We start from the raw sequence: 51,091 nt of genomic DNA on the forward strand, positions 1-51,091 counted from the left end.
CCGATGAAAATGGCTACGTGAACCTTAAAATAGGAAGAGCCAGTAAGAATAAAAAGAATATCACCACCTTCAGCAGCCTTAGATCTGCCAAAAACTCAGTTACCAGGTGGGTGGAAGAATACGAACTCTGTGAACGCCTTGCCGGACTTCATAATGGCAACGGAAATTGCTTTGGTTATACCATAAAGAGCTGTTTTGGAGCCTGTGTTGAAGAAGAAAGCCCTGAAGATTATAATGAAAGAGTGATGCAGCTTATTGATCAGCATTCTTATGAGAACCAGAACATGTTGTTAATAGGAAAAGGTCGTGAGGTTGACGAAAAGAGTGCTTTGCTTATTGAAGACGGAGAATTTAAGGGTGTTGGATATTTTAATTTAAATCACCAGATAAACAACCTGGATATCATAAGGTCCATTATTACTCCCATGAATAATAACCGGGACGCCAAACATATTATTCAAAGCTTTTTGCGCAAAAAGCATAATTTTAAGATCATCCAACTTTCAGTTCATGAATAAATTTTTCTTTTTTGTAGCATTCATTCTCGCTACAAACCTGATAGCCCAGGATCAGAAATTCAACACCCTAAATACCATTCCTTCAGAAACCGATCTAAAAGCTACTACATATCAAAGAGACACTACTGCGAATGCCTTTTATATTTTTGAGGAAGGTTTTAGCCAGATATCAGTAAAAAGGGATTACGATCTTTCAACAGAATACAAGGCCAAGATCAAAATACTGAACAAGGAGGGACTAAAGTACGCTAACATTGAGATACCCTTAGTTAAAACTGACCATTCCTCGGAAAAAATCTATGATCTCAAAGCATATACCTACACATGGGAAAATGGTAAAAAAGTTAAGCATACCTTGAACCAGGCTAATGTTTACAAAGAAGAATTCGAAACTCACGATCTTATTAAGTTTACATTTCCCGATGCCAAACCCGGAGCTGTACTTGTGTACTCCTATGAGCTTGTTTCCCCCTATCTTTTCGATTTTAACACATGGCGATTTCAGGAATATATCCCGAAAGAATTCTCAAGATTTACTGCTAAGATCCCTGCCAATTACGAATATTATGTTACTAAAAGAGGTGAACTTGAACTTAAAAAAGCCGATTCACGGGTAGCAAAACAATGTATCGATTTTGGCGGCAATTCAAGTATAGCAGATTGTATAGAGACCGTTTATGAAATGGAAAAGATTCCGGCATTTAAAGCTGAGGACTATCTCACGGCAGAACGGAATTTTATGAGCCGTATTGAATTTGAACTCATACAGATAACCCATCTTGATGGTTATGTAAAAAAGTTCACCAAGACCTGGGATGATGTGGACCACGAATTAAGAACGAGTAAAGGTATAGGTCGCCAGCTAAGAAGGGATGGACTGGTTGATGAACTTTTGCCAGAAGAAATAAGAGCACTTCCAAATAATCTAGATAAGGCTAAGGCAATATATTCTTATGTCCAGAAAAATTACACCTGGAATGGGGAATACAATATTCATAAGGACATGAACCTTAAGGAATTGATTAAAGATCATACAGGAAATGTTTTGGCTATCAATACTCTTCTGCACAACTTGTATGATGCTGAAGGTTTTAAGGTATTTCCGGTTATGGCATCTACAAGAAGAAGAGGTTTTCCGGCTAAAATACACCCCGTTCTGAGTGACTTTAACTATATCTTTATTCAGCTGGAACTGGAAAATGAAGAATATCTACTGGATGCTACAGAGAAAAACCTTGATTTTGGGAGGTTACCATTCAGAGCTCTTAATCAATATGCAAGAAAAATAGATTTTGAAAATGGAAGTTCCTGGATAGACATCATTCCTAAAGATTTTTCCCAAATAACATTCAGGGATTCTCTCAAGATAAGAAAGGATGGAACCTCTAATGGCTTTTCTGAGCAGATATTGACAGGTTACCATGCCCTGACATTAAGGAACAATATGGAAGAAACTTCAGAGGATGAAATCTTCAATAAGTTTTCTAAACCTAATGCTCATACAAGGGCAATTGAAACAGTTTTGAAAAACAGGGATAATCTGAACGAAAAATTATTGATTAGATACTCTCTAGAAAATAAGACTCAAAAAATAAACGATCGTATTTATTTCAATCCTTTTAACTTTCAGTTCTTTACAGAGAATCCTTTTAAACTCGAGGAAAGAAATTATCCAATAGATTTTGGATATAAAGATGCGTATTTATATTCAGCTATTGTTGAAATCCCCGAGAATTATGAGATAGAGGAGCTTCCTAAAGACAAGGCTTTAAGGATGTCTGACGGTCTGGGCTCACTTATTTTTGCTGCCAGAAAAATATCTGAGAGCACACTTAATATTCAGTGCCGGCTTAGTTTTGGGGAAGCGGTATATCCTTCAGCCTATTATGAAGGTTTAAAGAAGTTTTTTGATGAGATAATTCAAGTACAAACCCAGTCTTTGATAGTACTCAGAGAAAATAGTTAAATTTGGCTTAGCACAAATACAAAAATTTGAAAAAAGAAAAGAAACCCATCCCCCACTGGAAATTTAAACTTCATGAGGTAATCTATGAAGCAGATACTCCTGCGGGTAAGTTTTTTGATATCGCTATACTTATCGTCATTATTATTAGTGTTGCTCTTGTAATGATGGAAAGTGTAAGTTCTCTGCTATATGAGTATGCGTGGCAATTCTACATTGCCGAGTGGATTATCACCGCCATTTTTACCATCGAATATATTTTGAGGATAATCGCCATTAACAAACCTAAACGGTACATCTTTAGCTTTTACGGGATCGTAGATCTTCTATCTACACTCCCCAGCTATATAGGTTTTATATTTGGAGGAACCAACCTGCTTTTCGCAATAAGAGCCCTAAGACTTCTTAGAATATTCCGGGTTCTGAAGATCACCCGTTATATTGGGGAATCCCGCAGACTAATGCTGGCTCTGAGAAACAGTAAGGCAAAGATCCTAGTTTTTCTTTTTGCAGTTCTTATAATATGTATCATTGCCGGTACCCTTATGCATCTGGTTGAAGGAAGAGGCTCCGGCTTCGACAATATTCCACTGAGCATTTACTGGTGTATAGTGACTCTTACCACGGTAGGTTTTGGAGATATCGCACCGATAACTCCTTTAGGGCGACTTATTGCCTCTATTATAATGATCACCGGTTACGGGATCATTGCAGTACCCACCGGGATCGTAAGTGCAGAATTCAGTAAAGCCACCAAGCCAATCACTAATACACAGGTTTGCCCTAATTGCAACGAAGGAAGGCATTTAGACAATGCTGAATACTGCCATAACTGCGGATTCAAACTGAATGAATAATTTCCTTATCAACATAATTGGCCCTACCGCAATCGGGAAAACCTCTCTGGCAATTGCAGTGGCAAATCATTTTGATACCGAGATAATTTCAGCCGATTCCAGGCAGTTCTTTAAGGAGATGAAGATCGGTACCGCTGTGCCCGAGGCTGACGAACTGGAGGCTGCTCCCCATCATTTTATTCAGCATATTTCCATAGAAGATAAATATTCGGTGGGCGATTTTGAAAGAGAGGCCATCGATAAGCTGAAAGAACTATTCACTAAGCACAAGGCTGCTGTGATGGTAGGCGGGAGCGGACTTTATATTAAAGCCGTCACCGAAGGTCTGGATGACTTTCCCGAAGTAGATCCCGAAATAAGAGAGAACCTCAACAAACATCTCGAGGAAGACGGGATAGACTGGTTGCAACAGAAACTTTTCATCCTGGATCCTGAACACTATAAGAATATTGATGTACAAAATCCTCACCGCCTGATAAGAGCACTGGAAATATGTATTGGGACCGGAAAAAACTATTCTTCATTTCTCCATAAGGAAAAGCCTGACCGCGATTTCAAAACGATAAGCATAGGCCTTACTACAGAGAGAGAGTTGATCTACGACAGGATCAATAAAAGGGTGGATATGATGATAGAGAACGGGCTCGTAGAAGAAGCTAAGAGACTTTATCCTAAAAGTGAGCTAAATGCTCTGAACACTGTAGGCTATAAAGAGCTTTTTCGATATTTTGAGGGAGAAATTGATCTGGAAACGGCTATCTCAGAAATTAAAAAGAATACACGGCGCTTTGCCAAAAGACAGCTTACCTGGTTTAGAAAGGATCCGGATATAAAATGGTTCGAGTATGATGAAGACCGGGAAAAGATCTTTACTTACCTGGAAAACGAGATGAGTTCCTAAGTAGGACTAATCCCTCTTAAAGATCATCCTCTTAACATAGACACCTTCATTGGTCTCCAGCTTTAAAACATATACTGCTTCCTGTAATGGTCCCAGATCCATTGCATATTCAGAATCGGTGCTCTCAAAATTCTTCGCCATTATAAACCTACCCCTTTTATCAAAAATCTCGACACGTTGTATGCTGACATCTCCCGGAGTTGCAATCTTAAAACTACCGGAATTTGGATTGGGATAGATGAATATGTATTCAGAACCCGGTAATGGATCGGAGCAGATCTCCTGTTCGGCGAAGACCCGTACTATAGTTGAAGCGGTTGCGGTATTTCCGCTTTCATCCTCGGCGGTTACCTGGATGATATTCTCTCCCAGATCCTTACAGCTAAAGATCATCTTGCTCAGTGTATAGATCACATCACCATCACATTCATCATAAGACCCATTATTGATATCCTCAAAACTGATTGTCGCAACCCCCTGCAGGTTAAGATCTATACTTATATCCCTGAGCTGCAGAACCGGCGGAGTATCGTCTACTACCATAACCGGGATCTCACAGCTTCCTTCCAACCTTCCGGTATAAGTAAGCGTCACTGTATTTTCGCCAATATCATTACAGTCAAATAAAAGCTGATCGGCACTTAATTCAATACCTTCCGCATTTCCATGATAAAGCAGCCCTATATCCAGACTAGCTTCTCCTTCTGGTCCAAGTCCCAGAACAACCTGAGAGGTACAGCCGAACTCCCCGCTGCTATCCACCACATTGATAGAAACAAAAATAGTATTCGAATCGTACTCACCGTCATTAGCCACATAAGTGAAGTAGTCCTGCCCAACAAAACCTGTATCTGGTGTATAAGTGAATGAACCATCAGCATTTAGCTGAAGCGTTCCATTTTCAACATCGGTATCCAGGATCGCGGTAAGCTCGTCATTTTCAGGATCGGTATCGTTTACCAGGACCCCATTGGAAGCCGAAACGCTAAGCATTGTATTCATCTCGGTGGTATATTCCTCATCATAGGCCACCGGTGGCTGGTTAACATCAATGTTAGAGACGGTCACCTGGACGGTGGTCTCACAGCTTGAAACATTTCCAGACAGATCGGTAACCGTAAGCATCACGGTATTGGCTCCTTCATCGGCTGAAGTAAATTCTGTTTTATCCAGACTCAGGCTTATATCCCCACAATTATCTGATGATCCGTTATCTATTCGTAAGGGATCAAGATTCACTGTATCTCCCTCATTCAGAATGATCTCATAATCACTTACGCATAATGCCTCTGGCGCGATCGTATCTTCCAGGGTCACAAGAAAACTGCATTCATCAGATTCGCCATTCTGTTCTACCCTCAGGAATACCTCAAATTCTGAACCCGTCACAACAGTACCCGGAGCAGGCTCCTGACTAACTTCTGCCCCGCCTCCATTTGTCACCTGGGCCTCCCCTGTATAATCCGGGACCTCAAAAGAACAGCCGTCGTCCAGAGATTCAGTCTTATCTGAAGGGCAGGCAATAGACAATGATCCCTCGGTTATCAGATTAAGCTGAAAACCACAAGTATTCATATTCCCCGCCTGATCTGTCACCGTAAATGATACCTCGGTATCTTCGGTGATTTCCGTCCGTGGCGCAGGATCCTGAACCACCTGATAATTCTCGCAATTATCACTTACCTGCAGCTGAGACCTGTAATCGGGTAAGGTATAGGTTTCACCTTCGTTAACCGTGACAGTCTGATCAGAAATACAAGTTATCGCAGGCTCAATTTCATCTTTTAAAAGCAGGTAGATATCGCAACTTTCGGTTTGGCCTTCATAGCTTGCCGTGATAGTGATAAAGGGATCGGCATTTGTGATGGTCGTACTGCCGGGTGGCATGGACTGCTCGATGGTTGCTCCTTCTGGTGAGACCTCAACGATCTCTGAAAAATCGGGAACAAAATACTGGCAATTCTCATCGGCAAATACTTCGTAGTCCCCGGGGCAATTAAGAGATAAGGTAGCACTTACATTAATTGTAACTGTTGCAACATTTGAACTTAATTCTCCATCGGTTGCCAGATAAGTAAAGGAATCTTCACCACTAAAACCGGTATCTGGAGTATACGTAAACGAGCCATCCCCATCTAAGTTTAGGCTACCGTTTGAGACATCGGTTTGTAACTGAGCGGTAAGAGCATCTCCGTCTGGATCAGTGTCATTTGATAACACCCCGTTAGCAGCACTGACCGTCAACGTGGTTTCAAAACCTGTTGCATAAGAATCTGCCACGGCGGTTGGAGCCTGGTTTGGTTCTGGGTTTACAGTAATGGTGACAGTTACTTCGTTGGAATTTAACTCTCCGTCATTCACTATATAAGTGAAAGCGTCATCACCACTAAAACCGGCATTAGGAGTATACGTAAATGAGCCATCCCCATCTAAGTTTAGGCTACCGTTTGAGACATCGGTTTGTAACTGGGCGGTAAGCGCATCTCCGTCTGGATCAGTGTCATTTGATAACACCCCGTTAGCAGCACTGACCGTCAGCGTGGTTTCAAAACCTGTTGCATAAGAATCTGCCACGGCGGTTGGAGCCTGGTTTGGTTCTGGGTTTACAGTAATGGTGACAGTTACTTCGTTGGAATCTAACTCTCCGTCATTCGCAATATAAGTGAAGGTGTCCTCACCGCTAAAACCTGTATCCGGTGTATACGTAAACGATCCATCCTCATTTAAATTTAGGGTTCCGTTGGAGACATCCGTTTGTAACTGGGCGATAAGAGCATCTCCGTCTGGATCAGTGTCATTTGATAACACCCCGTTTGCAGCACTGACCGTCAAGGTGGTCTCAAAATCTGTCGAATAGGAATCTGCTGTAGCGGTTGGAGCCTGGTTTGGTTCTGGGTTTACAGTAATGGTGACAGTGACTTCGTTGGAATCTAACTCTCCGTCATTCGCAATATAAATGAAGGTATCCTCCCCACTAAAACCGGTATTAGGAGTATACGTAAATGAGCCATCCCCATCTAAGTTTAGGCTACCGTTTGAGACATCAGTTTGTAACTGGGCAGTAAGCGCATCTCCGTCTGGATCAGTGTCATTTGATAACACCCCATTTGCAGCACTGACCGTCAAGGTGGTCTCAAAATCTGTCGAATAGGAATCTGCTGTAGCGATTGGAGCCTGATTCGAAACTTCTTCTCCCGTAACAGTTACCTGTACAGTACAGGTATCCTGATTTCCCGCATTATCTGTCACTGTCATAGTCACAGTATTTTCACCTACATCAGCATCTGTAAAACTGGATTGAGAAAGGGTGATATCTGCTATCCCACAGTTATCGGTCGAACCATTATTTATATCATCTACGCTGATTGATGCTGAACCATCCACTAATTGTAATTCAAAATCTCCAACACATTGGGCAATAGGAGATACAATGTCATTACTGGGAGACCTTTCATAAATCTCAAGGTTGAAATTAATCGCAAGACCATCTAATTCTCCATCATTCAGATACATTTTATCACAATCATCCAAAGCAATATCTACTGGAAACTGAATATCATCAGGCTTTGAATTAACCGGAGCATCATTAATAGTTTTAACCCAATTCAAACTTGAATTATAAACCTGTATTTTAAAATCCCCAGCCGCAATACCAGCACTAATTTCATTATACAATCCCAAAATTTCAAAAAAGCCTAGATTTCCATTTACCAACTCAAAAACCTGATTCAGCTCTATTCGATCAGCATAATCAACCACATAAACAAAATCGAAATTATCTATAAAAATACTTCCTGTAGAGCCTATGTTATCCAGCGTTTTGACATATTCCAATTGCTTATTAAAAACCAAGGTTTCACCATTATTTTCAGCATGGCCAATAAAAATATAATCATCGTTTGCCGCTACGCGATAAGGATTGTTTAAAGGATGACTACCTGTCCCCTGCCAACTTCTAAAATTACCATCGGCATAATATATTTTAAGGAAATATCTTTCAGTTACTGCAGCGTTATCTCCTCTATATGCATCTACAATGTATAGATTATCATTGCGATCAAATTCAAGTCCTGTAGGTTGCCAGAACTCATCTCTTCCATCTCCCCCAGTTCCTACTCCAATAGCTCCTAGAGAAGCTCCTGAAGTGTCAAATTTCTTTATTAGTTTGGAGCCACTGTCCGCTATATAAATGACATCATTACTGTCTAATGCAAGATCTAAAGGGGCATTCAACTGACCGGGATCACCTAATTGATCATTTATTATTTTTTCATAACTCCCAGTTTCATAATTGTATTTAAATACTCCTTTTCCAAATGTTAGAATATAGACATTGCCCTCCGAATCAGTATCCACTGCCAGCACCATTCCGGAAGTGTCATCAGCATCCGCTCCATCTATAAATCTAGAATCAAGATGAGTGAATGAAGGAATTTCAGTCGATGGATCCTGCCCAAAACCCTCTATAAAAAAAACAAAAAAAAGTAAAAAGAAAGTGCAAGCCTTCCCTAGCGGAAAGCCCTTAGAATAACATATATCGGCTGCACTTATCAAGTCTGGGCTTATTTGGTGAACGCCATAAAGATAAGTATTGTAGGAAAACCGTTCTTAAAATTATGCTAAGATTAGAATATTTGGTCTTTAACAGACCGGAAAGAAAAATTACCGGGATTTTCACCTGTTGAAAAACATATAGCGAAAGTCATACTGCATCATGTTCTGTCCCATGATGCAGTATTTCTCCCGGAAACTGAAAAAAACCTTAAGCTTCGGTCTCTTCCTTGTTCTTTACAACAAGTCTGAAACCTTCTCCGTGGATATTCAGTATCTCCACATTCTCATCTTTTTTCAGATATTTTCTAAGCTTGGCAATGTATACATCCATACTTCTGGAGGTGAAATAGTTATCATCTCTCCAGATCTTGGTAAGTGCAAGCTCCCTTGGCATAAGATCGTTCTCGTGCAATGCCAGTAATCTTAATAGTTCGTTCTCTTTTGGAGAAAGTTTTTGTGGTTCCTCATCCTTGAAGGTAAGGAATCTCAGTTTTGAGTTCAGGTGGAAATCACCAATCTCGAATTCAAATTGCTTGCTATCGGCAACACTATCGGTCGCTTTGCGCTGCATGATAGCCTTTATCTTCATAAGAAGCACCTCGCTGTCAAAAGGCTTGTTAAGGTAATCGTCTGCCCCAACCTTATAGCCTTTCAATACATCTTCTTTCATCGCCTTGGCGGTAAGGAAGATAATAGGTATTTCTTCATTCTTGTCTCTAATTTCCTTTGCAAGGGTAAAGCCGTCCTTGTACGGCATCATCACGTCCAGGATGCAAAGATCAAAATCGTCCTTTTTGAATTTTTCAAATCCTTCCATTCCATTTTTGGCGTGGGTAACCTCGTAATCGTTCATCGCGAGGTAATCTTTAAGAACCGTTCCGAAGTTTGGATCGTCCTCTACTAACAGAATTTTTTTGTTTTCAGTTTCCATGTATTTAAGATATTAGTGGTAGTTTAATAATAAAGGTACTTCCTTTTCCTTTCTCGCTGTTCACGGTGATGGTTCCATGATGATCTTCCACGATCTGCCTTGCATAGGCAAGACCAAGGCCGTGGCCTTTAACATTATGGATATCGCCAGTGTGTTCGCGATAGAATTTTTCAAATATTTTTTTCTGAACCAGTTTGGTCATTCCAACACCCTGGTCCCTGATCTCACAGTAAATATAATTCTTAACGTTCGCCGTATAAATATCTATCCTGGGAGCATCTTCAGAATATTTAATGGCATTATCAAGGATATTCACGATCACATTGGTGAAATGATCCTGATTAGCGAGGATCGAAGAGCGCAAAGCTCCAAAATGCGTCTGAATATATCCACCACGATCGTCAACTATAAGTTCAACATGATTTACAGCATCAAGAATTATATCGTGTAACTGGTATCTTTCCTTTTTAAGGTCAAGTTCGTTTTTTTCCAGTTTAGAGATACGCAGCACGTTCTCTACCTGTGCGTGCATTCTCCTGTTCTCATCCTTGATCATTTGCAAATACCTTGACACCTTAGACTGATCGTCCGCGATCTTCGGATTCTTGATCGCGTCTAAAGCAAGATTGATAGTTGCAATAGGAGTCTTGAACTCGTGGGTCATATTATTAATAAAGTCTGTCTTAATCTGTGATATCTGTCTTTGTTTGATCAATTGTGAAAGGGCACTTGAATACGCGATCACGATGATCAAAGTAAATATGATAGAGAGGCAGGCCATCAGGATCACTGAAGACAATACCGCTTCTTTCTTATTAGTAAAGTTAACCAATAATTGGTAACCACTGCTCCCTACACTATCCATAAATAAGGGTACGGCATAGGTTGCAGGGTGATTAAGGCTAAAATTATCTGAATGCAGATTGGTCGCTATGGAATTATTGTAAACCCCGTATTCGAAATCGGTCTTCAGATCTCTTTCTACCAGTTGCTCTTCCAGTAACTCTTCAATGGTCTCTTCAGATACACGCTTATGCACGGGTAATCTGTTCACAAGTTCAGAAATGGCAGAACGCAGAATATCCTTTTCCACCTCTTCCATCCTGGAAATACGTTCTATATGCTCAATTCGCTGCCTTGCACTTAAATTTTCCCCGTCCAGCTGATTATTGTTAACAATATCGGTCACCCTTTTATTTATCATTTTAGTGAACTGAATACTGTCCTGAGCAAATTGTAAAAACCCCGAGGTTACCTTATAATCTTCCTCGAGTATGGTCTCAGAATTAAAATAGGTCTCATTTCTATTCTCGTCCCGCCGGGAATAAAAATATTCGGTTAAGGTTCTGTCACTAAGTTTGCTGTTAGAACTGTCAGGATTCTTGAACTGAAAATAATATTTCTCAAACTCCCTGTTCTGGATCTCTTCCGACACATTTAATAAAACCTGTTTCGCATCATAAGAGAACTGCTGCTCCCGGTCATCTATAGTGCTTTTAATCCAATATCCCTGAACGAAAATAATACCGATTAGGGACAAACTCATCAGGGCAACGAGAAGGACAAAAAGCTTCTTATTCATGCGGTCAAAAGTAATATTTTAACATTTAGACATTAAAGTGTTTAACCAAATGTTAACAGAACTTCTAGCAATTTTTGCCTGCTTTTAAGATTTCTTCGTGAATATGTTCAACCTGAAGTCGGGTCTCCTTTAAATCCTCGTTTTTTATTGTGAAATCGGCGAGTTTAGTCTTTTTTTCATCGCTCCACTGATTGTTCATTCTTTGCTGAATTTCCTCTTTGGAGCTGTTATCCCTTTCCTGTAGTCGGGCAATTCTTAACTTTTGTGGAGCGGTAACAAGGATATTGAGATCGCATTTTTTAAAGCTTCCTGTTTCGAATAAAATAGCCGCCTCATAGATCACATAATCTGCCGATTGTTCCTGGAGCCAGTTCTTAAAATCCTGCTCTACCGCAGGATGTATGATCCTGTTGAGTTTTTCCAGAAGGTCCTTATTATTAAAAACCTTCGAAGCGATAAATTTACGGTTAGGGCTATTCCCTTCATATGCTTCAGGCCCAAATAAGGAAATAACATTTTCACGGATTTTAGAGGAAGTATTAAGCAATCTTTTTCCGGCATCATCGGCAATGTAAACCGGGATTTCAAGATCCCTGAAAAAACCGGCCACGGTAGTTTTTCCACTTCCTATTCCACCTGTAAGCCCAACTATTTTCATCTCTTGATTACGAATTGAATCCTCCGTTCATTCAGCCTTACATTATTAATAAAAGCGGGTTTTTCAGCGATCTGGGCTACCATATAATCATCACCCTGAGATATACTGTTATAATCACAAACCACCCTGAAATCTGATGCCCCTACCTTTTCAAACTCCTTAAGGTTCACCTGGTAGTAGACTATCACGGTTTTCGGGAAGTAAGCCAGGTTCAAGCCATCGGGGATATTAACCACATCCACCGGGATCTCGGCACTACCCTCGGTAAACTTGCTTACCTCCTGGAAATACTTCACACTGTTATCATAAAAGCTGAGCATCCCGAGATTTGAAGTGTCGATATCTACAGTACCTTCCAGGTCCTGATTTACCTTATTAAGCTTTATGGATTTTGTAGGAACTGTAATGATGCTATCTATGATCTTTTCTGGGCCGCTTACCTTTACCGAATCGGGCTTAAGTTTAATAGGATCATCTGCCGAATATCCAACGGCGTAGTTCACTTCTATATTCGGAAGCACCTTCACCATCTTCTCTTTTTTGAACTGAAAAGGGATCACGATCTCTTCCTGGATAATTCGAGATTTTTCAAAATCTATCTTTAATTGTTCCTCTATTTCGGTAAGATGATTCTCTAACCTGTAAACCAGCTCCTTTTCGGTTTGCCTGGCTTTGGAAAGGTCTACTGTGAGGCCGGGATTAAAGATCTTATAATAATAAATACTAAAACCGTTATCCTGTAATTGCAGGTCTACATGATCTGGTTTTTCATCTGAAATGCTTTTATCAAGCGGTGCATTTATATAATGAAGAGGCACTTCTATAAGCTGAGTGTAAGTCTTTGAGAACTGAACCAAAACCCAAACAACGGCAGCAAACCCCAGAAAGAAACTGAAGGTTTTTAAACTTGATCTTTTAAAGGTTCGTCTTTTAAGCACCAATATTCTTTTTAAAAAATAACTGAGGAAACTCTTTTTGAGGCTGTCTATTCATAATCTGCAGTTTTATTGTTGAGTTCAAAAAACCAAATCCATACCCAGAAAACTGAACGATCACAGCCCTTATTGCGAGTATTCCAATATAAATACTTTTATATTTTAACGCAGCATCTATGCCAATTATTAAAAAATAAATTAGATAAATTCCAATATAAAAAAGCTCTCCTGCCGCTGCCATAGCTACTGCAAAGAGCAAACCAAGGATGAATAAACTTGGGAACCAATAGGTGATCTTTGCCGATCCGGGATGCCATTTATTCAAAATTGGCCTTACCAGGCCGAATTTCTTCACCTGAACATAGAATTTATTCCAGTCTATCCTTCGTTTATGAAAAACTTTCGCATCGGGAATAAGACAAATCCTGAAACCATCCTTTTTAAGTCTTAAACTCAGGTCGGGATCTTCCCCCGGGTGTATTTGCCCGAAACCATCGCTGCTTTCAAAAGCTTTTCGACTTATCCCCATATTGAAACTTCGAGGTTGAAATTCATTCACCCCCTTTCTGCCTCCTCTTATTCCTCCTGTAGTAAAGAACGAGGTCATACTATAATCTATGGCTTTCTGCACATCACTAAAGGAAGAATGAGCCGCATCGGGACCTCCAAAACAGTCACAAGGATTACTGGATAAAAACTCATGGACCTGCTGAAGATAATCTTCAGGAAGTATCACATCAGAATCAAGGATAAGGAAATAATCCGCTTTTGCCTTTTTCATCCCATAGTTTCGGGAATCCCCGGGGCCTGAATTATGCTTATAATAATAGGCAATATCCAGTTTTCCGGAATATTGCTTCACCACCTCTTCTGAGCTAAGGTCTGATCCATCCTCTACGATCACCACCTCAAAAGGAACTGGAGAAATAAGTTTCTGCATGCTTTCCAGCAATTCCCTTATCTCTTCGGGACGATTATAGACCGGGACTATGAAAGAATACTCAGGCTGCATGCAAAGCGATTTAAGAAAAAACCAGCTGTAAATATAATCCTGTCCATACTTCTCGACTGCGCTCGAAGTGACAAAAATTACTCACAGCTGGTTTAAAAAGTTTATTCTTCGTCTTTAGTAAAAGCCTCCATCACTTCCTGGCTCACTCCTGTATTGGAGAAACCACCATCATGATAAAGATTTTGGAGGGTAACCTTTCTTGTAAGATCAGAGAAAAGGGTTAAGGTATATTCAGCACACTCTTCGGCAGTGGCATTTCCTAGCGGCGACATCTTTTCAGCAAAAGATATAAAACCGTCAAATCCTTTTACTCCCTGTCCGGCAGTGGTTGGAGTTGGTGACTGGGAAATGGTATTTACCCTCACCTTTTTATCCTTTCCGAAGAAATATCCGAAACTACGGGCAATGGATTCAAGATATGCCTTATTATCTGCCATATCATTATAATCAGGGAATACTCGCTGAGCAGCCATATAACTGAGGGCGACGATGCTACCCCATTCGTTCATGGCATCTTTCTTATAAAGTACCTGCATGGTCTTATGAAAAGAAACTGCAGAAACATCCCACCCCTTAGTAGTGAAATCATAGTTCATATTGGTATAATGATTCCCTTTTCTAACGTTTACAGACATTCCTATAGAGTGAAGAACAAAATCTATCTTCCCGCCAAGGATCTCCACGGCCTTATCTACAAGGTTCTCCAGATCTTCAACTTTAGTAGCATCTGCGGGAATAACTTCAGACCCGGTCTTTTCAGCAAGTTCGTTGATGCTTCCCATTCTCATGGCGATAGGTGCATTGGTAAGCACAAAGGTACCACCCTCTTCATGGACCTTCTCGGCTGTTTTCCAGGCAATGGAATTTTCATCCAGAGCACCAAAAATGATTCCTCGTTTACCTTTTAGCAGGTTATATGACATGTGATTTATATTTTATGGTTGTTCGCGTGTAAAGATAGCAAAGTTGTTTGAATTCGGTTATCAGTTTTCCACACTGATCTCCAACAGGTTTCAATTCAACAATGCCTTGGCATGAGCCATGGCAGAATCACTTTTGGTATTTCCGCCAAGCATGAGAGCAAGCTCTTCTACCCTGTCCTTCTCTTCAAGCCTTATGATCTTGGTTTGGGTAGCCTCTTCATTATCTTCCTTGAAGATCTTGAAATGAGTGGCTCCTTTTCCCGCTATCTGAGGTAAATGGGTAATGGCAATCACCTGCATATTATTGCCCATTCTTTGAAGAATCTCCCCCATCTTCTGGGCGATCTCACCTGACACTCCGGTGTCTATCTCATCAAAAATAATGGTCGGCAAGTTGCTCTGTGCGGCAAGAATACTTTTAACGGCAAGCATGATCCTTGAAAGCTCTCCTCCCGAAGCTGCTTTCTTCATCTCTTTAAAACCACCTCCCTTATTGGCAGCCAGGTACCACTCCAGCCTGTCTCTTCCATTTATGAGAAACTCCTCTCCCATTTCGAGCTCGATATTGAGCCTGGCATTTGGCATCCCCAGATCTTTTAATATTCTTTCGGTTTGCTCAATAAAAGCAGGAATCACCTTCTTTCTCTTATCGTGCAGTTCATTTGCCGTTCCGGAAAGCTTAACTTTTTGTTCTTTTATCGCAGCCTCAATCTCGTTAAGGGCTGTTTCGGCATTTTCGGTAACTGAAACTTTCTCCCTTAGTTCATTCATTATATTCAGCAGTTCCTCTACATCTTCCGCATTATGCTTTTTCTGAAGATTATAGATTAGCTGAAGCTTTTGATTTACAATCTCAAGTTCTTCGGGGTTGGCCTCTATCCTGTCCAGTGCACTGGTCATTTCGGCTTCAAGATCGTCCAGCTCTATGATCACACTCTGAATGCGCTCATAGAAGGATTCATAATTTGAAGAGAACTGAGCGATCTTTGAAAGATTTGCTCTTACTGCTTTCAGACTCTCCAAACTGCCGATCTCCTCCTGCTGTAAATAATTAATGGCAGAACTAAGATTCTCGGTAAGCTCTTCAACATTGTTAAGTTCTTCGTAGCGCTCCTCGAGCTCCTCCTGCATTCCCGATTTTAGATTTGCTTCTTCAATTTCATTAAGAAGAAACAAATTATAATCATATTCCTTTGCGGCCTGCGACTGTTCCTCTTTAAGTTCTTCAAATCGATTGAGCAGACCCTTATATTCCTTCAGCTCTTTTTTATACTGAATGATAAGTGATTCATTTTTAGCAATGGTATCTATTACCTCGAACTGGTAGTCAGAATTCCCCAGGCTCAGGGTTTCATGCTGACTGTGTATATCAATCAGATAATTGCCAAGCTTCTGAAGTGCCGTTATCTTAACCGGCGTATCATTAATGAATGCCCGGGACTTGCCAGAAGGTAAAATCTCCCTTCTTATTATACTGTTCGCCTCATAATCCAGGTCTTCTTTTTTGAAGAAATTCTCCAGCTTATAATTTGAGATACCAAAACTGCCTTCTATCACACATTTCTTCTCAGAATTCCTGATAGAACTAAAATCGGCCCTGTCTCCAAGCAAAAGACCCAGAGCCCCTAGCATGATGGATTTTCCCGCCCCGGTTTCCCCGGTAATAATGGTGAACCCCGGTTGAAGCTCGATATTGATATCTTCAATTAAGGCGTAGTTCTTTATAGAAAGGGATGTAAGCAAATCGGTTAAAATTTGTGCTAAATATACGTGAGAAAAAAATTGAAATCAACCAAAAAGGCTACTGAATATTCCTCCAGTTCTTGGAGTACCTTGGAGCAATATTGTTAAGAGTTTGAACAAGTTCATTACTGTTTATGGCAGGTCCGCCTGAATAAACCTGGGAAATCTCATCGGCCTTGGCATCGAAAAAGGTTCTGAGCAATAATGAATTATTCCTCCTGCGGTTCATCACCTCAAGCTTTTTCATGGCCCCGGCTATCGCCTGTTTTCCTGCCAACACATCTTCATGCATTACATCTAGCCCCAACCTGTGATATTCATAAAGGGCTTCCCGGTATTCGGCATAGGTATTTGCTAAAAGATCGGCGTTCAACCTGAACCTGGACCTTTGGCCATCTGCTCCACGCCAGCCTTGAGAATTACCCTGCTGTGCGGTTGTTACAATCCTGTTTGCTTCTTCAAAGTATGGGGTTCCTCCGTCAGGAGCAAAAGTATCGGCATCCAGCCCCAAAATGGTATATACGTAAAATGAAATTACAGAAACAAGGTTTGAAGTATAGGTGTTCTGACTGTAATTAAGTGGCTGATATTCCCGGTAATTAAAACTTAATTGCTCATCATTGAAGTTAAAAACCGGAGTGATCATCGATGTTCCGTAAACCGGCCTTGAAGATTGAACCTGAATGCTTCCGTTAAAACTCTCACCTTCAAAACTGGTGATCGTAATAAACATACTGCAATTGATACGCTCATGATTTTGAAAATCACGTTCTGTCCAGGTAGTTTGATTCACGAACTCGTTCAAAGCCCTCTCCAGGGTCTTGAATACCGAAAGATTTGTTTGCCCGGTCTGTTCGGCATTGATTATTACCTCACAATTGAGTTGCTGTGCAGTACAAATCTGCAATCCGATAAAAACAAGTATGAAACTAAATATCTTACGCATTCAGCAATTCTATGATCTCATTTAAAATATCTTGGGCGACCTCTTTCTTAGTTTTCAGTTCAAAATCCTTTTTAAGGTTAGGATAAATGATACTCACTTTATTTGTGTCTGTTTTAAAACCCGCACCCTTATCATTGAGTGAATTTAAAACAATAAAATCAAGATTCTTCTTTTTTAGCTTATTTCTTGCATTTTCAACCTCATTATTGGTCTCAAGCGCAAAACCTATAAGCTTTTGGTGCTCTTTCTTCTTGCCCATGCTGGCCAGAACATCCTCTGTCTTGGTAAGCTCCAGGCTCAGGGAATCATCCGCTTTTTTTATTTTTTCACTTGCCACAATTTTTGGCCTGTAATCGGCAACTGCAGCTGAAGCAATAAAGACATCGGTTTCCTTAAATTTTGAATCAACGGCTTCGTACATATCACGAGTACTGGTTACCCTTATCAGATCAATCTTTTTTTCATCGATGGATAAATGTGTAGGCCCAGAAACCAGTGTAACCTCGGCCCCAAGTTTCATGGCTGCCTCAGCGATCTCATACCCCATCTTACCGGTGGAATGATTTCCTATAAAACGTACGGGGTCTATGGCTTCGTATGTGGGACCGGCAGTGATAAGGAACTTTTTACCTTTTAAAGGCAGATTCTCAGAAAAATGATCTTCAAGGAATTTCAGGATATCTTCAGGTTCGGCCATTCTGCCTTCACCATGAAGACCACTGGCCAGTTCTCCCTCCCCTGCCGGGATCATAATATTGTCATAATCTTGCAGAGTCTTAAAGCTATTTTTAGTAGATGGATGTTTATACATATCCAGGTCCATCGCAGGAGCAAAGAAAACAGGACATTTTGCAGAAAGGTAAGTTGCCAGCAAAAAATTATCGCAATTACCCGTTGCCATTTTAGAAAGGGTATTGGCTGTAGCAGGGGCTATAAGCATGAAATCGGCCCAAAGGCCGAGTTCAACATGATTATTCCATTTCGCATTTTCGTCTTCTTCATCTGTAAATGAAGAGTACACCTCATTTTTAGAGAGTGTAGACAGGGTAAGCGGAGTGATAAATTCTTTAGCAGCCGGGGTCATAACCACTCTGACCTCAGCTCCAGATTTAATAAACAGACGTACTAAAGCGGCAGTCTTAAAAGCGGCAATACCTCCGGTAATGCCTAACAAAACTTTTTTGCCCTTAAGTACAGACATGTTCGAGTCCGATTCTATTCTTCGGTTTCTTTAGTATTACGCCAGTAGATCTTGTCTTCAAGCCATTCCTGGATCGCAAGAGCTTGCGGCTTTGGAAGTCTTTCGTAGAATTTAGAAACCTCAATCTGCTCCTTATTCTCAAAGATCTCGTCTAAAGAATCGTTATAGGTAGCAAATTCGTCAAGTTTCTCCAACAATTCCTTTTTGATCTCCCCATTGATCTGGGTAGCTCTTTTCGCAACTATCGAGATCGCTTCATAAATATTGCCGGTTGGCTCATCTACTTTATTCCTATTAATAGTAGTAGTGTTTACCGGTGCGTCAATTTTCTTAAAATCCATCATTCCTAAAATTAAAAATTCTGTAACCTTTTGTCAATTTCTGATAAGGATTGTTCCATTTGTGGAATATATTCCCCTTCAGGATAATATTTTTTATATGCGTTGCTAAATTCTTTTGCTTCTTTTAGTCTGTCTTCCATCAACACCTGAAAACTGTTGATCGCCAGTTTATACGCCGAATCAAAACGGTAATAATATGCAGCCTCTCTAAAAGGAGAACCCGGATAATCAGCAATAAAATTATTGAAAGAAGCGATTGCCGCCTTGTAATATTCGGTATGGTGATATTGCTTGGCGATCTCGTATGCCTTTTTCTCAAGCTTGATTCTTAGTTCTGTAGCCATCTCATTGGCAGGCTCAACAAACTGCCCTTCAGGATAGTTATTCAGGTACACCTGTAATTCTTCTATCGCTTTGTGGGTATCTGTCTGGTCAAGATTATATCTTGGGGAACGGTAGTAAAAACTTGCCGCTCTCTTATAAGTCGCTTCTTCAGCTTTTTCACTATCGGGATATAACTGAAGGAACCTTTCAAACTGAAAAGGAGAAAGATAATAATCCCCAAGAAGGTAATACGTATCTGCCAGCAGGAAAACAATTCGCTGGCCCTGAGGTTTCCCGCGAAATTGAGGCTCTATCTGCTCAAGCAATCTTAAAGACTTTCTTAGCTTCTTATTGCTGTCTTCTGCCTTGCCTTCGTTATATAATTCCTCTGCCGTGCTGTATTTCGCGGCGGTCTCATCACTCTTAAGTAACTTCTGATATTCACTGCAGGACAGTGTTAACATAAGCATACCTATAACGAGAATTCCTTTTTTCATGATACGTAAAAACATCTGGCAAAAATACATTTTTTGTTACTATAAAAAAAACTTTCCTAAACTAGCCAAATAACCCTGTTTTAAAGGGTTTATTGTAGTACAGGTAAGCTTTTCTGAAAAAATTCTAAAATCGGTTTGATCAGAATTTATCAACAAATGCATTTATACGGGATTGTAAAGTATCAGTAGCTTCTACCAGGGGAAGTCTCAAAACATTCTTTATCATTCCCTTTTTAGCAAGCAGGGCCTTGATCCCCGCAGGATTACCTTCGGCAAAAATAAGCTCTATGGAAGGTGCTATCCTGTAATGTAACTCATATGCTTCCCTGGCCTTCCCTTCAAGTCCCGCTCTCACCATATCTGAAAACTCCCTTGGAAGACCCTGACCTATTACCGATATCACGCCTTTTCCACCAGCAAGGGTCATAGGAAGGGTGATCATATCATCTCCAGAGATCACTTTAAAATCTTCAGGCACCAAACTAATGAGCTTCATTGCCTGAACTATGTCTCCTGCAGCTTCTTTTACACCAATCACATTATCAAGTTCCCTGGCGATACGGTTCACCGTTTCGGGTAAAACATTTGAAGAGGTTCTCCCCGGAACATTATAGAGTATGATCGGCAGAGGCGAAGCTTCCGAAACCGCTTTAAAATGACGAAAGATGCCTTCCTGTGTTGGTTTATTGTAATATGGAGAAACTGAAAGTATCGCATCAAAACCTTCAAGATCTGAAGATTTCAACTCATTAACTACGGCAGCCGTATTATTCCCTCCTATTCCAAGCACCAGGGGTAATTTACCCGCATTCGCCTTTTTTACTTCAGATTTTACCTGTTCCTTCTCTTCTGGCGTAAGGGTGGCACTTTCAGCAGTAGTCCCCAACACCACAAGATAATCTATACCATTCTCGATCTGATCTTTAACCAGACCGGACAAAGCTTCGGTATCTACACTTAAATCCTCTTTAAATGGAGTGATTAGAGCCACTCCAGTTCCAACAAAGGCTTCCATCAATTATTCTTTTTTAAGATTTTTAAATATTTCAATGCTTCCTGCTGAAAAACTTCAATATCTCCCGAATCAATTTCCACATCATATATGCCATACTCATCCGGTTTGTTTCCGATTTTAACGCCAGCCTTAGTTACAGCTGAAAGTAAAACCGAGGCGGTGGATTTATCTGATAAATGACAAATAAGAAAATCGAAACCTTCTTCAGCAAAACTTCTAATCGCTTCAGATTTAAACTCTCCCTTCACCGAGATCTCTTTTGGATCAAGAACTGGAACGTCCAGATCTTCGGGTAAACTTTCCCTTGAGCCACAAACAGCGATACTATAATCCTCTTTCTTTAACGGGACAAGCCTGTAAAAATCTGCCAGATTCCATTTCTCATCCAGGTTTTCAGCATCAATTATCAAACCGGCTTTTCCTGAAAAATCATTAAAGGGTCTACTTTTTTCACTTAAAGCATGCCGTATCTTTTTTGAAAAGAAATAACTTTTCAGTTTACCGGAGATCATCTATTAAATTTAGTGGCGCAAATGTAAATAATTTATGATAACAAGAAAGCAGATAACAGGCTGGGAACATAGGATACCATTGGAATTTAACAGCTTTGTTGTTTTTGTGAAATGAGTATATTACACAAGGTTGATCAGCCTGAGTTTCTTTTCCCTTGTCGCATAAAATTGAAATGCCAGGATTACCGCACTAAACCTCAGAATACATTCTATAAAAAGAACGCTTGTATCCCGAAGATAAAAAGCCGCCATATCCCTAAGAACATCCGAAACAACCAAAGCCATTACCAGACTTATAAAAAACACCGACTTCCTTGAATAAGAATTCAGGTAATAGATAAGCGCTACAACAGCAAGCACAAGAAGGTTTATGTAATAAGCTGAATAAAAGCCAAATTCCATAACCCCCGCTAAATGCATCTCCATTTGTTGCAAGTGCTGGAAAAGGAAATAGATATTTACAGCCACCAGAATGAAAAAGAAAAACAGCATGAACTTATTTGCCGCTTCCCTTTGGGTGTATTTCAGAGCTTCTCTTACAAGGAAAAAATAGGATGCCATGCTGAAGAACATCGCTATAAAATAGATTGACCTTTCCTCGCGGAAAAAACTGAAGATAGATGCAACAAGGCTTAGGCCCAGAAAAGCAAATATATTCAAATTGGAAAAATCCAGTCGTTTATAAAAACCAATAAATAATGGGATGTAAACCAGAAATTCTGTAGTGTTTATCAACCATCCAATCTCAAAGGCCACAGCATACAGATTCAGGATCAGAATCGGCAGGCAGACCAGTATAAAGATCCGGCTATATTTCATAGATGTTAAAGTAGGGTGTTTGGGGCACGCAAGATCATCAAATATTAGCAAAAAATCAAATAAATACCGATTTTTCACTAATAAAACCACCAAACAGTCCTAAATACTGAGGTTTCCTTAAAAAAGGAAGGCTTGTCACTTTAAAAATCACTCTACGGGAAAGTCAAAATAAGTATCAGGATAAGGCTCCATTCTATAAGTATAATGCCACCATTCCTCGGGATATGCCCTGAAGCCATATTTACTCATTATATTTTTCAGCAATTCCCGATTCCTTTTTTGCTCCTCTGTAATCTTAATTGAATTGTGATGAGAGATCTCTCCAAAGAAATCATAAGTACTACCCATATCCACTTCCTCACAAGTTTCAGCATGGATAATTGTGAGGTCTACGGTACTACCCCGGGAATGTCCAGACCTGGAAGCTATATAACCAAGTTCAAAAAGATTTTTTTTCGAAACATCGGGATAGAATTGTTGCTTGTTAAGGGTATCACCAGGTTCCCGGGCCCATTCAATAAAATGGTTTACAGCCGTCTGCGGTCTATACGCGTCAAAGATCTTGAGCATATAATCCTTACTAATCAATTCCTTCTGAACCTTAGCCAGTGCCTTTGCCGCAGGTTCGCTTAAAATAGCCTGTTCACGTTTATAGCCTTTTACTGGTTTTCCAATAAAATTATTAGAACCGGCATAACGGATCTCATATACCACTCCGGGAATTTCAGCATCTATATAAACAAAACCATCCGGAAGAGTATCAGTCTGTGATAGAAATGCATTAAAAGCTATAAGTGTAAAAAAAAGGAACAGTTTAAATTTCAAAGCAGGTATTTATTTTCAATTAAGCATTGCGAGAAAGTCATCCTCACTTATGATATTGGTCCCAAGCTTCTCTGCCTTGGCCAGCTTACTTGGCCCCATATTCTCGCCAGCTACCAGATAATTTGTCTTTGAAGAAATTGAACTGGACACCTTTCCTCCATTATCTTCAATAAGTTTTTTAAGCTCATTCCTAGATACCTTTTCAAATACCCCCGAAATCACAAAAGTATTTCCTTCGAGTATATCGGTCTGATTCGCGAGCTTCTCTGCCGAGATCTCAAGTTGAACACCATATTGCCTGAGCCTTTCAACATTTTCCCTGTTTTCTTCATTGCTGAAGAAATCGACCACACTCCAGGCGATACGCTCTCCAATTTCATCAAGATTAATAAGCTCTTCCTCTGAAGCCGCCATAAGGGCATCTATATTCTTGAAATGCTTTGCCAGTTTCTTTGCCACGGTTTCACCCACATATCTAATTCCAAGAGCAAACAAAACCCTTTCAAAAGGAACCTCTTTGGATTTTTCAATTCCATTGATAAGGTTCTCGGCCGATTTATCTGCCATCCTTTCCAGTGGCAATACATCTTCTTTTTTAAGAGTATAGAGATCGGCGTAATTACCGATAAGGTCAGCATTCACCAACAAGGCTACAGTTTCACCTCCAAGACCTTCAATATCCATTGCCTTTCTCGAAATATAATGCTGGATACGACCTGTTATCTGAGGTGGACATCCATTAGTATTGGGGCAGTAATGCTGAGCCTCCCCTTCGTTTCGTACCAGTTCGGTATCACATTCGGGACAGTGTGTCGCATATTTTGTAGGTTCAGATTCCGGATCACGTTTGGTAAAATCAACTCCCACGATCTTAGGAATGATCTCCCCGCCTTTTTCAACAAATACGGTATCTCCTTCCCTTACGTCCAGCTTTTCGATCTGATCGGCATTATGTAAAGAAGCTCTTTTTACCACCGTACCTGCCAGTTGCACAGGTTCCAGATTCGCCACGGGGGTGATAGCTCCCGTACGACCTACCTGATAGGTGATCTTTTTAAGCTTTGTACTCTCCTGCTCCGCCTTGAATTTATATGCCATTGCCCACCTTGGTGACTTGGCCGTATGCCCCAGCTCTTCCTGCTGATGGATGTCATTTACCTTGACCACCACCCCATCGGTCTCATATGGTAAATCATGGCGATGCTCATCCCAGTAATTGATATACTGAAGCACTTCTTCTATCGAATCCTTAAGTTCTGATTCTTCCGGAACCTTGAAACCCCACTCCCTGGCTTTTTTGAGACCTTCGAACTGAGTGGATATCCCGGTGTTATTCCCTACAATACTATAAAGCAGACAATCAAGCGGTCTTTTTGAAACTTCAGCACTGTCCTGGAGTTTTAAACTGCCAGATGCCGTATTCCGCGGATTTGCATATGGTTCCTCTCCTATATCCACGCGTTCAGCATTCATTTTGGCAAAACCTTCATATGGCAGGATGATCTCTCCCCTTATGTGGAATTTTTCAGGATAATCATCTTTCAATTTTAATGGCACAGAACGGATAGTCCTTACATTATTGGTCACATCATCACCCTGGAAACCATCCCCGCGGGTCACGGCCCTTTTCAGTCTTCCGTTCTCATATGTAAGACTGATGGAAGCTCCGTCATACTTCAGTTCGCATACATACTGCACTTTACCTTCAACGATCTTCCTGATCCTCTTCTCCCAGTCTTCAAGCTCTTCTTTTGAATAGGAATTTGAAAGCGAATACATCCTGTGTTCATGAACAATCGTCTCAAAGTTCTTCGTTATCGCACCGCCAACTCTCCGTGTGGGTGAATTTTCATCCTCAAATTCCGGATGTTTTTCTTCCAGTTCCTGAAGCTCCTTCAGCTTCATATCAAATTCATAATCGCTTATCTGAGGCTTATCCAGCACATAATAGTTGTAATTATGCTGCTGTAATTCTTCACGAAGACTCTGAATTTTCTTTTCGCTATCCATTTAAAAATCGGTTGGTATTAGTTTTTTGAAATTTCTAACTGGTTATTAGTAAAAGACAGATGAAAATTTTGCTCCTTATGTTCAAACTCCAGTTTAAAAGGAGACATATAAGCTTCATCATTGGTAGGAAACCAGTCCTTTAAATGATTATTAATTGTAATAATGAGGCCAGAAGGCTCCCCTATCGCGCAAAACCTTTCATAGTCCCCGTCAAACTTATGCAGGTCGCATTCAAGGTTAAGCTGTTCAAATTTCTCCTTCACATTATCTGTAACCAGGCCTATCTCGGCAATCCCAACAATATTGGAAGGATTGAAGATCGCCGATTCCGGTTTACTGAATTCACGGCGGGAAATAAACTCCATAATGTTCTTATCACAGTCATAGAAATAGACCGACATGGCCTGCCAGTTGCTGAAATCTATGATTTTCTCTCTATTAAATGGCAGAGCGGCCATTTTGCCCTCTACCCAGGCCAGGGCTTCTTTCTCCTGACAGTCGGGAATATGAAAAGCTATATGATAAGGAGTAGCGTTTTCTTTATATTCAAATCTTAGAATGGAATAACCCAACACCAGTTCAAAACTTTTCTCGGAGTAATTCCTAACCTCAAAATTCAGTTCATCCCGATAGAACTTAAGCTGCTCCTTTATATCATCACTGTAAATAGTAAGCTTCTTTATTTTCATGATCAGGTCTGGTTTTTATTCATCCATTTCGGAACCGGTTTTGGCTCAAATTTTCTCATCTTATCAAGCAGCTTTTCAAAATCGTCAGAAACCAGAAGAATATCCAGATTATCCTGCTTAAGCAGGCCTTTAGAGGTCATTTTCTGAAGCATATTGATAAGATCTTCATAAAAACCACCAATATTCAACAGGCCAATTGGTTTTCTATGCAATCCCAACTGGGCCCAGGTTACAATTTCAAAGAGTTCTTCAAAGGTTCCAAAGCCTCCGGGCAAAGCCACAAAGCCATCACTAAGTTCGTTCATGGCAAGTTTGCGTTCATGCATATCGTTAGTAGTAACCAGTTTATCCAGACCGGTATGAACCACTTCCTTTGTCTTTAAAAAATCGGGAATCACCCCGGTTACCTTACCTCCATGATCCATTACTCCTTTAGCCACCTGACCCATCAGACCAAGCTTACTTCCTCCGTAAACAAGCCTGATTTCATTTTGAGCAATTATCTTTCCTGCTTCATACGCGGTTTGATAAATCTCAGGATCATTACCATCACTACTGGCACAGAAAATGGCCAGGTTATGGATATTATTCAATCTACTACTCATATTAGCTATTTCTTAATCCCTTTCAGCATTCGGAAGTTCCCAAAAATATCCTTTTTCAACTCGGTTTCAAAACCAGAACTCTCAACCAGCGCTTTTGTCTCTTCAGCAAGATACTGGTTAATTTCAAAATATAGACACCCCCCGGGATTCAGAGCATGCTGTGCAAGACTGGTAATCTTGCTGTAAAATATCAAAGGATCAGTGTCTTTAACATACAAAGCAGTTTCGGGTTCGTGGTCCAGTACATTCCTTTGCATATCCTTTTTCTCAATTTCTCTCACATATGGAGGGTTCGAGACAATAATATCGAACTTCTGTTTCAGATCTTCCGTTTGCAGAATATCCTTTTTCTCAAAATTAGCCTTCACATGATTTTCCCTTGCATTCTCTTCTGCCAGTTTCAGGGCTTTTTCAGATATATCAAAGGCAACAACTTCAGCATTTCCAATAGCTTTCTTAAGACTAACCGCTATACATCCGCTACCTGTTCCGATATCCAGAATTCTAATTGGCTTACTAACATTCCTAAATTCCGACACTATCCACTCTACCAGTTCTTCTGTCTCAGGCCTCGGAATAAGGACATGCTCATTCACTTTGAATTTCATTCCAAAGAACTCCTCTTTCCCCGTAATATGCTGTATTGGCTCATGATCCTTTAATCGAAGTAGAGCGTGTTCAAACCATGCTTTCTGTTCTTCCGAAACCTCAAAATCTCTATTTAACGCGGTTTCCAATCTGGTCATTCCTAAATACTCTTCGGTAAGAATATGGAAGAATGATTCAATTTCAGTTGTAGGATAATCATCCTTTAACTGATCTATAAACTGTATTTTTAACTGGGAAAGAAGCATTTTAAAGCTGAAAGTTTAAAGTTTAAAGACTTGCCTAAAGCTGATTGCTGGAAGCTTATAGCTAACTTAAAGCTCACAACTCTTTAGTCATAAAGACAGTGCAATTATAGTGACCTGTATTCCCAAGAGGTTTTTCAATCACTTCAAATCCATTCTTATCATATAATTTACGGGCATTTTCCATATACGGCAGTGTTTCGATATAGCACTTTTTGAAGCCTTTATTTTTTCCAAATTCAAGACAGCGGGTGATCATCGCGGTTCCAATTCCTCTCCCTCTGGACTCGGGCAGAAAATACATCTTTTGGAGTTCGCATATCTCATCTTCCATTCCGGTTAAAGGTGCAATTCCTGCTCCACCTATTATTTTTGAACCTTCTTCCACTACAAAGTATACACTTTTGTCATTTTCATAGGTTCGGGTCATATCATCCAGTGCCTTATCTTCATATGCCGTCCCCACTTTAGGAACACCCATTTCAACAAGCACGCTCCTTATTAGCTCTTTAACCTGCTGATTGTCTTCGGGTTTTATCTCCCGAATTTTCCATGTATTCATTCTGCCTAATTAATTCTATTTTTGTGAGGTGAATATAAGCGAAAAATACATAAAACGCTGCATAGAACTCGCCCGAAACGGACTTGGAACTACCTACCCGAATCCTATGGTTGGAAGCGTGATCGTACATGATGGAAAGATCATAGGAGAAGGCTGGCACAGAAAGGCCGGAGAACCCCATGCCGAGGTGAATGCGATCAGCTCAGTGAAAGATGAAGGTCTTCTGAAAGATGCAACTATTTATGTAAGTCTTGAACCCTGCAGCCATTTTGGAAAAACACCCCCCTGCAGTGACCTTATTATAGACAAAGGAATTAAAAAAGTGGTCATCGGGACTATGGATCCTTTTGCTAAGGTTGCAGGTCGTGGAATCAAAAAACTGATGGATGCCGGTTGCAAAGTAAAAGTTGGAGTACTTGAAGAAGAATGCCTGGAACTAAACAAACGCTTCTTCACTTTTCATAATAAAAAGCGCCCTTATATAATCCTGAAATGGGCACAGACCCAGGATGGTTTTATCGCCCCTCAAACAAAAGCAGAAAAGAAACCGGTTTGGATCACCAATAAATATTCGGGGACCCTGGTTCATAAATGGCGAAGCGAAGAGGCAGCGATACTGGTAGGCACCAAGACGGTGCTGGAAGATAATCCAAATTTGAACGTAAGAAAATGGATAGGACAAGATCCAGTGCGGGTGATTATCGACAGGGAACTAAAGATCCCCCAGGACACTTCAGTATATAACCGAAACCAGAAAACGATCGTTATTTGCCACAAAAAATCTGAAGTCTTTGAGGATGAAAACCTCATTTTTGAGGAGATAAATTTTTCAGAGAATATTGCTAGGGATATCTGCGATATACTTTATAAACATGAGCTGCAATCACTTATTATTGAAGGAGGAACAAGAACCTTACAGCAATTCATTGACAGCGGTCTCTGGGATGAAGCCAGAATTTTTACAGGAAAGACACGTTTTACAGCAGGAACCAAGGCTCCTCTTTTGAATGGAAAACTGGAGGAAGAGGTGCTGATTGGAAGTGATAATTTAAAAATTTACAGAAATGATCAAAGCGATAATTTTTGATTTTGGGGATGTTTTTATCAGTTTAGATAAAGCAGCCACAACCAATAAACTCAAGGAGATTGATATAAATGAACTGCCGGAATCTCTTATGGCAAAAAACAGGGAATACGAACAGGGGTTTGTAACCTCCGATGAAATTTCAGACCATTATACAACTGAATTCCCCCAGCTAAATTCGGAGGACTTTTTGAATGCATGGAATTCCATTTTGCTGGAATTTCCTGAATATAAATTCAGATTTATCCAGAAACTCTCCCAGGAAAAGGATTATAAGCTCATTTTGCTCAGCAACACCAATGAAAATCATATTGAATACATAAAGAACAATGTCCCATTTTTTGAAGATTTCAGGGATTGTTTTGACGCCTTCTACCTTTCTCACGAGATAGGGCTGCGAAAACCAGATCCCGAAATATTTGAATTCGTACTGGAACAGCATGATCTTAAGCCTGAAAACTGCCTATTTATTGACGACACGCCAGAGCATATCGAATCGGCTGCCAGCCTAGGTTTTCATACCTGGAATCTTGAGCCCACCCGGGAAGACGTTATAGATCTTTTTACTACTAAAAGCGATTTATTTTGATCTACCTGCTTCTAAGTGTATTATCATCTACCATAATTTTTGTGGTATTCAGGCTCTATACCAGATTCAATGTTAATACGCTTCAGGCGATTATTGTTAATTATTTTATAGCCTGTATGGTTGGTTTCTTCGGCTATATTGAAGGTTCCGATTTCACCAATGTTCCATCTGAAAACTGGTTCCCCGGGGCCCTCATGCTAGGAGCTCTTTTTATAACCGTTTTCAATCTTGCAGCCATTACCACACAAAAAAGTGGACTTTCTGTAGTTGCCGTGGCCACAAAAATGTCGGTCGCAATTCCGGTACTATGTGGAATTTTCCTTTACAAGGAAAGTACAGGAGCCCTGAAGCTTACAGGAATTGTACTCGCCCTGGTAGCTGTTTACCTCACTTCAATTAAAACAAGAGAGGGACTTAATATAAAGAGCAAAAACCTGATTTTCCCACTGTTAGTCTTTCTTGGAAGCGGTATTATAGACACCAGCCTTAAATATCTTGAGACCAGTTATGTTGCCGAAGAAGACGTTGGACTCTTTTCTTCTACCATTTTTGCAACAGCGGGAACACTTGGGGTTTTAATTTTAACAGGCCAGGCGATTTTAGGGAAGCTTAAGATCACCTGGCGGAATATACTTGGTGGAATTGCACTTGGAATTCCCAATTATTATTCCATCTATTTCCTGGTTATGGCTCTGCGCAGTCACGGGTTTGAAAGCTCCACCATTTTTACCATAAATCACGTAGCTATTGTTACGCTTTCTACGATTACCGGAATCATTCTTTTCCGTGAAAGACTTTTAAGAAAAAACTGGATAGGGCTTGCAATTGCAGTTATTAGTATTATCCTGGTAGCAAACTCTGCGATATGAAAGATACATATCAAAGTATCACCAAAGCTTCGCCCGAAGTCCTTTTTAAGGACAGGAATTCAAAATTTTTTGGATATGCCTTCCCCATAAAAACGGAAGAAGAAGCGAACGAATATATTGAAGAATTAAAATCAAAACACCATAAGGCTCGGCACTGGTGCTATGCATGGCAACTGGGAAAGGAAGAAGAGAATTATCGCTACAGAGCAAATGATGACGGAGAACCTTCAAATTCGGCCGGAATGCCAATTTACGGACAGATACAATCTTTTGATGTTACCAATATACTCGTAGTTGTGGTGCGGTATTTTGGCGGTGTCAAACTTGGTGTCGGCGGACTTATAAATGCATATAAGACTGCAGCACAAATGGCACTGGAAGAATCAGACATTATTAAAAGGACTATCGATGAAGTTTTTGTGGTGAAATTTGACTATCCAGAAATGAACAAGGTGATGCAGGTGATCAAACAGAATAACCTGAATGTAATAGATCAAAAACTGGAAATTGACTGCAAAATCTATATCTCGGTGAGAAAAAATGATGCAGAACAGATCTATTCTAAATTTGACAATACCTATAAAGTAGAAATCACAAAACTGAAGGATTAATCCTGCAGCTTTTCCAAAATATATTTAGGACAACGAATAGGCTTCCTGGTTTTTGCATCCATAAAGACCAAAACCGAGGTCGCCGTAGTAACCAAATCACCATTTGAGTTAAACACCGAATAGTCGAAGGTAATTTTAACATTTGGCAACTCCTGCAAACGCGTTTCTACCTTAAGGTTCTCATGAAAAGTGACCGGTTTGTGATATTTCAATTTTAATTCGAATACCGGCAACATTACTCCCTCTTCTTCCATACTTTTGTACGAGATCCCGAGTGACTCTAACCAGTCAATACGGGCCATTTCAAGGTATTGAGGATAATTTCCATGATGCACCACACCCATTTGATCGGTTTCGGCATATCGGACTTTAACAAAAGTTTCGTGTGATTTCATGCAAAAAAAATAGCCTTTTTGAGAAAGGTTTTTTATCTTCAGGCTCGGAAGTAAGTATGCATAAAATTTTCTTAAAATTCAACCCCAAAATGGTTTTTTTTTTACATTTTTTGTTCACATATTTGTTCCGCTCGAGTTGGGAAAATCAATTGCCCGGCTTCCAATAGAACTTACTACTAACCTAAACTAAGTTTAACTAATAATGTCGAAAACTGCGCAATCGGTTTGGAATAACTGTCTGTCATTTATTCAGGATAACATTACCCCTCAAGCTTACAAAACATGGTTTGAACCTATCCAAGCAGTGAAACTAACAGATTGTGCCCTGAGCATCCAGGTACCGTCGAAATTTTTCTACGAATGGCTGGAGGAGCATTATGTCAAGCTGTTAAAAGTTTCTCTCACACGTGAACTTGGCGATAAAGCCAAACTGGTTTATGTGATCAAGATGGAGAACACATATGGTAACAAACTTCCGTTTACCGAAAAGATCCCAAGTACCCAAAGATCTCAAATGGCCTCTCAGGAAGTTGACGTACCTATTAAGAATAAAAGTCCCGAGCTGAAGAACCCTTTCATCATTCCCGGAATCAGGAATGTGAAGATAGAATCTCAGCTAAACCCCAACTATAATTTTGAAAATTTCCTTGAAGGTGAATCCAACAGGCTGGCCAGATCTGCAGGTTTAGCAGTAGCTAACAAGCCTGGAGGCACCTCTTTCAACCCACTTTTAATATTCGGAGGCGTTGGACTTGGAAAGACGCATCTCGCTCACGCTATTGGAGTTGAGATAAAAGACAAGTACCCAGAAAAAACAGTCCTTTACATCTCTGCTGAAAAATTCACTCAGCAGTATATTGAATCTGTAAAAAAGAATAACAGGAACGATTTTATCCATTTTTACCAGATCATAGATGTTCTGGTTGTGGATGATATACAGTTGCTTTCAGGCAAGGCAGGAACACAGGATGTATTTTTCCACATCTTTAACCACCTTCATCAGAATGGAAAGCAAGTTATCTTAACCAGTGACAAGGCTCCGGTGGACATGCAGGATATTGAACAGCGCTTACTATCCCGATTCAAATGGGGACTTTCAGCTGAACTTCAACATCCCGATTTTGAAACCCGTGTGTCTATCATAAAGAACAAACTTTATAGGGACGGTGTTGAAATGCCTGAAGATATAGTGGAATTCCTTGCCAATAATATCAAAACCAATATCAGGGAACTGGAAGGCGCTATCATTTCATTGATCGCCCACTCTTCTTTCAACAAGAAAGATATCACCCTGGAACTGGCTAAAAAGATCGTTGACAATTACGTTAAGAATACAAAACGTGAGGTTTCCATAGATTATATCCAGAAAGTTGTAAGCGATTACTTCCAGATGGATGTAGATACACTACAATCTAAAACAAGGAAAAGACATATAGTGCAGGCAAGGCAGCTGGCGATGTTCTTTGCGAAAAAATTTACGAAAGCATCACTGGCGAGTATCGGTTCACAGATTGGAAGCCGCGATCATGCCACTGTATTACATGCGTGTAAAACGGTAGACAACCTGGCCTCGACCGACAAACAATTCAAAAAATTTGTTGAAGACCTCAACAAGAAGCTCACATTATAAAATACATTTTATGAAAACCAGGGTATTGATGGTGTGCCTCGGCAATATTTGCAGATCACCCCTGGCCGAAGGTATTCTAAAATCTAAAGTTGACACAAATAAAGTATTTGTAGATTCGGCGGGTACCGGCAGCTGGCATATAGGTTCTCAACCCGATAAAAGGTCCATCGCTATAGCAAGAAAAAACGATCTTGACATAACCGATCAGCGAGGGAGACAATTTTCAGAAAAAGATTTTGATGATTTCGACCATATTTTCGTGATGGATAATTCCAATTTCAGGGATGTGATGTCTATGGCGAGAAATGATGAAGATCGCAAGAAAGTGCATCTGATCCTTGAAGAGATCTTCCCTTCAGAGAATGTTGATGTTCCCGATCCGTATCATGGCGGAGAACAGGGATTCGAAAATGTTTACATGATGCTGGACGAAGCCTGCGAACAGATCGCCGAACAACTGAACAATGGCACACTATGAGTGATGCCGAAAAAAAATACGGCAAACTTTATCTAATTCCGGTAGGTCTTGGTGATTCAGTTCCTGATAAAGTTTTTCCTCCCCTTAACAAGAACATCATTGAAAATATAGATGATTTTATTGTTGAAAATGAAAAATCAGCGCGCCGTTTTATTAAGCAAATACTTCCGGAAAAATCACAGCAAAGCCTTAGATTAAAAGGACTTAATAAATTTACCGATCCGGCTGAGATTCCTACATTTCTTGATGCTGCCAAAGAAGGAAAGAATATGGGGCTTCTTAGCGAGGCAGGCTGCCCGGGTGTAGCCGATCCCGGTGCAGAGATCGTGAAATTGGCACATCGCTATAATATCCAGGTAGTTCCGCTTATTGGCCCATCCTCTATTCTACTTGCCATGATGGCCAGTGGAATGAATGGACAGAGCTTTAGCTTTCACGGATATTTACCTATAGATAAAAAAGAAAGAAAACACGAGATAAAGCAACTTGAAAGAATTTCTGCTGAAAAGAATCAGGCGCAAATATTCATTGAGACTCCCTACCGAAACACAAAATTCCTGGAAGATCTTGTTCAGAACCTACACCCTACAACCAGAATCTGCGTTGCATGTGATCTGACTCTGGACTCAGAATTCATAAAGACAGCAACCGCTTCAGAATGGAAAGATATAAATACTGATCTTCATAAAAGACCGGCAATATTTATCATTCAGAAAGATATTTAAACGGAAAGCTTGTCGAAATCTACCCGGGCGTTCTTTTCAGTTCTCACAAAAGAAACGTCATATCCACCAAATCGCTTCATATAGGTTTTAATGGTAGTTCCAAATGCATCACTAAAAGCCTGAGCACCCCAGCTTCTAAGGTATTTCTTCACACTCCCTGGACCAGCAAGATGAGCGGCTGCCAGAATACCAGATTCAGTAATAAGAACACCGTTTATGGTTTTACCTACGAATCTTTTGATATCCCTTTGTAATATCCACTTATTCCTGGAAGCATTGGCATAAAATGCCGCTTCCTGTAAGGCAGGTGAATTCAGAAATTCAACAGTGTCGTAGATTCCCACCAGCTTTAATGTTCCTTTTCCAAACTGATATTTTCCAAGATATCCATATTCATTGATGGTCTTGTAGTCACCCCTAGACTCTTTAAAAGCCAGCGCTTCTTTAAAACCTACATAGGATTTCCCCAGAATGGGAGCAGTGTGGGAGATTTCAAAATCCGGTTCAATTTCCTCTTTGAGGTTTTCTACCGTATACTCGAGATCGAGATTGTAAGTAGAGTAATTTTCCAGATTTAGTTTAGCAGCATCTTTAGTTGAAAAACTAAAAAATATAGAGCCCGCTGCAAGAGGCAAGATTGAAAATTTTGCAATTTTCTTTCTCATTGCTTTTGTTTTTGAAAGGTTGCTGGCATGCCTATTAACATAGATCATACCCCTTTCATATTCGCCCGGCAAATGTATAACAAATTTTAATAATCTGAACTACAGCCTGTTAATCCTTTTTTAAAGTTATTGTGTTTTTAACTAAAGAATAACTTATTGAGGTTCAAAACCTTAAACAATCCTAAATAAAAATAGCTCTAACGATTTATGCCCTGGCGGTTGATCCAACGCACATATTCCTGCTTATTTCGGTTATGTTGAGCGAGAGTTTTGGCGAATTTATGGTAGCCGAAATTTTCCACATCTGCCACAAAATAGTAGAAATCATGATCTTCATAATTCAATACTGCATCTATGGAAGAAATATCGGGCATATGGATAGGCCCAGGAGGAAGTTGACGATATTTATAGGTATTATATGGTGAATCAAGTTCCAGATCTTTATAAAGCACTCTTTTGATAATAGTGTCAAAATTCCCCGTCTTTTCCTTAATGGCATAGATCACTGTTGGATCGGCGTCCAGCTTCCAGCCATTCTTATAACGGTTCATATAGACACCGGCTACCCTGGGTCTTTCTTCCACTTTTGCGGTTTCCTTCTGCACTATCGATGCCAGGGTGATCACTTCATATGGAGTTAAGCCTGTTTCTTCTGCTTTCTTAAGCCTGTTCTCGTTCCAGAAACGATCAAATTCCTTTTTCATTCGCTTTCGGAATTCTTCCGCAGAAGTATTCCAGTAAAATTCATACTGATTAGGAATATACATCCCTAATGCATTTTTTTCAGTGAAATCATTTTCATTCAAAAAGGTAGTATCCTTAAAGGAATTGAGCAATGCAGCACTATCTGCCTCTATCTGAACTGATATTCGTCCAGCCAGATCCTCAAGCCTTTCCTGGTTATTAAAGATGACCTTTACAGGCTTATTCCCGATTCGCAGCTCATTTACCAGGTCATTATTGTTCATTCCTTTTTCCAGAACATACCTTCCCGGTCTAACATTACCGGTATAACCTTTCTTCTGTGCTACCAGGCTGAAAGACTCGATATCCTTCAACAAAGGCTTTAGTGAATCCCTTACAGTTTGAAAAGTAGCCCCGGTTGGAATATAGACCGTTTCCTGCCTGGAGTCAAAAGCTGTATTTGAGGAAAATATACTGTTATAGACGTAATAACTGAATATTCCAAGAGCTATCACACCAAGAATGGCAATTGCGATAAGTATCTTTCTAATGTACATTATTCAATAATTGATAAAGCCATTCATCTTTGAATTCTCCATTGAAAAATGACCAGTCTTTTTTAAGACCTACTTTTCTAAATCCGTTACTTTCAAAAACCCGCATACTATCCCGGTTATTAGCCGTAACGTTTGCATATACCTGATGAAGGCCCAGATGTGTAAAACAGTAGTCGCAAAGCAGGGATAAACTTTCAGAACCAAAACCTTTTTTACGGTCCTTTCTATTAGCGATCAATATTCCTATAGCGGCACGCCGATCTTTCGGCTCCAGATCGTATACATCAATAAGACCTACCCGTCTGTTTCTTTTAGTACAGATAACCAGTCTTAACTGTTTAATATCATAGATATCCCTATGAGCATTTTCCAGGTACTGTCTTATAAGAAATTTTGAATAGGGTGCTTGAGTGGAACTTATCTCCCAGAAATCTTCGTCATTCTCGATCTTATGGACAAAATCCAGATCTTCGGGTTCCAGGGCTCTCAGGTATACTTTCTGGCCTTTTAATGTTAGCATATAATTTCGCCTTTAAAGACCTGTTCAGCAGGTCCCGACAACCAAATATCGGAAAAACCATTTTCAGTTTTTTTGAAGTCAACAAAAAGTTCACCTCCCTGGGTTACTAATTTCACCCTTTCCGCATTTGTCTTACCTGAAGAATAAGCCGCCAAGGCAACCGCAGTCACACCAGTACCACAGGAAAGGGTTTCATCTTCTACTCCCCTTTCATAGGTCCTTACCGAAAAAGCATTATCTGAAATCCCTTCAACAAAATTAACATTCGTGCCACCACTATTCTTGTATCTGTCAGAATACCTGATATCAGCTCCTTCCCGTTTAATGTCTTTTGTGGCAATATTCTCAGCAAAAATGACATGGTGAGGAGAGCCCGTATCCAGAAACAGGAAGTCTTCATTTTGAGAAATATCCTTTACATCCTGCATTTTCAGGCTTACTATCCCATCATTCAATGCAGCCTCATGAGGACCATCAATTGCAGTAAATCGTGCTTTATCCTTGATTATGCCTAAAAACCTGGCAAAAGCAACCAAACAGCGACCACCATTCCCACACATACTACTTTCATTTCCATCGGCATTGAAATAGACCATTTTAAAATCGTCTTCAGGATCCTCAGAATCCTCCAGAAGTATCAGCCCGTCAGCCCCTATGCCAAATTTGCGGTCACAAAGCCTTCCTACCAATTTGGTATTATTTTTGGATATTTTCTGATCCCGATTATCGATCATTACAAAGTCGTTGCCCGTACCCTGATATTTATAGAATGTCAGTTTCATAGATCTTTTTCAAAAGTGGCACAAATATACAATTTTGAAGAGGAAAATAGGGCTGTTAAATGGTCGTTAAATTATACGCTTTGTATAATAATATGTTAACTGAAATGGTTTATTAATTAAATAACATCCGAAAATGAAAAAAATAGCGAATCTACTATTTGTTTCCGTCCTTGGAGGTGTTCTTACCTTGGGAAGTTACAAACTATTTTTTGACGAAGAATCTCAGGAATTTCAGGCTAAGGATCAAACCACACAAAATTCTTTCTTACCCGTAACCAACACTAACCACGTTTATGGGACCAATGCCGATTTTACTGAAGCGGCTGAAAAGACGGTTCATGCCGTGGTTCACGTGAAAAACGTGGCAGTTTTTAAAGGACCGAGAAACATCTGGGAATACTATCAATATGGAAATAATGGTGGCCGTGCCTTACAGGGAGCCGGTTCTGGTGTGATCATTACTCCAGATGGTTATATAGTTACCAATAACCACGTTATAGAAGGCGCCAGTGAAATCGAGGTGACATTAAACAATAACCAGACCTACAAAGCCGAAGTGATCGGCAGCGATCCTATCTCTGATATCGCTCTTATAAAAGTAGATGCCGAAGACCTAGAATATATTCCCTTTGGAAACTCAGATAACGTAAAACTCGGAGAATGGGTACTCGCGGTAGGAAACCCTTTTAATTTGAAATCGACTGTCACTGCCGGAATAATAAGTGCAAAGGCAAGAGACCTTAATGCTAATGACAGCTCTCCACAGTCATTCATACAAACTGATGCTGCAATCAACCCTGGCAACAGTGGTGGCGCGCTGGTGAATATCAATGGTGAACTCATTGGGATCAATACCGCTATCACTTCTCCAAGTGGAAGTTATATTGGATATGCATTCGCGGTACCTTCTAATAATGCAAGAAAGATCGTTGAAGATATTATGGAGTTTGGCGATGTTCAGCAAGGAATTCTGGGCATAAGAGGAGGCAGCATTACTCCTGCGGCAATCCAGGAACTTGAACTTAGTGAATCTCAGGGAGTATATGTAAGTGATGTCACTCCTGGAAGTGGCGCAGCGAATGCAGGTATCAGGGAAAGAGATATTATCAAGAAGATAGACAACATCAATATCAATAAATTCTCTGACCTTACAGGCTATATCAATTCTAAAAGGCCTGGTGATGAAGTTAAGGTAAAGATAGTTCGCGATGGTGATGAAAAAGAACTAAATGTGAAGCTTACCAAGCTTGAAACATATAGTATTATACCTATAGGTCTGGAAGTTGCCAATGCAACCAAAGAAGAGTTGAAAGCTTTACAGGCCCCTAACGGAGTTAGGATCAATCGGACGCTGGCAGAAAACCTTCCTGCAGGAGAGCTTGTTGGAGGAATCATTTCTGAGATCAACAATCAAAAGGTAAATTCTATAAGAGACGTAAGAGAAGTGATTCAGGAAAGGAGAACTTCAGAACCTATAGTGATCACCTTCTATGACCTAAATGGTGAAAAGCAAAGAATGGCCTGGAGATAGGTCAACGATAATAGTCAAATAAAACCCTTCAGTTGTGAAGGGTTTTTTTATGAATAAAAGTTTTTACGAAAACGTTTGAAATATATACTTTTGCGGCAAATTTATAACAACACATCTTAAACATGGACTTTAACAAAGTTTACGAAAAAGAACTGTCTTTCCAGGCAGATCGCCGAAAGTCAACTGTAGAATTCATCAATATTGTAAGTGACCTGTGGTATGACAAATCTATTGAACTGGTACTTTTCAGAAACCAGTTGATCAACAGAAATGTTAGCGATATACTGGACCTTCATGAATATGCCGGTGAATTTGTTGGAAAACCAATTTCTATTTTTGATTCTGTAGAGATCGCAAAAGCGATCCAGGATCTTAATCTGCCTCCTGCCAAGCTTGATATTGGAAAGTTAACTTATGAATATCATCTGGAAGATCAAATCTACAGCAATGCTATGGCCTTTGTGTCAAACAAGTTGAGCAATGCCAAAAAAACTGAAACGGTCACTCCTAAAGATGTGGTGCTCTATGGTTTTGGGAGAATTGGTAGGCTTGTAGCGCGTGAGTTAATGACCAGAACAGGAAAAGGAAATCAGCTTCGACTACGCGCGGTTGTAACCAGAGGAAAGGTAGATCGCAGTGTTCTTGAAAAACGAGCTTCACTTTTAAAAAGTGACTCGGTTCATGGACCTTTCAGCGGTACGGTTAATATAGATGAGGAGAATTCAGCACTTATCATCAACGGCACCACCGTTCATATGATCTCTGCAAATCAGCCGGAAGATATAGATTATACAAAATATGGAATAGACCATGCACTTGTGATAGACAATACCGGAGCCTTTAGAGACAAAGAGGCCCTTAGCAGGCATCTCGCTTCCAAGGGAGCTGCAAAAGTGTTGCTTACCGCCCCGGGGAAAGGAGTTCCAAACATTGTTCACGGAGTGAATCAGAAGGAATACAGCCCTGAAGAGATTGATATTTTCTCTGCGGCTTCATGTACTACAAACGCTATCACCCCTGTTCTAAAGGCTATTCAGGATTCACTGGGGGTTATTCATGGCCACCTAGAAACTATCCACGCCTATACCAACGACCAGAATCTGGTTGATAACATGCATAATAAATACAGAAGAGGTCGTGCTGCAGGACTAAATATGGTGATTACCGAAACCGGCGCAGGAAAGGCCGTTTCAAAAGCGCTTCCGGTTTTTGAAGGGAAACTTACATCCAATGCCATAAGGGTTCCGGTACCCAACGGTTCGCTGGCCATATTAAACCTGGAAGTTGAAAAAGAGACAAGCCTGGAAGATGTGAATTCCATCCTGAAAAGGTATGCACTTGAGGGAGATCTGGTAGAACAGATACAATATTCTGTAGATAACGAACTGGTTTCCTCAGATATTATTGGCTCCTCGGCCCCGGCTATCTATGATAGCAATGCAACCATAGTATCGGCAGATGGAAAAAACGTTATCCTTTATATATGGTATGACAATGAATATGGCTACAGCCACCAGGTAATTAGACTTGCGAAGTATATCGCTAAGGTTAGAAGATATACTTATTACTAGAAATTACCAGAATTTATTAAAAAATGACCCCGCCTTTCGCGGGGTTTTTTTATTTTTGCGCCACTTTTAAGACATTAAAAAACTGATTTAAAACAAATTAAAAAACCTACAAAAGGCGAATTTCCACCCGAAAATCTGAAATACTAACTTATACATTCGCTCGTTGTTGTTTATGGAACCAAACAAATTCAAAGCCCAGAAAATGAGTAAGAAAAATTACATTTTTGCTATTTTTATCCTTGTTAGTGTATTTCAGATGAATGCCCAAACAGACAGCCTTAAGACCGAAACCCCGATACAGGACGAATTCACCAAACTTATTGAAGAGTCTAATAATTACCAGGGGTACAAGGTAGTAGATTACGACAAACTTATCGATTTAAGAAATACCACCAGGAATTACATAACTGAACTTAAGGAAGAGATCATAGTTCAGAAAAATACGGTTGATCAGCAAAATGATGAGATCGAAAAACTCAAATCTCAGCTTAACTCTACCCAGGAAGACCTGACAAGAGTAACCGAAGAAAAAGACGCCCTAATGTTCCTTGGAATGCCTTTCAGCAAAGGAGGGTATAAAGCAATGATGTGGGGAATAGTAGCTGTTTTGGTGGTTATATTACTCATATTATTTTTCCGCTACAAAAGCTCACATGCTGCGACTCGTGATGCCAAGCAGAAACTTAATGAGACCGAAAAAGAATTCGACGCTTACCGCACCAAAGCCCTGGAGAAAGAACAACGTCTTGGCAGAATGCTTCAGGATGAACGCAACAAGACGAGCGGAAACTCCTAGTTAAGTTTGCCTGAAGGCAATTCCGAAATCATAATTTACTCAGATGCGTATCGATATAATTACTGTTGTACCAGACATCCTTAAAAGTCCGTTTGAAGCCTCAATTCTTCAGAGAGCTATAAAAAAAGGGCTTGTAGAGGTGTATTTACATAACCTACGGGATTACACTACAGATAATTATAAACAGGTAGACGATTATCAATTTGGAGGTGGTGCCGGAATGGTAATGATGATCGAACCTATAGATAAATGCATTTCAAAATTAAAGTCTGAGAGAGACTACCAGGAGGTCATTTATATGACCCCCGATGGTGAAAGGCTTAATCAGAAGATGGCGAACAGGCTGTCCCTTCAGGAAAACATTATTATTCTCTGTGGTCATTATAAAGGAGTAGATCAAAGAGTACGGGATCAGTTCATCACAAAGGAGATCTCCATAGGAGACTATGTGCTTTCTGGAGGAGAGTTGGGCGCTGCCGTTCTTAGCGATGCAATAATAAGATTACTACCAGGAGTTTTGGGAAATGAAACTTCGGCATTGACCGATTCGTTCCAAGACAACCTCCTGGCTCCACCGGTATATACCAGGCCTGCAGAATATAAGGGCTGGGAAGTCCCTAAAGTACTTACTTCAGGAAATTTTCCGAAAATTGAAGCATGGAGGGAAGAGCAGGCATATGAAAGAACAAAAAAATTACGGCCCGATCTTTTAGAAGAAGAATAAATTTTTCATTGACAGGCTTGTACAATAATATAAATTACTTAATTTTGCACTCATTCTAAAATAACCTCTGGCGATAACCGTGAATGTTGTTTTGGATTTTACTTTAAACTATCAAAAATGGAATCCTTAGTAAAATACGTTCAGGACGAATTCGTAAACAAAAAAGACCTACCTCAGTTTTCAGCAGGTGACACTATCACTGTTTATTATGAAATTAAGGAGGGTCAGAAAACCAGAACTCAGTTCTTCAGAGGTACTGTGATCCAGAAAAGAGGAACTGGTGCTTCTCAAACTTTCACCATTAGAAAAATGAGTGGTACTGTGGGAGTAGAAAGAATTTTCCCGGTTAACCTACCTGCTATTCAGAAAATAGAAGTGAACAAGCGTGGTAAAGTTAGAAGAAAGAGAATTTTCTACTTTAGAGGACTTACTGGTAAAAAAGCACGTATTCAGGAAGCGAAAAGATAATTTTCAAAATTCTTATAATACAAAAGCTCCACATTGTGTGGGGCTTTTTTTATGCATGAATTTGGACTCTTCAAATTGGGAATTCTCTAAAAACTTAAACGTTAAATTTCTGATCTTACCGCACAGTTTTTATTATATTTATAGTTCGGAATTCAGCAAGTAGAGAATGACAAAAGGATTTCTGGATCGAGCTATTTTCGCGTAAAGCAAGTTCTTTACATACGGTTTTTATCTTCTATATAACACCACATATTTTGCAATGCCAAAATCAGTTTGAAAGATAAAAGCCCACTTTGGTTCTTTTTTAATTCCTTTAAAATTGAATCATATGAAGCAGTACACACCAGAGAGTTTTCATTACTTTCTATCATCAGAGTGATAACGTACTGTTTCAGTAGAAGCCATTTCATTTTAGCCTTTAAAATGAAATGGCTTTTTTATTGGTTAATTTATAATTTCTTAACAGGTTAGAGTCCTTTTAACCTAGGATAAAAGCCCTAAAAACTGTATATTGCGGCGGTGATAACGCGCCCTGGTAATTCCGGGGCTTTCTTTAAATATATTGCAACCAAAATCATAAAAAATGTCACAAAAAGAAAAAATTATCTATACTAAGACCGATGAGGCTCCAATGCTGGCCACATTTTCATTCCTTCCAATCATTGAAGCTTTTACCAAAGCTGCTGGCGTTAGCCTTGAAACACGTGATATTTCCTTAGCTGGTAGAATCCTTTCCCAGTTTCCAGATTATCTTAACGATGATCAAAAGTTTTCAGACGATCTTGCTGAACTGGGAGAACTGGCAAAAAAACCAGAGGCCAACATTATAAAACTTCCTAATATTAGTGCTTCTATTCCTCAGCTAAAAAATGCCATTGCCGAACTCCAGGCTAAAGGATATACTCTACCCAATTATCCTGATGAGCCTGCAAATGATAAAGAAAAAGAAATTAAAGCCCGCTACGATAAAGTAAAAGGAAGTGCGGTAAACCCTGTTCTTAGAGAAGGAAACTCTGACAGGAGGGCTCCTAAAGCCGTTAAGAATTTTGCGAAAAAGAACCCACACCCAATGGGAGAATGGAGTTCTGATTCCAAAACTCATGTGGCAACAATGAGCAGTGGAGATTTCAGATCTAATGAAAAATCTGTTACCCTGGAGAATGAAGATAGTTTCAAAATTGAATTCACTTCAGATAGCGGAGAAAAAAAGACACTAAAGGATAACCTGAAAGTATTAAAAGGCGAAGTGGTTGATGCGAGCGTGATGAGCAAAAAGGCCTTACTTTCATTCCTTCGTGAGCAGGTTAAGGACGCCAAAGAAAAAGACGTTCTTTTCTCTCTTCATATGAAAGCGACCATGATGAAAGTTTCAGATCCTATCATCTTTGGTCATGCCGTAAGAGTATTCTTCGAAGATGTTTTCGAAAAATATGGGGAAGAGCTTGAAAAAGCCGGAGCTGATGCAAACAGCGGACTGGGAGATGTACTTAAGGCCATAGAAAGCCTTCCAGCAGATAAAAAGGACGAGATCAAGTCAGCCATCTCAAAAGACCTTAAAGATGGGCCAGATATCGCGATGGTTAATTCAGACGAAGGCATCACCAACCTTCATGTACCAAGTGACATTATTATAGATGCCTCAATGCCTGCGATGATCAGGACTTCTGGTCAGATGTGGAATGCTGAAGGGAAAACCCAGGATACTAAAGCTGTAATTCCAGATAGTAGTTATGCCGGACTATACCAGGCTACTATCGACTTCTGTAAGGAACATGGTGCTTTTGATCCTACCACGATGGGAACTGTTCCAAACGTTGGTCTTATGGCACAAAAAGCTGAAGAGTATGGTTCTCATGATAAAACCTTTGAAATTCCTGGAAATGGGGTAGTAAAGGTTATCAACTCTAATGGAGACACCGTAATAGAGCATAAAGTAGAACAAGGAGATATCTGGAGAATGTGTCAGGTTAAAGACGCGCCCATCCAGGACTGGATCAAACTTGCGATCTCAAGAGCAAAAGCTACAGGGATGCCGGCAGTATTCTGGCTTGACCAGAACAGGGCTCACGATGCTGAGTTGATCAAAAAGGTGAACAAATACCTCCCTGACCATGATACTGAAGGTTTGGAGATCAAGATCATGGCTCCTACCGAGGCTACCAAATACACCCTTGAACGTGTTAAAGCTGGTAAAGACACCATCTCTGTAACAGGAAATGTACTTAGAGATTATCTTACCGACCTTTTCCCGATTCTTGAATTAGGTACCAGTGCGAAAATGCTTTCTATTGTTCCGTTGATGAATGGTGGAGGACTATTTGAAACCGGCGCTGGTGGATCTGCTCCAAAGCACGTACAGCAATTCCTTAAAGAGGGTCACTTAAGATGGGATTCACTTGGAGAATTCCTTGCTTTAGCGGTTTCTCTGGAACATCTTGGAAATAAATACGGCAACGAAAAGGCCCTTACCCTTTCGGAGTCTCTTGATGAAGCAACAGAGAGATTTCTGAACGAAGGAAGATCACCATCAAGGGTTGTTAACGAGCTTGATAACCGAGGCAGCCATTTCTATCTTGCGTTGTACTGGGCTGAGGCTCTTGCCAAGCAAAAACGTAATACAGACCTGAACATCTACTTTGGAAGGATTGCCAAAATGATGGAAGACAACCAGGAAAAGATACTTCAGGATCTACTGGATGCCCAGGGCTCACCTGTAGACATTGGAGGCTATTACTTCCCAGATGAAGAGCTTACAAAAAAAGCGATGAGACCAAGTGAAAACTTCAATGGTATATTAAATACATCCGCTTAATATTATTAATATATAATAGTAGAAAGGCCCCGCTTAGTGCGGGGCCTTTTTTTACTATAAACTCAATCGAAATAGTTTAATCTTTCGTTAAACATTCTGCTAAATTAGAACATAATATTCTGTTTGATGAAATTTGCACAATGAACCGAATTACCGGAGAGAGAAATAAAAAACAGGAATACATCATACTACTGGTCCTGGGAACTCTTATCGCTCTGGGACCTTTTTCCATTGATGCCTACCTACCCGGGTTTTCAAACATTGCCGAAGAATTTAATACCTCAATAAGTGAGATAGGCCTGACACTTACCAGTTACTTCATTGGTATCTCAATAGGTCAGCTCGCTTACGGGCCTATAATGGACAAATTTGGAAGAAAAAAACCACTACTTATAGGCCTGGGAATTTACTTTCTATCTGCTATCAGCTGCATGTATTCGCCTAATCTGGGATGGCTGATCGTTTCCCGGTTCTTTCTTGCAATTGGCGCGGCAGCAGGCATGGTTGCCGCTAAAGCTGTAGTTAGAGACATATTTCCGGTTCACGAGGTTGCAGGAGCCATTTCAGTATTAATGCTTATTATGGGTGGAGCCCCGATAATTGCTCCTACCGTTGGAAGTTTTATTATAGATGCTTTTGGCTGGGAAATGATATTTCTTTTTCTGGCTTCTTTTTGTCTAATAATGATCATTAGTGTGAGCAGGTTTTTACCAGAAAGCATCGTACCCGATAAAATGGTTGACCTAAAACCAAAGCAGGTGGCCATTAAATATTTCGGGATTCTCACTCATCCAAAATTCTGGAGTTTCGCTTTCGCCGGAAGTTTCGCTATAGGTGCCATGTTTGCCTATATCTCTGATGCACCAAAACTTTTCATGGGAAATTTTGGACTCAGTCAGAAGGAATTCGGTCTCCTATTTGGCCTTAATGCCGGCGGATTGATCCTGGGAAGCCAGATAAACAGGCTTTTTCTGCGAAAATTCAGTGCGCTGCAGATCACCCTTTTCAATAGCGTGGTCTTATTAATATTATCGAGTCTTTTCCTTATAAATTCTATTTTTGAATTTGGATTCATCCCCACAGCGGTGCTGATATTTCTAATGCTCTTTCTATTGGGATTTCAGAATCCTAATACCACTGCCTTATCACTGGAGCCTTTTGAGAAAAAAGCCGGAAGGGCCTCTGCCCTCATTGGTAGTTTAAAGATGATCCTGGGCGCTTTTACTTCATTTCTTATAAGCCTTTTTCATACCAATAGCTCTGTTCCCCTGGCCATCATTTTACTTTCGTGTCTTTTTGTAAGCTTTGCCCTACTCTTCCGTTTTTCTCAAAAAGAAAGACGAAGCCCAGAGCTTACTGAAGCCTAAACTTTTTTATTACGTTACTTAATTCTATTTTTGAGTAAAAAATTGAAAATCCGCTTTTTAGTTTTCCTTCTACTTTTAAGCCTGCCTGGCACTATTACGGCCCAGGAGTTATTCACCCTTAATGGGATGATTACCGATGCTTCCAGCAATGAGACTCTCATCGGGGTTAATCTGATTATTCCTGAAGCAGGAACAGGAGTAGTTACCAACGATTATGGTTACTACTCTATCAAACTTCCCAAAGGCGACTATGTGATCGAAATATCATATATAGGATATCAAAGCATACGAAGATCCATCACCCTGGATGCAGATAAAAAAATGGATTTTCAACTGAATCAGTCATCTGAAGATCTTGAAGAAGTGGTTATAACCAGTGAAAATCCAGGCTTGAATATCAGAAAACCTGAAATGAGCGTAAACCGCCTTTCAATCAACACCATCCAGAGAATGCCGGTAGTATTCGGTGAGGTAGATGTGGTAAAATCACTTCTTTTACTTCCTGGGGTCTCCAATGCAGGGGAAGGCTCCTCCGGTTTCAATGTTCGTGGGGGTACTGTAGATCAGAATCTTATCCTACTGGACGAAGCCACCATTTTCAATTCTTCACATTTATTCGGACTTTTTTCAGTGTTCAATCCTGATGCTATCAAAGACCTGAAACTCTATAAAGGTGGAATCCCCGCTGAATATGGCGGAAGGGTTTCCTCTGTTCTTGATATTTACCAGCGCGACGGAAACAGCAAGGAATTTAAAATGCAGGGAGGTATTGGAGCAATTTCCAGCAGGTTGCTAGCGGAAGGCCCCATAGTTAAAGATAAAGGCTCATTCCTTATAGGCGGAAGAAGCTCCTACGCCCATCTGTTCCTAAAACTTACCGATAATAGCAATTCGGCTTATTTCTATGATCTAAATACAAAGCTCAGTTACAAGTTGAATAGTAGCAATAAACTTTTGCTTTCGGGATATTTTGGTCGGGATGTGTTCAGGATAAGTCAGAACTTTGACAACACTTATGGCAATGCGGTGCTTAACCTGAGATGGAATCATATCTTTTCAGATAATATTTTCACCAATCTTTCAGCGATCTACAGTGATTATTATTACGGTCTGACTCTGAATTTTGTTGGCTTTAACTGGGACAGCGGCATAAAGAACATGAACCTCAAATACGATTTCAATCATTATATCAATGATCATCTCCAGTTGAAATACGGGATTCAGAATACTTATTATGAGTTTAATCCCGGTGAGATAGAACCCATTGATGAAGATTCTGGGATTAATTATTTCAAATTGACCAATAAATATGCTTTTGAGAATGCTTTTTATATTTCGGCGGAACATGATCTAAGCAAAAAATTTTCCGCAGAATACGGGTTGAGACTAAGTAATTTTTTCAGGCTGGGTCAAAAAGAACTCAATGTTTATACAAATGATAATCCTGTTGAATATGATGAAGAAAGAGGCATTTACAGGGAATCTGAAATTCTCGACACCCAAAGTTATTCAAGAAGTGATATTCTAAAATCATTTACTAAACTTGAACCCAGGATCGCCCTGGCTTATACGTTCGACGAAAAGCAGTCGTTTAAAGCAAGTTATAACAGGATGACCCAGTATTTGCATCTTATCTCCAACACCAGTTCTCCTACCCCGCTTGATGTCTGGACTCCCAGTGGGCCGTTCATTGAGCCGCAAATCCTGGATCAATATGCTATTGGTTATTTTAGAAATTTTCAGGAGAGCACCTATTCACTGGAACTGGAGACTTTTTATAAACAAATAGATAACAGGATAGATTATATAAACGGTGCTAATCTTATTGCTAATAATGCCATTGAAAGAGTGGTTCTTAATGGGGAATCCAGGGCTTATGGGTTGGAAATTCTATTTCGCAAGAATACCGGTAAACTTACGGGATGGCTGGGGTATACTCTTTCCAGGTCTGAACAACGCACACCGGGAAGAACCGAATTAGAACCGGGGATCAATAATGGGAACTGGTATTTTTCAAATTATGATAAAACCCATGACGTAAGTCTTACAGGAAGTTACGAGCTAAGCGAAAAGTGGCAGTTCAACGCTAATTTCATATATCAAACTGGACTGGCCACTACCTTTCCTAATGGTCAATATGAATATGAAGGTGTAACTATTCCTGTGTATGGTGAAAGGAATGGCGACCGACTACCGGCTTACCATCGTCTCGATATATCGGCCACTTTTGAACCTAAAAAGAATAGAGACAAAAAGTTTAAGTCATACTGGAACTTTGGAATCTATAATGTTTATAACAGGAAAAACGCATATTCAATCAGTTTTAGAGAAAATGAAGACACCGATAAAAACGAAGCAGTGAGATTATCGCTATTCGGAATAATTCCTTCAATTACTTATAACTTTAAATTTTAGATGAAAATATTCATAAAATACATCAGTTTATTCGCTGTCTTTTTCTTGATTTCCTGTGAGGACGTTGTGAATATCGATCTTGAAGAAAACGATCCGAGACTGGTAATTGAGGCTTCTATTATTTGGGAAAAAGGTACTGTGGGAACAAATCAAAGGATTCTGATCTCAGAAACATCTGGATTTTATGAAGAAGAAAGAAAGGGAGTTGAGGATGCCCAGGTGAAGATCATTTCAGAAAATGGAGATATTTTCAATTTTGCGCATTCCGAGGAAGGCATTTATTCAAACACTGTATTCCGGCCAGAATTAAACATGAGATATGATCTTGAAGTTACTTACGAAAATGAAATATATACGGCCTCAGAAACCCTGATTCCTGTAACAGATATCGACTATGTTGAACAAACAGAGTCCGGAGGATTTTCGGGCGAAGATATCGAGATCAAGGCTTATTATACCGATCCTGCAGATGAAGAGAACTATTATTTGTTTGAATTTAGCAATGAAAGTATCAATCTGGAATTCTATGAAGATGAATTTACAAATGGCAACCAGATCTTTGGGTATTATTCCACCGAAGATATAGAGCCTGGTGATCTTATTGAGATCGAGTTGCAGGGTATTTCTAAAGACTATTATGAATATCTTTTTATCTTGCGGTCACAAATTGGTTCAAATGAGGGCGGCCCTTTTGAAACCATGCCGGCAACAGTAAAAGGAAATATCATCAATCAAACTAACCGGGATAATTATCCTTTTGGGTATTTCAGATTATCCGAGATGGATTATACTAATTATACAGTTGAATAAAATGAAACATACCAACAAAAAAGTACTTTCCAGGGGTATTAAATACCTGGCCGGAGCATTACCACTGGCAATGATAGGACCTTCCATACTCTTTAGTGCATTCAACAATCAGGATAAACATCTGTATCTTGCTGTTCTCATTTTAGGGATTGCAGCTTCAGCCGCAGCAGTTTTCCTCATGTTTAAAGGTATACTTACTGTTGTGAAATCTATGTTCGATTAGTGCTTAGTTTGTACTTAATCTGAACCTTCCATCGGTGATATGCCGAATACTATTATCCTCAAAATTCTGTCCGGCAAAACTGAACAGGCCTTCTATGATCTTCCCGTCATCTCCAGTAATTTCCACATAGTTCTTTTCCACTTCATTGGGCCCGGGATGATTACAGAACCAGTTCCCATATGGCGAAGCACTTTCATATTCTATAATATTAGGAAGCATAGGGTTATCTCCTATCATATATAGATTCTTACCTGCGTATTGAGGAATTATAAACCTCAGGCTTTGGCCATCGGCAGAGATTGCTTCTACTTTTAATTTTGAAATTCCTGCAGCTCCTATAATTCGTGTTGCTGTTAAAGTAGATGTTTTAGAATTCATATTGTAATCTACCCCATCTATTTTTACGCTCATATAGATCTCATTAGATAGATCCTGGTTATCATCGTCAGAACAACCTATAAAAAGAAATAAGATTAAGAGACAACTTAAGGTGGTTTTGGTAAAGTAACTCATGACACATGTTTTTTGATTGATAAGTGATGAAGTTACTTCAAAAAAGAAAGTATCGCTATGGGGAAAATTCCCCTAATTATTTGATTATCAGATATGTAATAAATATTGGATAGTTTAGATCTTCCCAAAAAAAAAACCCCTTCAGGATAACTGAAGGGGTTTTCAAGAAGAAGGCGGCGACCTACTCTCCCACAATGATAGCAGTACCATCGGCGCTAACGGGCTTAACTTCTCTGTTCGGAATGGGAAGAGGTGAGCCCCGTTGCTATAGCCACCTTAAATTTTTAGTATGCAGTATCCAGTCTCAGTGCGCAGTGCTATTACTGCCTACTGGTACTGCCAACTGCCTACTCTAATATTGTTGACATATTTGAAGAAACAAAAATTAGAGAAAAGCAATACACTAAATAAGCATTTGGCGACCCTGGAGTTTTGCAGCCCCAGGGCCATCGCGCATCAAGCTTTACGGAGTATTAGTACTACTCGGCTGTGACATTG

At 40.0% G+C, this 51,091-nt stretch carries 48 protein-coding genes and 1 rRNA gene (1 of these 49 only partly in view); 21 read left to right on the plus strand and 28 right to left on the minus strand.

The genetic code is table 11. From position 1 onward, the window contains the following. The 4 genes in view from NE848_RS14670 to miaA are tightly spaced (at most 26 nt apart) and all read left to right on the plus strand, a layout consistent with a single transcriptional unit that may run on beyond the window. A protein-coding gene (locus tag NE848_RS14670) for an exonuclease domain-containing protein (RefSeq protein WP_252114965.1) crosses the window boundary here: on the plus strand, nucleotides 1-518 show its end. 856 nt of this gene lie to the left of the window's left edge; only the last 518 of its 1,374 coding nucleotides appear in the window; its start codon lies beyond the left edge, outside the window; it ends in the stop codon at nucleotides 516-518. Continuing rightward, nucleotides 511-2,484 carry a DUF3857 domain-containing protein gene (locus NE848_RS14675; RefSeq protein ID WP_252114967.1) on the plus strand — a complete coding sequence of 658 codons (1,974 nt, stop codon included), beginning with the start codon at nucleotides 511-513 and terminating at the stop codon, nucleotides 2,482-2,484. Before NE848_RS14670 ends, NE848_RS14675 begins: the two co-directional genes overlap by 8 nt. Nucleotides 2,485-2,510: 26 nt before the next feature. Then, nucleotides 2,511-3,338 (plus strand): ion transporter, encoded by an 828-nt coding sequence (locus NE848_RS14680; protein ID WP_252114969.1) that lies wholly within the window; start codon nucleotides 2,511-2,513, stop codon nucleotides 3,336-3,338. Next, on the plus strand, nucleotides 3,331-4,239 hold the full coding sequence (gene miaA / locus NE848_RS14685; RefSeq protein WP_252114971.1) for a tRNA (adenosine(37)-N6)-dimethylallyltransferase MiaA: 909 nt from the start codon (nucleotides 3,331-3,333) through the stop codon (nucleotides 4,237-4,239). The genes NE848_RS14680 and miaA overlap by 8 nt, the downstream gene beginning before the upstream one ends. Nucleotides 4,240-4,245: 6 nt before the next feature. Here the strand turns inward: miaA and NE848_RS14690 are convergent, their stop codons facing one another. The 21 genes from NE848_RS14690 to NE848_RS14790 form a co-directional block, all read right to left on the minus strand. Next, nucleotides 4,246-8,793, minus strand: coding sequence for an Ig-like domain-containing protein (locus NE848_RS14690; protein ID WP_252114973.1), 4,548 nt, complete (start codon nucleotides 8,791-8,793; stop codon nucleotides 4,246-4,248). 208 nt (nucleotides 8,794-9,001) lie between these two features. Beyond that, nucleotides 9,002-9,724, minus strand: a complete 723-nt coding sequence (locus NE848_RS14695) for a response regulator transcription factor (RefSeq protein ID WP_252114975.1) — start codon at nucleotides 9,722-9,724, stop codon at nucleotides 9,002-9,004. 4 nt (nucleotides 9,725-9,728) lie between these two features. Further along, a complete protein-coding gene (locus NE848_RS14700; protein ID WP_252114977.1) occupies nucleotides 9,729-11,306 on the minus strand; it encodes a sensor histidine kinase in 1,578 nt (525 codons plus the stop codon). 64 nt (nucleotides 11,307-11,370) lie between these two features. Continuing rightward, entirely contained in the window at nucleotides 11,371-11,964 is a 594-nt protein-coding gene (coaE, locus tag NE848_RS14705) for a dephospho-CoA kinase (protein ID WP_252114979.1), read from the minus strand. Then, nucleotides 11,961-12,902, minus strand: coding sequence for a YbbR-like domain-containing protein (locus tag NE848_RS14710; RefSeq protein ID WP_252114981.1), 942 nt, complete (start codon nucleotides 12,900-12,902; stop codon nucleotides 11,961-11,963). The genes coaE and NE848_RS14710 overlap by 4 nt, the downstream gene beginning before the upstream one ends. Beyond that, on the minus strand, nucleotides 12,895-13,911 hold the full coding sequence (locus NE848_RS14715) for a glycosyltransferase family 2 protein (RefSeq protein ID WP_252114983.1): 1,017 nt from the start codon (nucleotides 13,909-13,911) through the stop codon (nucleotides 12,895-12,897). Before NE848_RS14715 ends, NE848_RS14710 begins: the two co-directional genes overlap by 8 nt. 101 nt (nucleotides 13,912-14,012) lie before the next feature. Continuing rightward, the gene (locus NE848_RS14720) at nucleotides 14,013-14,834 is read right to left on the minus strand and encodes an enoyl-ACP reductase FabI (protein ID WP_252114985.1); all 822 of its coding nucleotides are present in this window, start codon (nucleotides 14,832-14,834) and stop codon (nucleotides 14,013-14,015) included. A gap of 90 nt (nucleotides 14,835-14,924) precedes the next feature. Then, nucleotides 14,925-16,577, minus strand: coding sequence for a DNA repair protein RecN (gene recN, locus NE848_RS14725; protein WP_252114987.1), 1,653 nt, complete (start codon nucleotides 16,575-16,577; stop codon nucleotides 14,925-14,927). Nucleotides 16,578-16,635: 58 nt separating this feature from the next. Beyond that, nucleotides 16,636-17,523 (minus strand): type IX secretion system protein PorD, encoded by an 888-nt coding sequence (porD, locus tag NE848_RS14730; protein ID WP_252114989.1) that lies wholly within the window; start codon nucleotides 17,521-17,523, stop codon nucleotides 16,636-16,638. Next, nucleotides 17,516-18,724, minus strand: coding sequence for a bifunctional phosphopantothenoylcysteine decarboxylase/phosphopantothenate--cysteine ligase CoaBC (coaBC, locus tag NE848_RS14735; protein ID WP_252114991.1), 1,209 nt, complete (start codon nucleotides 18,722-18,724; stop codon nucleotides 17,516-17,518). Before coaBC ends, porD begins: the two co-directional genes overlap by 8 nt. A gap of 14 nt (nucleotides 18,725-18,738) precedes the next feature. Further along, nucleotides 18,739-19,065, minus strand: coding sequence for a DNA-directed RNA polymerase subunit omega (locus tag NE848_RS14740; protein ID WP_252115084.1), 327 nt, complete (start codon nucleotides 19,063-19,065; stop codon nucleotides 18,739-18,741). A gap of 11 nt (nucleotides 19,066-19,076) precedes the next feature. Then, nucleotides 19,077-19,901, minus strand: a complete 825-nt coding sequence (locus NE848_RS14745; RefSeq protein ID WP_252115002.1) for an outer membrane protein assembly factor BamD — start codon at nucleotides 19,899-19,901, stop codon at nucleotides 19,077-19,079. A 124-nt stretch (nucleotides 19,902-20,025) separates the two neighbouring features. Continuing rightward, entirely contained in the window at nucleotides 20,026-20,901 is an 876-nt protein-coding gene (gene dapA / locus NE848_RS14750) for a 4-hydroxy-tetrahydrodipicolinate synthase (RefSeq protein ID WP_252115005.1), read from the minus strand. Further along, on the minus strand, nucleotides 20,901-21,413 hold the full coding sequence (locus NE848_RS14755; protein WP_252115007.1) for a DUF6913 domain-containing protein: 513 nt from the start codon (nucleotides 21,411-21,413) through the stop codon (nucleotides 20,901-20,903). The genes dapA and NE848_RS14755 overlap by 1 nt, the downstream gene beginning before the upstream one ends. A 120-nt stretch (nucleotides 21,414-21,533) precedes the next feature. Continuing rightward, the gene (locus NE848_RS14760) at nucleotides 21,534-22,232 is read right to left on the minus strand and encodes a hypothetical protein (protein ID WP_252115009.1); all 699 of its coding nucleotides are present in this window, start codon (nucleotides 22,230-22,232) and stop codon (nucleotides 21,534-21,536) included. 147 nt (nucleotides 22,233-22,379) lie between these two features. After that, nucleotides 22,380-23,057: a M15 family metallopeptidase gene (locus NE848_RS14765; protein ID WP_252115011.1), complete on the minus strand. Its 678-nt coding sequence runs from the start codon at nucleotides 23,055-23,057 to the stop codon at nucleotides 22,380-22,382. A 15-nt stretch (nucleotides 23,058-23,072) separates the two neighbouring features. Next, nucleotides 23,073-25,067 (minus strand): NAD-dependent DNA ligase LigA, encoded by a 1,995-nt coding sequence (ligA, locus tag NE848_RS14770; RefSeq protein ID WP_252115013.1) that lies wholly within the window; start codon nucleotides 25,065-25,067, stop codon nucleotides 23,073-23,075. Nucleotides 25,068-25,084: 17 nt separating this feature from the next. Continuing rightward, a complete protein-coding gene (locus NE848_RS14775) occupies nucleotides 25,085-25,756 on the minus strand; it encodes a VOC family protein (RefSeq protein ID WP_252115015.1) in 672 nt (223 codons plus the stop codon). Nucleotides 25,757-25,758: 2 nt separating this feature from the next. Continuing rightward, nucleotides 25,759-26,361: an LOG family protein gene (locus NE848_RS14780; protein WP_252115017.1), complete on the minus strand. Its 603-nt coding sequence runs from the start codon at nucleotides 26,359-26,361 to the stop codon at nucleotides 25,759-25,761. Nucleotides 26,362-26,366: 5 nt separating this feature from the next. Then, entirely contained in the window at nucleotides 26,367-27,215 is an 849-nt protein-coding gene (prmC, locus tag NE848_RS14785) for a peptide chain release factor N(5)-glutamine methyltransferase (protein ID WP_252115019.1), read from the minus strand. Between the two features lie 73 nt (nucleotides 27,216-27,288). Continuing rightward, on the minus strand, nucleotides 27,289-27,774 hold the full coding sequence (locus tag NE848_RS14790) for a GNAT family N-acetyltransferase (protein ID WP_252115021.1): 486 nt from the start codon (nucleotides 27,772-27,774) through the stop codon (nucleotides 27,289-27,291). Between the two features lie 28 nt (nucleotides 27,775-27,802). Here NE848_RS14790 and ribD point away from each other — a divergent pair, with 28 nt between their 5' ends. The 4 genes from ribD to NE848_RS14810 are packed head-to-tail and all read left to right on the plus strand — an operon-like array spanning nucleotide 27,803 to nucleotide 30,927. After that, nucleotides 27,803-28,861 (plus strand): bifunctional diaminohydroxyphosphoribosylaminopyrimidine deaminase/5-amino-6-(5-phosphoribosylamino)uracil reductase RibD, encoded by a 1,059-nt coding sequence (ribD, locus tag NE848_RS14795; RefSeq protein WP_252115023.1) that lies wholly within the window; start codon nucleotides 27,803-27,805, stop codon nucleotides 28,859-28,861. Beyond that, the gene (locus NE848_RS14800; RefSeq protein ID WP_252115025.1) at nucleotides 28,839-29,447 is read left to right on the plus strand and encodes an HAD family hydrolase; all 609 of its coding nucleotides are present in this window, start codon (nucleotides 28,839-28,841) and stop codon (nucleotides 29,445-29,447) included. Before ribD ends, NE848_RS14800 begins: the two co-directional genes overlap by 23 nt. Next, a complete protein-coding gene (locus NE848_RS14805; RefSeq protein ID WP_252115027.1) occupies nucleotides 29,444-30,316 on the plus strand; it encodes an EamA family transporter in 873 nt (290 codons plus the stop codon). Before NE848_RS14800 ends, NE848_RS14805 begins: the two co-directional genes overlap by 4 nt. Continuing rightward, complete coding sequence (locus tag NE848_RS14810; protein ID WP_252115029.1) at nucleotides 30,313-30,927, plus strand: IMPACT family protein; 615 nt, start codon at nucleotides 30,313-30,315, stop codon at nucleotides 30,925-30,927. The genes NE848_RS14805 and NE848_RS14810 overlap by 4 nt, the downstream gene beginning before the upstream one ends. Here the strand turns inward: NE848_RS14810 and NE848_RS14815 are convergent. Next, nucleotides 30,924-31,322: an acyl-CoA thioesterase gene (locus NE848_RS14815; protein ID WP_252115031.1), complete on the minus strand. Its 399-nt coding sequence runs from the start codon at nucleotides 31,320-31,322 to the stop codon at nucleotides 30,924-30,926. The two genes, NE848_RS14810 and NE848_RS14815, sit on opposite strands and share 4 nt — an antisense overlap. Nucleotides 31,323-31,524: 202 nt before the next feature. Here NE848_RS14815 and dnaA point away from each other — a divergent pair, with 202 nt between their 5' ends. From dnaA to NE848_RS14830, 3 genes are read left to right on the plus strand one after another with little or no spacing between them, the layout of a single operon-like run. Further along, a complete protein-coding gene (gene dnaA / locus NE848_RS14820; RefSeq protein ID WP_252115032.1) occupies nucleotides 31,525-32,952 on the plus strand; it encodes a chromosomal replication initiator protein DnaA in 1,428 nt (475 codons plus the stop codon). Between the two features lie 10 nt (nucleotides 32,953-32,962). Then, nucleotides 32,963-33,430 (plus strand): low molecular weight protein-tyrosine-phosphatase, encoded by a 468-nt coding sequence (locus NE848_RS14825; protein WP_252115034.1) that lies wholly within the window; start codon nucleotides 32,963-32,965, stop codon nucleotides 33,428-33,430. Continuing rightward, nucleotides 33,427-34,155, plus strand: coding sequence for an SAM-dependent methyltransferase (locus NE848_RS14830; protein WP_252115036.1), 729 nt, complete (start codon nucleotides 33,427-33,429; stop codon nucleotides 34,153-34,155). Before NE848_RS14825 ends, NE848_RS14830 begins: the two co-directional genes overlap by 4 nt. Here the strand turns inward: NE848_RS14830 and NE848_RS14835 are convergent. From NE848_RS14835 to dapF, 4 genes are all read right to left on the minus strand, one after another. Further along, nucleotides 34,152-34,820 carry a peptidoglycan-binding protein LysM gene (locus NE848_RS14835; RefSeq protein WP_252115038.1) on the minus strand — a complete coding sequence of 223 codons (669 nt, stop codon included), beginning with the start codon at nucleotides 34,818-34,820 and terminating at the stop codon, nucleotides 34,152-34,154. The two genes, NE848_RS14830 and NE848_RS14835, sit on opposite strands and share 4 nt — an antisense overlap. A 197-nt stretch (nucleotides 34,821-35,017) precedes the next feature. Continuing rightward, complete coding sequence (mltG, locus tag NE848_RS14840) at nucleotides 35,018-36,061, minus strand: endolytic transglycosylase MltG (protein ID WP_252115041.1); 1,044 nt, start codon at nucleotides 36,059-36,061, stop codon at nucleotides 35,018-35,020. Next, entirely contained in the window at nucleotides 36,051-36,581 is a 531-nt protein-coding gene (locus NE848_RS14845; RefSeq protein ID WP_252115043.1) for a GNAT family N-acetyltransferase, read from the minus strand. The genes mltG and NE848_RS14845 overlap by 11 nt, the downstream gene beginning before the upstream one ends. Further along, nucleotides 36,575-37,363, minus strand: coding sequence for a diaminopimelate epimerase (gene dapF / locus NE848_RS14850; RefSeq protein ID WP_252115045.1), 789 nt, complete (start codon nucleotides 37,361-37,363; stop codon nucleotides 36,575-36,577). Before dapF ends, NE848_RS14845 begins: the two co-directional genes overlap by 7 nt. 133 nt (nucleotides 37,364-37,496) lie before the next feature. Here dapF and NE848_RS14855 point away from each other — a divergent pair, with 133 nt between their 5' ends. The 10 genes from NE848_RS14855 (at nucleotide 37,497) to NE848_RS14900 (ending at nucleotide 50,080) form a co-directional block, all read left to right on the plus strand. Beyond that, on the plus strand, nucleotides 37,497-38,894 hold the full coding sequence (locus NE848_RS14855) for a S1C family serine protease (protein WP_252115047.1): 1,398 nt from the start codon (nucleotides 37,497-37,499) through the stop codon (nucleotides 38,892-38,894). A 122-nt stretch (nucleotides 38,895-39,016) separates the two neighbouring features. Then, nucleotides 39,017-40,465, plus strand: coding sequence for a glyceraldehyde-3-phosphate dehydrogenase (locus NE848_RS14860; protein ID WP_252115055.1), 1,449 nt, complete (start codon nucleotides 39,017-39,019; stop codon nucleotides 40,463-40,465). 202 nt (nucleotides 40,466-40,667) lie between these two features. After that, complete coding sequence (locus NE848_RS14865; protein WP_252115057.1) at nucleotides 40,668-41,261, plus strand: hypothetical protein; 594 nt, start codon at nucleotides 40,668-40,670, stop codon at nucleotides 41,259-41,261. A 43-nt stretch (nucleotides 41,262-41,304) separates the two neighbouring features. Beyond that, entirely contained in the window at nucleotides 41,305-41,985 is a 681-nt protein-coding gene (gene trmD, locus NE848_RS14870; protein WP_252115059.1) for a tRNA (guanosine(37)-N1)-methyltransferase TrmD, read from the plus strand. 117 nt (nucleotides 41,986-42,102) lie between these two features. Beyond that, on the plus strand, nucleotides 42,103-42,453 hold the full coding sequence (rplS, locus tag NE848_RS14875) for a 50S ribosomal protein L19 (protein ID WP_252115061.1): 351 nt from the start codon (nucleotides 42,103-42,105) through the stop codon (nucleotides 42,451-42,453). A gap of 583 nt (nucleotides 42,454-43,036) precedes the next feature. Further along, a complete protein-coding gene (locus NE848_RS14880; protein ID WP_252115063.1) occupies nucleotides 43,037-45,265 on the plus strand; it encodes an NADP-dependent isocitrate dehydrogenase in 2,229 nt (742 codons plus the stop codon). A gap of 140 nt (nucleotides 45,266-45,405) precedes the next feature. Continuing rightward, the gene (locus NE848_RS14885) at nucleotides 45,406-46,632 is read left to right on the plus strand and encodes a multidrug effflux MFS transporter (RefSeq protein WP_252115065.1); all 1,227 of its coding nucleotides are present in this window, start codon (nucleotides 45,406-45,408) and stop codon (nucleotides 46,630-46,632) included. A gap of 30 nt (nucleotides 46,633-46,662) precedes the next feature. Further along, a complete protein-coding gene (locus NE848_RS14890) occupies nucleotides 46,663-49,047 on the plus strand; it encodes a TonB-dependent receptor (RefSeq protein WP_252115067.1) in 2,385 nt (794 codons plus the stop codon). Then, entirely contained in the window at nucleotides 49,048-49,857 is an 810-nt protein-coding gene (locus NE848_RS14895; RefSeq protein ID WP_252115076.1) for a DUF4249 domain-containing protein, read from the plus strand. 1 nt (nucleotide 49,858) lies between these two features. After that, on the plus strand, nucleotides 49,859-50,080 hold the full coding sequence (locus tag NE848_RS14900; RefSeq protein ID WP_252115078.1) for a DUF6095 family protein: 222 nt from the start codon (nucleotides 49,859-49,861) through the stop codon (nucleotides 50,078-50,080). Between the two features lie 3 nt (nucleotides 50,081-50,083). Here the strand turns inward: NE848_RS14900 and NE848_RS14905 are convergent, their stop codons facing one another. After that, entirely contained in the window at nucleotides 50,084-50,593 is a 510-nt protein-coding gene (locus NE848_RS14905) for a hypothetical protein (RefSeq protein WP_252115080.1), read from the minus strand. Nucleotides 50,594-50,761: 168 nt separating this feature from the next. Further along, nucleotides 50,762-50,872: ribosomal RNA gene (rrf, locus tag NE848_RS14910) — 5S ribosomal RNA — on the minus strand. Nucleotides 50,873-51,091: the final 219 nt, after the last annotated feature.

The sequence above is a fragment of the Gramella jeungdoensis genome, assembly GCF_023805255.1.
Taxonomy (GTDB): domain Bacteria; phylum Bacteroidota; class Bacteroidia; order Flavobacteriales; family Flavobacteriaceae; genus Christiangramia; species Christiangramia jeungdoensis.

Coding starts and splice junctions, on each gene's coding strand:
- NE848_RS14715 (WP_252114983.1), bottom strand. CDS start 13,911: ATGCAGCCTGAGTATTCTTTCATAGTCCCGGTCTATAATCGTCCCGAA.
- NE848_RS14775 (WP_252115015.1), bottom strand. CDS start 25,756: ATGAAAATAAAGAAGCTTACTATTTACAGTGATGATATAAAGGAGCAG.
- prmC (WP_252115019.1), bottom strand. CDS start 27,215: ATGCTTCTTTCCCAGTTAAAAATACAGTTTATAGATCAGTTAAAGGAT.
- NE848_RS14825 (WP_252115034.1), top strand. CDS start 32,963: ATGAAAACCAGGGTATTGATGGTGTGCCTCGGCAATATTTGCAGATCA.
- dapA (WP_252115005.1), bottom strand. CDS start 20,901: ATGGAAGCCTTTGTTGGAACTGGAGTGGCTCTAATCACTCCATTTAAA.
- NE848_RS14905 (WP_252115080.1), bottom strand. CDS start 50,593: ATGAGTTACTTTACCAAAACCACCTTAAGTTGTCTCTTAATCTTATTT.
- trmD (WP_252115059.1), top strand. CDS start 41,305: ATGCGTATCGATATAATTACTGTTGTACCAGACATCCTTAAAAGTCCG.
- NE848_RS14830 (WP_252115036.1), top strand. CDS start 33,427: ATGAGTGATGCCGAAAAAAAATACGGCAAACTTTATCTAATTCCGGTA.
- NE848_RS14700 (WP_252114977.1), bottom strand. CDS start 11,306: ATGAATAAGAAGCTTTTTGTCCTTCTCGTTGCCCTGATGAGTTTGTCC.
- NE848_RS14745 (WP_252115002.1), bottom strand. CDS start 19,901: ATGTTTTTACGTATCATGAAAAAAGGAATTCTCGTTATAGGTATGCTT.
- porD (WP_252114989.1), bottom strand. CDS start 17,523: ATGCGTAAGATATTTAGTTTCATACTTGTTTTTATCGGATTGCAGATT.
- NE848_RS14790 (WP_252115021.1), bottom strand. CDS start 27,774: ATGAATACATGGAAAATTCGGGAGATAAAACCCGAAGACAATCAGCAG.
- NE848_RS14760 (WP_252115009.1), bottom strand. CDS start 22,232: ATGAAATATAGCCGGATCTTTATACTGGTCTGCCTGCCGATTCTGATC.
- NE848_RS14865 (WP_252115057.1), top strand. CDS start 40,668: ATGAGTAAGAAAAATTACATTTTTGCTATTTTTATCCTTGTTAGTGTA.
- NE848_RS14780 (WP_252115017.1), bottom strand. CDS start 26,361: ATGAGTAGTAGATTGAATAATATCCATAACCTGGCCATTTTCTGTGCC.
- NE848_RS14880 (WP_252115063.1), top strand. CDS start 43,037: ATGTCACAAAAAGAAAAAATTATCTATACTAAGACCGATGAGGCTCCA.
- coaE (WP_252114979.1), bottom strand. CDS start 11,964: ATGAAAATAGTTGGGCTTACAGGTGGAATAGGAAGTGGAAAAACTACC.
- NE848_RS14855 (WP_252115047.1), top strand. CDS start 37,497: ATGAAAAAAATAGCGAATCTACTATTTGTTTCCGTCCTTGGAGGTGTT.
- mltG (WP_252115041.1), bottom strand. CDS start 36,061: ATGTACATTAGAAAGATACTTATCGCAATTGCCATTCTTGGTGTGATA.
- NE848_RS14900 (WP_252115078.1), top strand. CDS start 49,859: ATGAAACATACCAACAAAAAAGTACTTTCCAGGGGTATTAAATACCTG.
- dnaA (WP_252115032.1), top strand. CDS start 31,525: ATGTCGAAAACTGCGCAATCGGTTTGGAATAACTGTCTGTCATTTATT.
- coaBC (WP_252114991.1), bottom strand. CDS start 18,724: ATGTCTGTACTTAAGGGCAAAAAAGTTTTGTTAGGCATTACCGGAGGT.
- NE848_RS14895 (WP_252115076.1), top strand. CDS start 49,048: ATGAAAATATTCATAAAATACATCAGTTTATTCGCTGTCTTTTTCTTG.
- NE848_RS14740 (WP_252115084.1), bottom strand. CDS start 19,065: ATGGATTTTAAGAAAATTGACGCACCGGTAAACACTACTACTATTAAT.
- NE848_RS14815 (WP_252115031.1), bottom strand. CDS start 31,322: ATGAAATCACACGAAACTTTTGTTAAAGTCCGATATGCCGAAACCGAT.
- NE848_RS14755 (WP_252115007.1), bottom strand. CDS start 21,413: ATGATCTCCGGTAAACTGAAAAGTTATTTCTTTTCAAAAAAGATACGG.
- ligA (WP_252115013.1), bottom strand. CDS start 25,067: ATGGATAGCGAAAAGAAAATTCAGAGTCTTCGTGAAGAATTACAGCAG.
- NE848_RS14835 (WP_252115038.1), bottom strand. CDS start 34,820: ATGAGAAAGAAAATTGCAAAATTTTCAATCTTGCCTCTTGCAGCGGGC.
- NE848_RS14720 (WP_252114985.1), bottom strand. CDS start 14,834: ATGTCATATAACCTGCTAAAAGGTAAACGAGGAATCATTTTTGGTGCT.
- NE848_RS14860 (WP_252115055.1), top strand. CDS start 39,017: ATGGACTTTAACAAAGTTTACGAAAAAGAACTGTCTTTCCAGGCAGAT.
- dapF (WP_252115045.1), bottom strand. CDS start 37,363: ATGAAACTGACATTCTATAAATATCAGGGTACGGGCAACGACTTTGTA.
- NE848_RS14695 (WP_252114975.1), bottom strand. CDS start 9,724: ATGGAAACTGAAAACAAAAAAATTCTGTTAGTAGAGGACGATCCAAAC.
- NE848_RS14800 (WP_252115025.1), top strand. CDS start 28,839: ATGATCAAAGCGATAATTTTTGATTTTGGGGATGTTTTTATCAGTTTA.
- NE848_RS14810 (WP_252115029.1), top strand. CDS start 30,313: ATGAAAGATACATATCAAAGTATCACCAAAGCTTCGCCCGAAGTCCTT.
- NE848_RS14845 (WP_252115043.1), bottom strand. CDS start 36,581: ATGCTAACATTAAAAGGCCAGAAAGTATACCTGAGAGCCCTGGAACCC.
- NE848_RS14675 (WP_252114967.1), top strand. CDS start 511: ATGAATAAATTTTTCTTTTTTGTAGCATTCATTCTCGCTACAAACCTG.
- NE848_RS14885 (WP_252115065.1), top strand. CDS start 45,406: ATGAACCGAATTACCGGAGAGAGAAATAAAAAACAGGAATACATCATA.
- miaA (WP_252114971.1), top strand. CDS start 3,331: ATGAATAATTTCCTTATCAACATAATTGGCCCTACCGCAATCGGGAAA.
- rplS (WP_252115061.1), top strand. CDS start 42,103: ATGGAATCCTTAGTAAAATACGTTCAGGACGAATTCGTAAACAAAAAA.